General features: G+C 49.2%; 56 protein-coding genes (1 of these 56 running past the window's edge). 18 read left to right on the forward strand and 38 right to left on the reverse strand.

Going from position 1 to position 57,671, the window contains the following annotated elements; genetic code table 11:
* Window positions 1-18: 18 nt before the first annotated feature.
* The 18 genes from BZG80_RS04675 to dapA form a co-directional block, all read right to left on the reverse strand.
* Window positions 19-4,617 carry an RHS repeat-associated core domain-containing protein gene (locus BZG80_RS04675; RefSeq protein WP_077678851.1) on the reverse strand — a complete coding sequence of 1,533 codons (4,599 nt, stop codon included), beginning with the start codon at window positions 4,615-4,617 and terminating at the stop codon, window positions 19-21.
* A complete protein-coding gene (locus BZG80_RS04680; RefSeq protein WP_077678852.1) occupies window positions 4,614-5,513 on the reverse strand; it encodes a DUF4123 domain-containing protein in 900 nt (299 codons plus the stop codon). The genes BZG80_RS04675 and BZG80_RS04680 overlap by 4 nt, the downstream gene beginning before the upstream one ends.
* Window positions 5,514-5,515: 2 nt before the next feature.
* Window positions 5,516-6,475, reverse strand: a complete 960-nt coding sequence (locus BZG80_RS04685; RefSeq protein WP_077678853.1) for a DUF4123 domain-containing protein — start codon at window positions 6,473-6,475, stop codon at window positions 5,516-5,518.
* Window positions 6,476-6,504: 29 nt separating this feature from the next.
* Window positions 6,505-7,440 (reverse strand): ankyrin repeat domain-containing protein, encoded by a 936-nt coding sequence (locus BZG80_RS04690; RefSeq protein WP_241833849.1) that lies wholly within the window; start codon window positions 7,438-7,440, stop codon window positions 6,505-6,507.
* Window positions 7,441-7,454: 14 nt separating this feature from the next.
* Window positions 7,455-8,378 carry an ankyrin repeat domain-containing protein gene (locus BZG80_RS04695; protein WP_241833850.1) on the reverse strand — a complete coding sequence of 308 codons (924 nt, stop codon included), beginning with the start codon at window positions 8,376-8,378 and terminating at the stop codon, window positions 7,455-7,457.
* A gap of 14 nt (window positions 8,379-8,392) precedes the next feature.
* Window positions 8,393-9,328 (reverse strand): ankyrin repeat domain-containing protein, encoded by a 936-nt coding sequence (locus tag BZG80_RS04700; RefSeq protein ID WP_241833851.1) that lies wholly within the window; start codon window positions 9,326-9,328, stop codon window positions 8,393-8,395.
* 14 nt (window positions 9,329-9,342) lie between these two features.
* A complete protein-coding gene (locus BZG80_RS04705; RefSeq protein WP_241833852.1) occupies window positions 9,343-10,005 on the reverse strand; it encodes an ankyrin repeat domain-containing protein in 663 nt (220 codons plus the stop codon).
* Window positions 9,983-10,477 (reverse strand): hypothetical protein, encoded by a 495-nt coding sequence (locus BZG80_RS04710; RefSeq protein WP_198532919.1) that lies wholly within the window; start codon window positions 10,475-10,477, stop codon window positions 9,983-9,985. The genes BZG80_RS04705 and BZG80_RS04710 overlap by 23 nt, the downstream gene beginning before the upstream one ends.
* A gap of 14 nt (window positions 10,478-10,491) precedes the next feature.
* Window positions 10,492-11,022, reverse strand: a complete 531-nt coding sequence (locus tag BZG80_RS16060; protein WP_241833853.1) for a hypothetical protein — start codon at window positions 11,020-11,022, stop codon at window positions 10,492-10,494.
* Window positions 11,023-11,041: 19 nt separating this feature from the next.
* A complete protein-coding gene (locus tag BZG80_RS16065) occupies window positions 11,042-11,416 on the reverse strand; it encodes a hypothetical protein (RefSeq protein WP_241833854.1) in 375 nt (124 codons plus the stop codon).
* Between the two features lie 14 nt (window positions 11,417-11,430).
* Window positions 11,431-12,351 carry an ankyrin repeat domain-containing protein gene (locus BZG80_RS04720; RefSeq protein WP_241833855.1) on the reverse strand — a complete coding sequence of 307 codons (921 nt, stop codon included), beginning with the start codon at window positions 12,349-12,351 and terminating at the stop codon, window positions 11,431-11,433.
* A 14-nt stretch (window positions 12,352-12,365) separates the two neighbouring features.
* The gene (locus BZG80_RS04725; RefSeq protein ID WP_077678881.1) at window positions 12,366-13,229 is read right to left on the reverse strand and encodes an ankyrin repeat domain-containing protein; all 864 of its coding nucleotides are present in this window, start codon (window positions 13,227-13,229) and stop codon (window positions 12,366-12,368) included.
* A gap of 78 nt (window positions 13,230-13,307) precedes the next feature.
* A complete protein-coding gene (locus tag BZG80_RS04730; RefSeq protein ID WP_241833857.1) occupies window positions 13,308-14,813 on the reverse strand; it encodes a PAAR domain-containing protein in 1,506 nt (501 codons plus the stop codon).
* Window positions 14,813-16,867 (reverse strand): type VI secretion system Vgr family protein, encoded by a 2,055-nt coding sequence (locus BZG80_RS04735; protein ID WP_241833858.1) that lies wholly within the window; start codon window positions 16,865-16,867, stop codon window positions 14,813-14,815. The genes BZG80_RS04730 and BZG80_RS04735 overlap by 1 nt, the downstream gene beginning before the upstream one ends.
* Window positions 16,868-16,958: 91 nt before the next feature.
* Entirely contained in the window at window positions 16,959-17,477 is a 519-nt protein-coding gene (gene hcp-2, locus BZG80_RS04740; RefSeq protein ID WP_074213199.1) for a type VI secretion system effector Hcp-2, read from the reverse strand.
* Window positions 17,478-17,779: 302 nt separating this feature from the next.
* Window positions 17,780-18,493 (reverse strand): phosphoribosylaminoimidazolesuccinocarboxamide synthase, encoded by a 714-nt coding sequence (gene purC / locus BZG80_RS04745; protein ID WP_077669026.1) that lies wholly within the window; start codon window positions 18,491-18,493, stop codon window positions 17,780-17,782.
* A gap of 60 nt (window positions 18,494-18,553) precedes the next feature.
* Window positions 18,554-19,585 carry an outer membrane protein assembly factor BamC gene (gene bamC, locus BZG80_RS04750; RefSeq protein ID WP_077660745.1) on the reverse strand — a complete coding sequence of 344 codons (1,032 nt, stop codon included), beginning with the start codon at window positions 19,583-19,585 and terminating at the stop codon, window positions 18,554-18,556.
* 15 nt (window positions 19,586-19,600) lie between these two features.
* A complete protein-coding gene (gene dapA, locus BZG80_RS04755) occupies window positions 19,601-20,479 on the reverse strand; it encodes a 4-hydroxy-tetrahydrodipicolinate synthase (RefSeq protein WP_025744469.1) in 879 nt (292 codons plus the stop codon).
* Between the two features lie 267 nt (window positions 20,480-20,746).
* Here dapA and bcp point away from each other — a divergent pair, with 267 nt between their 5' ends.
* Entirely contained in the window at window positions 20,747-21,217 is a 471-nt protein-coding gene (gene bcp / locus BZG80_RS04760) for a thioredoxin-dependent thiol peroxidase (protein WP_077575946.1), read from the forward strand.
* An 80-nt stretch (window positions 21,218-21,297) separates the two neighbouring features.
* On the opposite strand, the gene BZG80_RS04765 is transcribed toward bcp, so the two are convergent.
* From BZG80_RS04765 to BZG80_RS04775, 3 genes are all read right to left on the reverse strand, one after another.
* Entirely contained in the window at window positions 21,298-22,752 is a 1,455-nt protein-coding gene (locus tag BZG80_RS04765; RefSeq protein ID WP_077678856.1) for an FAD-dependent oxidoreductase, read from the reverse strand.
* Between the two features lie 88 nt (window positions 22,753-22,840).
* On the reverse strand, window positions 22,841-23,920 hold the full coding sequence (locus BZG80_RS04770; RefSeq protein WP_077669023.1) for an AI-2E family transporter: 1,080 nt from the start codon (window positions 23,918-23,920) through the stop codon (window positions 22,841-22,843).
* Between the two features lie 10 nt (window positions 23,921-23,930).
* Complete coding sequence (locus BZG80_RS04775; RefSeq protein WP_025744467.1) at window positions 23,931-24,149, reverse strand: sulfurtransferase TusA family protein; 219 nt, start codon at window positions 24,147-24,149, stop codon at window positions 23,931-23,933.
* A 128-nt stretch (window positions 24,150-24,277) separates the two neighbouring features.
* Between BZG80_RS04775 and BZG80_RS04780 the strand changes: the two genes are divergently transcribed.
* From BZG80_RS04780 to BZG80_RS04795, 4 genes are read left to right on the forward strand one after another with little or no spacing between them, the layout of a single operon-like run.
* The gene (locus BZG80_RS04780; protein WP_077677224.1) at window positions 24,278-25,777 is read left to right on the forward strand and encodes a beta-barrel assembly-enhancing protease; all 1,500 of its coding nucleotides are present in this window, start codon (window positions 24,278-24,280) and stop codon (window positions 25,775-25,777) included.
* A gap of 24 nt (window positions 25,778-25,801) precedes the next feature.
* Window positions 25,802-26,158 carry an arsenate reductase (glutaredoxin) gene (gene arsC, locus BZG80_RS04785; RefSeq protein ID WP_077461612.1) on the forward strand — a complete coding sequence of 119 codons (357 nt, stop codon included), beginning with the start codon at window positions 25,802-25,804 and terminating at the stop codon, window positions 26,156-26,158.
* Window positions 26,155-26,745 carry an NAD(P)H:quinone oxidoreductase gene (gene wrbA / locus BZG80_RS04790; RefSeq protein ID WP_077678857.1) on the forward strand — a complete coding sequence of 197 codons (591 nt, stop codon included), beginning with the start codon at window positions 26,155-26,157 and terminating at the stop codon, window positions 26,743-26,745. The genes arsC and wrbA overlap by 4 nt, the downstream gene beginning before the upstream one ends.
* A gap of 36 nt (window positions 26,746-26,781) precedes the next feature.
* Complete coding sequence (locus tag BZG80_RS04795) at window positions 26,782-27,189, forward strand: DUF2069 domain-containing protein (protein WP_077678858.1); 408 nt, start codon at window positions 26,782-26,784, stop codon at window positions 27,187-27,189.
* Between the two features lie 71 nt (window positions 27,190-27,260).
* Here the strand turns inward: BZG80_RS04795 and BZG80_RS04800 are convergent, their stop codons facing one another.
* The gene (locus BZG80_RS04800) at window positions 27,261-27,746 is read right to left on the reverse strand and encodes a zinc ribbon-containing protein (RefSeq protein WP_077461613.1); all 486 of its coding nucleotides are present in this window, start codon (window positions 27,744-27,746) and stop codon (window positions 27,261-27,263) included.
* Window positions 27,747-27,852: 106 nt separating this feature from the next.
* Here BZG80_RS04800 and leuS point away from each other — a divergent pair, with 106 nt between their 5' ends.
* The 12 genes from leuS to lipA all read left to right on the forward strand — a co-directional run bounded on the left by leuS (window position 27,853) and on the right by lipA (window position 40,137).
* Window positions 27,853-30,429: a leucine--tRNA ligase gene (gene leuS, locus BZG80_RS04805; protein WP_077678859.1), complete on the forward strand. Its 2,577-nt coding sequence runs from the start codon at window positions 27,853-27,855 to the stop codon at window positions 30,427-30,429.
* Between the two features lie 14 nt (window positions 30,430-30,443).
* Window positions 30,444-31,067 (forward strand): LPS-assembly lipoprotein LptE, encoded by a 624-nt coding sequence (locus BZG80_RS04810; RefSeq protein ID WP_077575950.1) that lies wholly within the window; start codon window positions 30,444-30,446, stop codon window positions 31,065-31,067.
* Entirely contained in the window at window positions 31,067-32,089 is a 1,023-nt protein-coding gene (holA, locus tag BZG80_RS04815; RefSeq protein WP_077461653.1) for a DNA polymerase III subunit delta, read from the forward strand. Before BZG80_RS04810 ends, holA begins: the two co-directional genes overlap by 1 nt.
* Before the next feature lie 68 nt (window positions 32,090-32,157).
* Complete coding sequence (rsfS, locus tag BZG80_RS04820; protein ID WP_077660741.1) at window positions 32,158-32,475, forward strand: ribosome silencing factor; 318 nt, start codon at window positions 32,158-32,160, stop codon at window positions 32,473-32,475.
* Between the two features lie 3 nt (window positions 32,476-32,478).
* Window positions 32,479-32,949 (forward strand): 23S rRNA (pseudouridine(1915)-N(3))-methyltransferase RlmH, encoded by a 471-nt coding sequence (gene rlmH, locus BZG80_RS04825; RefSeq protein WP_025744459.1) that lies wholly within the window; start codon window positions 32,479-32,481, stop codon window positions 32,947-32,949.
* 6 nt (window positions 32,950-32,955) lie between these two features.
* On the forward strand, window positions 32,956-34,833 hold the full coding sequence (mrdA, locus tag BZG80_RS04830; RefSeq protein ID WP_077678860.1) for a penicillin-binding protein 2: 1,878 nt from the start codon (window positions 32,956-32,958) through the stop codon (window positions 34,831-34,833).
* Window positions 34,833-35,951, forward strand: a complete 1,119-nt coding sequence (gene rodA, locus BZG80_RS04835; RefSeq protein ID WP_077461618.1) for a rod shape-determining protein RodA — start codon at window positions 34,833-34,835, stop codon at window positions 35,949-35,951. The genes mrdA and rodA overlap by 1 nt, the downstream gene beginning before the upstream one ends.
* 2 nt (window positions 35,952-35,953) lie before the next feature.
* Window positions 35,954-36,775 carry a septal ring lytic transglycosylase RlpA family protein gene (locus tag BZG80_RS04840; protein WP_077678861.1) on the forward strand — a complete coding sequence of 274 codons (822 nt, stop codon included), beginning with the start codon at window positions 35,954-35,956 and terminating at the stop codon, window positions 36,773-36,775.
* 92 nt (window positions 36,776-36,867) lie between these two features.
* Window positions 36,868-38,040: a serine hydrolase gene (locus BZG80_RS04845; protein ID WP_077660772.1), complete on the forward strand. Its 1,173-nt coding sequence runs from the start codon at window positions 36,868-36,870 to the stop codon at window positions 38,038-38,040.
* 130 nt (window positions 38,041-38,170) lie between these two features.
* Window positions 38,171-38,440, forward strand: a complete 270-nt coding sequence (gene ybeD, locus BZG80_RS04850) for a DUF493 family protein YbeD (RefSeq protein WP_025744456.1) — start codon at window positions 38,171-38,173, stop codon at window positions 38,438-38,440.
* 78 nt (window positions 38,441-38,518) lie between these two features.
* Window positions 38,519-39,175, forward strand: a complete 657-nt coding sequence (gene lipB / locus BZG80_RS04855; RefSeq protein ID WP_077678862.1) for a lipoyl(octanoyl) transferase LipB — start codon at window positions 38,519-38,521, stop codon at window positions 39,173-39,175.
* Window positions 39,172-40,137: a lipoyl synthase gene (gene lipA, locus BZG80_RS04860; RefSeq protein ID WP_077575954.1), complete on the forward strand. Its 966-nt coding sequence runs from the start codon at window positions 39,172-39,174 to the stop codon at window positions 40,135-40,137. Before lipB ends, lipA begins: the two co-directional genes overlap by 4 nt.
* 115 nt (window positions 40,138-40,252) lie before the next feature.
* On the opposite strand, the gene BZG80_RS04865 is transcribed toward lipA, so the two are convergent.
* The 6 genes from BZG80_RS04865 to BZG80_RS04890 form a co-directional block, all read right to left on the reverse strand.
* Complete coding sequence (locus BZG80_RS04865; RefSeq protein WP_077575955.1) at window positions 40,253-41,506, reverse strand: glutamate-5-semialdehyde dehydrogenase; 1,254 nt, start codon at window positions 41,504-41,506, stop codon at window positions 40,253-40,255.
* A gap of 37 nt (window positions 41,507-41,543) precedes the next feature.
* Entirely contained in the window at window positions 41,544-42,698 is a 1,155-nt protein-coding gene (proB, locus tag BZG80_RS04870) for a glutamate 5-kinase (RefSeq protein WP_077678863.1), read from the reverse strand.
* 84 nt (window positions 42,699-42,782) lie between these two features.
* Complete coding sequence (gene crl, locus BZG80_RS04875) at window positions 42,783-43,184, reverse strand: sigma factor-binding protein Crl (RefSeq protein WP_077461623.1); 402 nt, start codon at window positions 43,182-43,184, stop codon at window positions 42,783-42,785.
* Between the two features lie 132 nt (window positions 43,185-43,316).
* Window positions 43,317-44,570, reverse strand: a complete 1,254-nt coding sequence (gene frsA / locus BZG80_RS04880; protein WP_077461624.1) for an esterase FrsA — start codon at window positions 44,568-44,570, stop codon at window positions 43,317-43,319.
* Between the two features lie 156 nt (window positions 44,571-44,726).
* On the reverse strand, window positions 44,727-45,182 hold the full coding sequence (gene gpt, locus BZG80_RS04885; RefSeq protein ID WP_025744451.1) for a xanthine phosphoribosyltransferase: 456 nt from the start codon (window positions 45,180-45,182) through the stop codon (window positions 44,727-44,729).
* A gap of 57 nt (window positions 45,183-45,239) precedes the next feature.
* Complete coding sequence (locus BZG80_RS04890) at window positions 45,240-46,532, reverse strand: NCS2 family permease (RefSeq protein ID WP_021024131.1); 1,293 nt, start codon at window positions 46,530-46,532, stop codon at window positions 45,240-45,242.
* Between the two features lie 736 nt (window positions 46,533-47,268).
* On the opposite strand from BZG80_RS04890, the gene BZG80_RS04895 reads away from it, so the two are divergent.
* On the forward strand, window positions 47,269-48,732 hold the full coding sequence (locus BZG80_RS04895) for an aminoacyl-histidine dipeptidase (protein WP_108743682.1): 1,464 nt from the start codon (window positions 47,269-47,271) through the stop codon (window positions 48,730-48,732).
* On the opposite strand, the gene dinB is transcribed toward BZG80_RS04895, so the two are convergent.
* The 10 genes from dinB to bolA form a co-directional block, all read right to left on the reverse strand.
* Window positions 48,729-49,781, reverse strand: coding sequence for a DNA polymerase IV (gene dinB, locus BZG80_RS04900; protein ID WP_021024133.1), 1,053 nt, complete (start codon window positions 49,779-49,781; stop codon window positions 48,729-48,731). The two genes, BZG80_RS04895 and dinB, sit on opposite strands and share 4 nt — an antisense overlap.
* Before the next feature lie 72 nt (window positions 49,782-49,853).
* Window positions 49,854-50,075, reverse strand: a complete 222-nt coding sequence (gene nqrM / locus BZG80_RS04905) for a (Na+)-NQR maturation NqrM (RefSeq protein ID WP_021024134.1) — start codon at window positions 50,073-50,075, stop codon at window positions 49,854-49,856.
* Between the two features lie 120 nt (window positions 50,076-50,195).
* Window positions 50,196-51,212, reverse strand: coding sequence for an FAD:protein FMN transferase (locus BZG80_RS04910; protein ID WP_077678864.1), 1,017 nt, complete (start codon window positions 51,210-51,212; stop codon window positions 50,196-50,198).
* Between the two features lie 84 nt (window positions 51,213-51,296).
* Complete coding sequence (gene nqrF / locus BZG80_RS04915) at window positions 51,297-52,520, reverse strand: NADH:ubiquinone reductase (Na(+)-transporting) subunit F (protein ID WP_021024136.1); 1,224 nt, start codon at window positions 52,518-52,520, stop codon at window positions 51,297-51,299.
* A 31-nt stretch (window positions 52,521-52,551) separates the two neighbouring features.
* Window positions 52,552-53,148: an NADH:ubiquinone reductase (Na(+)-transporting) subunit E gene (gene nqrE, locus BZG80_RS04920; protein ID WP_021024137.1), complete on the reverse strand. Its 597-nt coding sequence runs from the start codon at window positions 53,146-53,148 to the stop codon at window positions 52,552-52,554.
* 6 nt (window positions 53,149-53,154) lie between these two features.
* On the reverse strand, window positions 53,155-53,787 hold the full coding sequence (locus BZG80_RS04925; RefSeq protein ID WP_021024138.1) for an NADH:ubiquinone reductase (Na(+)-transporting) subunit D: 633 nt from the start codon (window positions 53,785-53,787) through the stop codon (window positions 53,155-53,157).
* The gene (locus BZG80_RS04930) at window positions 53,780-54,583 is read right to left on the reverse strand and encodes a Na(+)-translocating NADH-quinone reductase subunit C (protein WP_021024139.1); all 804 of its coding nucleotides are present in this window, start codon (window positions 54,581-54,583) and stop codon (window positions 53,780-53,782) included. Before BZG80_RS04930 ends, BZG80_RS04925 begins: the two co-directional genes overlap by 8 nt.
* A complete protein-coding gene (locus BZG80_RS15715; protein WP_021024140.1) occupies window positions 54,573-55,814 on the reverse strand; it encodes an NADH:ubiquinone reductase (Na(+)-transporting) subunit B in 1,242 nt (413 codons plus the stop codon). Before BZG80_RS15715 ends, BZG80_RS04930 begins: the two co-directional genes overlap by 11 nt.
* 3 nt (window positions 55,815-55,817) lie before the next feature.
* Window positions 55,818-57,158: a Na(+)-translocating NADH-quinone reductase subunit A gene (locus BZG80_RS15720; RefSeq protein WP_077669054.1), complete on the reverse strand. Its 1,341-nt coding sequence runs from the start codon at window positions 57,156-57,158 to the stop codon at window positions 55,818-55,820.
* A gap of 414 nt (window positions 57,159-57,572) precedes the next feature.
* Window positions 57,573-57,671, reverse strand: partial view of a transcriptional regulator BolA gene (gene bolA, locus BZG80_RS04940; RefSeq protein WP_077678865.1) — the 3' portion only. The gene runs 219 nt beyond the window's last position; the window shows 99 of its 318 coding nt (coding positions 220-318); its start codon lies beyond the right edge, outside the window — the gene reads right to left on this strand; its stop codon occupies window positions 57,573-57,575.

The raw sequence follows: 57,671 nt of genomic DNA on the forward strand, positions 1-57,671 counted from the left end.
CCTTTAAATCAACTTTATCTACCATAGGTTTCTGGTTGTTTGGTACACCCCCTTTAAATCAACTTTATCTACCATAGGTTTCTGGTTGTTTGGTACACCCGCATCCCTCTTAGCCTGCCTAAATGCCTCTTTGCGGCTTTCAGCTTCATATACGGTTTTTTTGCTTTTTGGGTCACAACCAGAAGGCGCCAACCCCAACGGATCTACCCACTCTAGTGGGTTGGCAACATACGCCTGCGGCCTTAACCCGCCCGCAAACCCTATTGGGTCGGGGCTAAGATACTGGCCACTGTCTGCATCGTAATAACGGTTTACGTTATAGTAAAGGCCCGATTCTGGGTCTTCGAGTTGCCCTTGGTAGCGAAGGTCACACTGTATACTGTCGTTGGCCGCTTCTTCGCGTCGTTGCCAGTGCCGTTGTGATTGCCCATGGTAATGGCCCCACAGCGCTTGCTCTCCCCGCCAGACAATATCACCTTGTTCATTACACAGCTCTTGCGGTGTGCCCGCATGGTCGGTCACGATGTAATGCAGCTCGCTGCCTTGGTCATGGTGGGTCACTTGCGCCATCGGGCGGAAGCTGCCGGGCTCGTAGAGGTATTCGGTTTGTTGCAACACCTGCCCATCAGCCGTGGCCTGTTGCTGCTGCACAATGTGCGCGCCGTCCCACAGGTAGTGAGTCTGTGTGTCGCTGTGCGCACATTCTTTGGCGATACGTCGTCCAAACGGGTCGTAGCGGTAGCGATACCGCGTGCCGTTGGGCAGTTCAATGTGGGTTAAGCGGTCATCCGCGTTCCAGCTAAACCGCGTCACCTGTGGCCGGTAGCCCGTTTTGTTCTCGGTCTTTTCAATCACGCGGCCGCAGGCATCATAGCGATAGCGAAAACGGCCGGTTTCTAATACACGCCCTGCACGGTCATGGCGGCGTTTTTGGCGTTGCACCCGCGCATCGGCCAGCGACACGACGTGTTGCTGTTGGCTGTATTCGGTCGCAAACCCCGTCTCATTGAGGTTCAGTTCGCTGTCGTAACCAAACAGGTGCACAAATCGTCCGTTAGGTTGCGAGGCTTTTTGTTGTCGTGCCCCAACCACTTGACCATTAGGGTTTAACGTAAACCGATGACTGCCACGGTGGTTATCATCGATTCCAATTAAGCGGTCAAGGGCGTCGTAGTGGTAACGCCGCAACGGGTCTTGGTGTTGGCCCAGCCCTTGTTGTGTCAGTAGGCCTCGCTCACTCCATTGATGGGTTAAACGAAAACCTTGTTGGTTACCTCGCTGTTGCTCTTGCCCTTGTGGGGTATAAGCAAAATCAAGCGGCTGGTGAGCACCGATTTGAACCTGTGTCAGCTGATGATGGTGCCAGTCATACTGGCGCGCGGTTTCGGTGCCTTTGGCCTCTATACGGCGTCCCGCTTCATCGTACTGATAGGCCAGTGTGGTGCCATTAAGGGTTTCTTCCACCAATAACCCTGCTGGGCTATAGCGTAGCCCTACCCATGCGTCACCATTTTCGGCGTAGGTCAGGCGCGAGGCCGCGTCGTATTCATACCAGGTTTGCCCCGCTGGTGCGCCCAACGCATCGAAGGTGTGGATGTGGCTAACCCGACCCCCTTGGTCGTAGTCGTATTGCTGTTGATAGCCATCAGGTTTGGTGTGACGACTCAGCCGCCCTGCTGCGTCGTACTCGTACTGCTCAACGCGCTTATCATAGTGCTGCTGGCTAACTACACGCCCTTGTTTATCAAAGGTGTAGCGCCAGTCATGACCTTGACTGTTGGTGACCCCGGCAAACTCTGCTTCGGCATTGTAGTGGTAGCGAGTCACCGCCCCGAGAGGGTCAATCGCCTGTGACAATAAGTCAAACGCATCGTAATCGAACGACTGGCTATGCCCCAGCGCATCGGTGACTTTAATCAGATTGCCTTCAATGTCGTATTCAAAGTAAGCGGCAGTGCCATCTTCGTAACAAACGCTGCTTGGGGTGAGGCTATCGTTTTGGTAGTGCCACGTCCGGACCAAGTTATTGTCACTGATGCGTCGACATAGCCGCCCTTGGCGATCGTATTCAAACCGCATCCCCATGCCCACTTGGGGCGCTACGCGGGCCAATAACCCGAGTTCATTGTAGGTATAGCGCGTGGTGGTGCCATCGGGCTCCGTCAGGCTTTCTCGGTGCCCTTCTGGGGTATAAGTCAGCGTGGTTTCTCGCCCTTCTGGGTCGGTTGCGGCAATCACATCCCCTTGTGGGTTGTATTGATACGTCCATGTCGCACCTTCAGGGTCGGTATAACCGAGTAGATGACCTTCCTCGCTATATTGATAAGCATGCACCGCCCCATCCGGCAGCATCACGTCGGTTACATTCCCCCAATCATCATAGACATAGAAGGTTGTCTCACCCAATGCATTGGTTTGGCTAATCAGGTTGTCGTTATCCCACGCTTGAGTGATGGTGCTACCATCGGGCGCCACGGTTTTCACCACGCGGTTGCGTTCGTCTAAGTGGTAAGCGGTAATGCCACCAAACGCATTTTTGTAGTAATGGATCCGCTGCTCGTCGTCGTAGCGGATGTGGTCGTTCCAGTAGTCTCCCGCACAACGTGTCGCAAGGGCTCGGCCTTGCTTATCGTAATCATGCTCAACCCAGGTCTTAGCCTTATCTTGCCAACGAATAAGGTGGCCGGCTTGATTGTATTGGTAGTCAAAATTCCGCCCCGCTTCCGCGCGCACCGAGAGCAAAAAGCCCTGGTCGTCATAATAATACTGCGCCAATTCACGGATCACCGTTTTGTCGCGCTCACACAAGGTTAAGGCGGTAATGCGGTTACGCTCAGTGGCAACCTTGATTAAGCGCTGATCTGTTAATACCACCCACTTTAATGTGGCGTGCTGATAAACAAACTGGGTGTTGTTGCCGTAGCTATCTTGGATTTTGGTGACTTTGAGTACGCTGCCCGCGGCAAAACCAAAGTGATAACTCATCCCGGCTTTGTGCTTGAGTACCAAGTGCCCAGATGGGTCTCGGTGTAAGCGCCAATCAGGCTTCATCGCCGATTGGGTTGGCGTCGCGGTAAATGGGAGCGGGAAGCGTGCTTGGGTATAGTCTTTGTCTATCCATAACGCCGTGTCGCCTTCAATGGTCAGACTGATATCCCAACTGCTTCGCCATAGTCGACCCATCAGGCCAGTGTGACGCTCTCCGCGTGAGTGATAGTAGCGCTCGTGTGACACAGGCAAGTGAGCCGCAACGGTAAAGTCTTCCCGTAGCTCAAAGGCTTTACCCGTTTGCATGTCAACAGGTTCGCCCTCTTCCTTGCAAGTGTTTGTTTTGCTGCATGTGTCACCATCCGCTTGAGCCTGATTGGCTTTACGATTAGCCTTGTCTTGATTTTTTTGATGAGGGTCTGCCTTGCCTGCGTTGGTGTTTTCTGGCGCCTCAAGGGTCTTTTTAGGGTGCGCGGTGCCAGGCTTAACCGTAATAATTTTGCCCTTGAACTCATCAAATTTTCCTTTAATCCAATCGAGCATGTCATCGATTTTTTGAAGCAAGGATTTCAAGCCATCAATCATTCCGAGGATGGCATCGGACGCGAGACGCAGGATCCAGCTACCGCTTTGCATCACCACTTTTTCTAAGCCAAAAATGGTTTTGTTGATTAACTCTTTCGCTTCCTTGGCGCAACTTTTAAGCGTTTTATCAAAATCAGCCAAATACTTGACGAGATTGCCATTCGACAAGCTTCGGATGATTTTCATCGCCAGTTGAATTGCCCGAGAATCAGCTTTTTTGAGGGCATCTAAAATGGCACAGCCGGTTTTTTTCGCCGCATCCCCTAACCCAGGCACGAAACCGATGGCAATCAAGGTTCCCTCGGCCCAATGCCAGTTATCTAGTGATTCTTGCTCGTAAGTCCGCCAGCTCCAATCGCCCAAATCATATAAATCAATGGCCTGTCCGACCACAGGGACGCAACCTAACGCGATTTCAACAAATAACAATAAGGCTGGATTATCTTGCGCCATACCTGCCGTCTCACCGGCTAGGCTGCTATACATTTTTTGAACCGCTTCTTTTTGCTTGCGTGTCCCTTGGTTTATTTGATGGTGAAGAACCCAAAACCGCTCATAAGCCGGTTCATAGTCATCGGGGATCCACTTTGTCCAGCTTCGATCAACGTCAATGCTATCCGCCGAGCTGTCATCTGCATCGTAAAACAGATAGCCTTTGCGGTTTAAAAGGGTATAGAGGGCAAAATATTCGCCAGCCAGTGCCGCGTATTCCGGCGAGTCTTGCAGGACGGGGTTGTTCTCCAGCACTTCTTCTGGCTCGAACTCATCGTCGCCCTCTTGTAGCAAAATCTCATAGCCCCCACACCCCATGTTCTGGATCTTGCACAGCCCCTGATCGTCGGTTTTCCCTTCAATTTGCGTTTTTTTGCTATCAGTCAACACAAAGGGGGCATTGGGCACGGGCTTATCATCGTCGTAATGGTAACGAATAAACGTTTCACAGGCACACTCGACGCAGCCGCCTTCTAATACGTTGTCTGTTGAAAAGTTTTGTTGGGCGGCCTGTGAACTCGAGAGCAAAGCGGCCTTTGCATTACTGCTCATGACGACGAAGATTCCTTATCTAGTAGAATTAAAGCTTGCTCAAATAGACGATCCATAGGCGTTTTTTGCCCATCGATAATGGGTCGGGTAATGATCTTCTGTGCCCACGCCTCTTGATAGAAGGTATCGCCTAGCTCGATTTTTAAGCTAAGAAAACGAACAATATCTTGCTGTTGCTGAAACCCGTTGGCGCTTGCTTCGCTCACACCGGTTTCAATGAATTGCGTCCATTGCGTCTCTGACCATGCCTGTGTGCGCTCATGGTGGGTCTGTAGATGGGTTTTGTAGGCTTGATACTGCTTTGGCAGTGATAGATTCAAGAGAGCGGCATATTGCGCCTCGCTCAGCGCACGCGGCAAGGGCGGACAGGTGGCCTTTTCTGCCGCTTCTGGACGCAAGGGGAGGGTTTCTCCCTCGGTATCATTAAGTGTACCGAACAGCGCATATTTAAACGGTCCGCTTAATGCCTGCTTTTCTGTGTCTGATGAGGCCTTCCATAACGCTTGAAACACCTGCCTATCGAACAATCGCAGCAACACGGTTTGTTGATAGGTATCTTTAACCTGTATCCACGTTTGCCAAAAACGCTTCGCACGAATGAAGAGGCTCTCTTCATCTTGGTTGATAAGCGGATCATCAAACACAAAGGCGATGCCCCAGTTCGGCTGCTCTTCACTCAGCGCTATAAGCCAGTCGATGCTGGGATTGACCAGCAAGTAAGGCGATAGCGAATGGTGGATCTCGCCCATTTCGCCCCAATACAACCGATGGGTCGCGAGTGCGTCGTCATCGATCGCTTGGAAAACTTGCGGACATACAGCGGCATCAACCACCGCGCAAAACGGTGCTGATAACCGATTGATTAGTGCATTCTCGGACGCTTGATTAGGCATCATATTTACTCTGTGATCAGTGTGGCGCGGCCTTCAATGCCTAACCATCCGCGGGTGGTATATTTTGTTTTGAGCAACTCATCGCCTTTGTGCTTGTTATAAAACACAGTAATGGCTTTTTTTATCGAGAAAATAGCCAGTAAACGCTCAAACTCCGGGTGCTGATAAAATTTATCGCCTAGGTAAAAACGCGTATATGCGAATGTTTCCCACTCATTTCGTGTCGCATTGGGATATTTTTCACTGGCAATATGCAGGCCTTCGATAAAGCAGTTTCTAACGTTTTGCCTTTTCAGTAACCATGCGTAATTAGGGGCTAAGTCAGAGTGAACAGCCGTAATTAGCTCTTCAACTCTTTCTGGCCAGAAGAAGATATCGTGCTGTTCAGACGTTAAGACGATGGGCGACGACAAAGCGTCTTGTGGCGCCCAAGGCGAACCCGTTTCCTCGTCCCAACATGGTAGAAGCATCGGCTTGTCATCAATCACATCCGGCATATAGAGTGCCTCATGCGCCCCTATAAATGCGCCTCTCTGACCATCGGTGAGAACGTCAAAAAGTTCTAGCAACACACTGGTGTCGTAGAAGCGCAGCATTCGGGATGTGCCTGACTTATCGATAATACTCACCCATTGTTGCCAGTGAGAATGAAGCGAAGCCATCGAGCCATTGTAAACGCCAACAAGACCGGTATTTGGGAAGCGTTGGGTATAATCATGGATCCAATAAAGTAGTGTTTCTCCGGGCTTGCCTTCTTTGATCTCAATGATGAGTGGTGAGGCATCCATAAGGTGTGCATACTCTGTACCCTGATAAAGATACTCCCACGCCACATCGTTGCCAGACACCATCGCTTCCCAGAATGTTCTAGCTTCGGGATTTTGCACAGCATCAAAAATAAAATAAAACAGTTTATCTTTTGATTGTGACAATACTTCAAAGGGTGTTTTATGCGTATCTACCATATAAAATGCCTAACTGACTCTGTTAATATTTATAATTTGGCGTCAATGCCATAACGCTCTCGCAGTATCTTTTCATCCTGCCGTTTAGATGCGTCTGATTGCGGTTTTAGATAAGGATGCGTCCCTTCCTCTTCACACTCTTCGCGAGGGCGATAGCCTCTTGGCTTAACACAGTACACAATATTGTTTCTAAAACGCTCTCCATATGGTGTCAAAGCGGGAAACTGTACACCGAGCGCAATCATCTTTTGCTGAATGTTCTGCATTTTTTGATACGCGTCGATGGATTTATCCATGCTATCTAGTGACTGTTGAACCGAATAGGCTGCACTCAGTCCACCATTGTCTATCACAAAAGGATCGGCACCGCTCTCCAAGAGATAAAGCACTTCATCCATGTTTACTCTGATGAAATCTAATAGCGGTGTTTTTCCTACACCGGTTCTGGCATTTACATCCGCGCCAAACTCAACCAATAATTTCAGCGCGTCGTTGTCTTCTAGGTCCGGCACATCAAAAATTAGCGTACCACTGCCTCTCTTTATTTCGGTATCCATACCAGCTTCCAACATTGCTCTTAGTGGCTCTGTGGTTTTAAGCCTCATTGCTAAATGCGCTACCGTTTCTGAAACATCCGTATCGGCTATCACGGCGTCATCAATTTTGGCGGCAGGGTCGGCCCCTAGCGCCATCAGCATATTGATGGCTGGAACATTGGTATCAGCGACAGCAAAGGCTAATAGAGTGAAATGCTCGTTGCCTGGCGCATCAATATCTGGCAGTTTTTCCGCTAACGCTTTCGCTTTATCGATATCACGGGCTTTCATCGCCTCGGCTACGGCCAACAATTCCCCCTCAAAAAAGACCTCTGGATAGGGTTTACTGCGGAATAGATTAAAAGCGCCGGCTTTTGCTACCCAGAGCAAAAACACAATCCCTATTCCGATGGCTGTGACCTTTAACACCTTATAGGCCTCGCTTATAGATTGGCGTCGATGCCATAACGCTCTCGCAGTATCTTTTCATCCGCTCGTTTGGATACGTCTGATTGCGGTGCTAGAAATTCATTTTCACCCACAAGCTTACACTCGCTACGTGTTAAATAGCCCTCAGGGTCGTCACACCACACAATATCGAGTCGATAACGCTCTCCATAGGGCGTTAAAGCGGGAAACTTTACACCGAGCGCAATCATCTTTTGCTGAATRTTCAGCATTTTTTGATACGCTTCGGTGGATTGATCCATACTGTTCAACTCTTCCTGTACCGAGTAAGCCACTGTCATCCCCGAGTTATTCATCACAAAGGGATCCGCGCCGTTCTCCAAGAGATAGAGCGCTTCATCAAACATAACGCTAATGAACTTGAATAGGACCGTTTCCCCGAGACTATTTCTGGCATTCACATCCGCGCCAAATTCAACCAACAGTTTCAGTGCATCATTGTCTTCTAGGTCTGGCACATCAAAAATCAGCGTCTCACCATATTCATCGGTCAAATTCGGATCCATTCCCGCTTCCAACATCGCTTTAAGTGCATCTGTCGTTTTGCGCCACATGGCAAAGTAAGCAACAGACTGTGCCTCCTCGCCTTCACCGAATTTGGTGGCAGGGTCGGCCCCTAGCGCCATCAACATTTTGATGGCTGGAATATTGGTATCAGCGACGGCAAACGCTAACAGGGTAAAACTCTCGTTGCCTGGCGCATCAATCTCTGGCAGTTTTTCCGCCAATGCTTTCGCCCTATCGATATCACGGGCTTTCATCGCCTCGGCTACGGCCAACAATTCCCCCTCAAAAAAGACCTCTGGATAGGGTTTACTGCGGAATAGATTAAAAGCACTGGCTTTTGCTACCCAGAGCAAAAGCACAATCCCTATTCCGATGGCTATTACCTTTAACACCTTATAGGCCTCGCTTATAGATTGGCGTCAATGCCATAACGCTCTCGCAGTATCTTTTCATCCGCTCGTTTAGATGCGTCTGATTGCGGTGCTAGAAATTCATTTTCACCCACAAGCTTACACTCGCTGCGTGTTAAATAGCCCTCAGGGTCGTCACACCACACAATATCGAGTCGATAACGCTCTCCATATGGCGTTAAAGCAGGAAACTGTACACCGAGCGCAATCATCTTCTGCTGAATGTTCAGCATTTTTTGATACGCTTCGCTGGATTTATCCATACTATCTAGTGACTGTTGAACCGAATAGGCTGCACTCAGTCCACCATTGTCTATCACAAAAGGATCGGCACCGTTCTCCAAGAGATAAAGCACTTCATCCATGTTTACTCTGATGAAATCTAATAGCGGTGTTTTTCCTACACCGGTTCTGGCATTTACATCCGCGCCAAACTCAACCAATAATTTCAGCGCGTCGTTGTCTTCTAGGTCCGGCACATCAAAAATCAGCGTACCACTGCCTCTCTTTATTTCGGTATCCATACCAGCTTCCAACATTGCTCTTAGTGGCTCTGTGGTTTTAAGCCTCATTGCCAAATGCGCCACTGTTTCTGAAACATCCGTACCGGCTATCACGGCGTCATCAATTTTGGCGGCAGGGTCGGCTCCTAGCGCCATCAACATTTTGATGGCTGGAATATTGGTATCAGCGACGGCAAAGGCTAATAGAGTAAAATGGTCATTACCGTGAGCATCAATATCTGGCAGTTTTTCCGCCAATGCTTTCGCCCTATCGATATCATGGGCTTTAATCGCCTCGGCAACGGCCAATAATTCCCCCTCAAAAAATACCTCTGGATAGGGTTTACTGCGGAATAGGTTAAAAGCACCGGCTTTTACTACCCAGAGCAAAAGCACAATCCCTATTCCGATGGCTATTACCTTTAACACCTTATAGGCCTCGCTTATAGATTGGCGTCAATGCCATAACGCTCTCGCAGTATCTTTTCATCCTGCTTTTTGGATGCGTCTGATTGCGGTTCTAGATAAGGATGCGTCCCTTCCTCTTCACACTCTTCGCGAGGGCAATAGCCTCTTGGCTTAACACAGTACACAATATTGTTTCTAAAACGCTCTCCGTATGGCGTCAAAGCGGGAAACTTTACACCGAGATCAATCATCTTCTGCTGAATGTTCAGCATTTTTTGATACGCTTCGGTGGATTGATCCATACTGTTCAACTCTTCCTGTACCGAGTAAGCCACTGTCATCCCCGAGTTATTCATCACAAAGGGGTCCGCACCGTTCTCTAAGAGATAGAGCGCTTCATCAAACATCACATTAATAAATCTAAATAAAGCTGTTTTACCAAGACCATCCCTAGCATTCACATCGGCGCCAAACTCAACCAACAGCTTCAGTGCGTCATTATCTTCTAGGTCCGGTACATCAAAAATCAGCGTACCACTGCCTCTCTTTATTTCGGTATCCATGCCTGCTTCCAACATCGCTCTTAGTGGCTCTGTGGTTTTAAGCCTCATCGCTAAATGCGCCACCGTTTCTGAAACATCCGTACCGGCTATCACGGCGTCATCAATTTTGGAATCAGCGTACCACTGCCTCGTCATTATCTTCTAGGTCCGGTACATCAAAAATCAGCGTACCACTGCCTCTCTTTATTTCGGTATCCATGCCTGCTTCCAACATCGCTCTTAGTGGCTCTGTGGTTTTAAGCCTCATCGCTAAATGCGCCACCGTTTCTGAAACATCCGTACCGGCTATCACGGCGTCATCAATTTTGGCGGCAGGGTCGGCCCCTAGCACCATCAGCATATTGATGGCTGGAATATTGGTATCAGCGACAGCAAAGGCTAATAGAGTAAAATGATCATTACCGTGAGCATCAATATCTGGCAGTTTTTCCGCCAATGCTTTCGCCCTATCGATATCATGGGCTTTAATCGCCTCAGCAACGGCTAATAATTCCCCCTCAAAAAAGACCTCTGGATAGGGTTTACTGCGGAATAGATTAAAAGCGCCGGCTTTTGCTACCCAGAGCAAAAGCACAATCCCTATTCCGATGGCTATTACCTTTAACACCTTATAGGCCTCGCTTATAGATTGGCGTCAATGCCATAACGCTCTCGCAGTATCTTTTCATCCTGCTTTTTAGATGCGTCGGATTGCGGTTCTAGATAAGGATGCGTACCTTCCTCTTCACACTCTTCGCGAGGGCGATAGCCTCTTGGCTTAACACAGTACACAATATTGTTTCTAAAACGCTCTCCGTATGGCGTCAAAGCGGGAAACTTTACACCGAGCGCAATCATCTTCTGCTGAATGTTCAGCATTTTTTGATACGCTTCGGTGGATTGATCCATACTGTTCAACTCTTCCTGTACCGAGTAAGCCGCTGTCATCCCCGAGTTATTCATCACAAAGGGGTCCGCACCGTTCTCTAAGAGATAGAGCGCTTCATCAAACATCACATTAATAAATTTAAACAAAGCTGTTTTACCAAGCTCCCCCCTAGCATTCACATCCGCGCCAAATTCAACCAACAGTTTCAGTGCATCATTGTCTTCTAGGTCTGGCACATCAAAAATCAGCGTCTCACCATATTCATCGGTTAAATTCGGATCCATTCCCGCTTCCAACATCGCTTTAAGTGCATCTGTCGTTTTGCGCCACATGGCAAAGTAAGCAACAGACTGTGCCCCCCTCGCCTTCACCGAATTTGGTGGCAGGGTCGGCCCCCAGCGCCATCAACATTTTGATAGCTGAAATATTGGTATCAGCCACCGCAAAGGCTAATAGAGTGAAATGCTCGTTGCCTGGCGCATCAATCTCTGGCAGTTTTTCCGCCAATGCTTTCGCCCTATCGATATCATGGGCTTTAATCGCCTCGGCAACGGCCAATAATTCTCCCTCAAAAAAGACCTCTGGATAGGGTTTACTGCGGAATAGATTAAAAGCGCCGGCTTTTGCTACCCAGAGCAAAAGCACAATCCCTATTCCGATGGCTGTTACCTTTAACACCTTATAGGCCTCGCTTATAATTTGGCGTCAATGCCATAACGCTCTCGCAGTATCTTTTCATCCTGCCGTTTGGACGTCTCGGTTTGAGGCTTTAAAAAGCGATTTACGCCCTCAATCTTGCATTCGATGCGAGGCCGATAACCCTTAGGCTCTTTACAATATACGATGTCATTACGGAAACGCTCGCCATAAGGACTAAGTGCAGGAAACTCCACACCAAGCTCTTTCATTTTTTTTTGAATAGTTAGCAGTTTTTGGTAGGCTTCCGACCCACTATTCGTATTATTTAGGCGATTTTGTACAGAGTAAGCCAATGTCACACCAGATTTATCCATTGCAAATGGGTCGGCACCATTATCTAAAAGGTAGATAGCTTCATCAAAACTAGTTAATACAAAATTGAACATAGGTGTTTGACGGAGACGGTCCATTACATTCACATCTACTCCAAACTCTATAAGGAGCTTGAGTGAGTCATTGTCTCTTAGTTCAGGAGCTTTATATATCAAAGTTCTATCATCTTCTCGCTGATCGGGATCCATTCCTGACTCGAGTAAAGCCCTTAAAGCATCCGTACTACGATTCCACATTGAAAATGAACCAACTGTCCCTTTATCTCTTTGATTACCTATTTGATGAGCAGGATCAGCTCCAAGATCCATTAACATACGGATCGCCTCAACATTTGAATCTGCAACCGAAAATGCTAATAGCGTGAAGTTTTCTAGCCCAGCCTCATCGATATTGGTTAGGTTTTTTGCAAGCTCTTTAGCTTTATCAATATCGTGCTCCTTTATGGCTTTAGCAACAGTTAACAATTCCCCCTCAAAAAAAACCTCTGGATAGGGTTTACTGCGGAATAGGTTAAAAGCACCGGCTTTTACTACCCAGAGCAAAAGCACAATCCCTATTCCGATGGCTGTTACCTTTAACACCTTATAGGCCTCGCTTATAGATTGGCGTCGATGCCATAACGCTCTCGCAGTATCTTTTCATCCTGCCGTTTGGATGCGTCTGATTGCGGTGCTAGAAATTCATTTTCACCCACAAGCTTACACTCGCTACGTGTTAAATAGCCCTCAGGGTCGTTACACCACACAATATCGAGTCGATAACGCTCTCCATAGGGCGTCAAAGCGGGAAACTGTACGCCAAGCTCAATCATCTTCTGCTGAATGTTCAGCATTTTTTGATACGCCTCGCTGGATTTATCCATGCGTTGCAAACGACTCTGAACTACGAAAGCGGCAGTTACTCCGGAGTGATCCATCACAAAGGGATCAGCCCCGTTCTCCAAAAGATAGAGTGCCTCATCAAACATCACCCGTATAAATCTGAATAAAATCGTTTCTCCGAGACTATCTTTAGCATTCACGTCCGCGCCAAACTCAACCAACAGGTTCAGTGCGTCATTATCTTCTAGGTCCGGTACATCAAAAATCAGCGTACCACTGCCTCTCTTTATTTCGGTATCCATGCCAGCTTCCAACATCGCTTTGAGTGGCTCTGTGGTTTTAAGCCTCATTGCCAAATGCGCCACCGTTTCTGAAACATCCGTACCGGCTATCACGGCGTCATCAATTTTGGCGGCAGGGTCGGCCCCCAGCGCCATCAGCATCTTGATAGCTGGAATATTGGTATCAGCGACAGCAAAGGCTAATAGAGTAAAATGGTCATTACCGTGAGCATCAATATCTGGCAGTTTTTCCGCCAATGCTTTCGCTTTATCGATATCATGGGCTTTCATCGCCTCGGCAACGGCCAATAATTCTCCCTCAAAGAAGACCTCTGGATAGGGTTTACTGCGGAACATATTTAATACTCCTGCTTTTGCGGTAACTGACAGCACAATACCTGCCAAGATAATTAAAATAATGTATTTCATCGCGGTTTAAACCTGCTTGGCTAGCGTGTGTAAATCATCGACTTTACGATCTTCGATAGCTTCGCGCATCATATCCATACCATGTAAATTGATTCGCTCTTTTAGCGTAACGTCGGTATCTTCTTCTATCGCTACGTTAGTACCAAGAGCCGCGTCAGCGCTTTTCGCCTGAGCTGTTAATGATTTCGGCTTGGAAAAGGTTTGGGTGGTATTACCAACCGCGCTGGGTAAACGCCTTAAAACGGGCATCTCTTCTTGCGCATGGGTGAGCACCTCACCCTCTATTCGATAGCGCGTGATATTCTCATCACTGCCTTGTTGTGCTGTGGGCACCCCATATCGCTCAACGGTCTTCTTATGCAATCCAGCACTGTTAAAGGTGGTGGCAGGAAAATTACCGGCTTTCGAGGCCGCAGAGGCTAAACCTCCTCCTAATGAGTGACCCGCAATCTCTACAGACTTTTGACTGTCGGTAATTTTTGAACCAATGTCTACGGCTTGTTTATAGTATTTTGACCTTCCCAAAAGAGCTTGGGGGATATTACCTTTGGTCCAGTCTCCCGTCGCTTCTGTGCCTCGAAAAGCCAGTACTGGCTTCGCCTCTGGTCCAAATACGTCAGGATCCGGTATATATACTTGTGCACGAAAGTTTGTTTTATCGACTTTATAATCTTTAGGATTAATGCCTAACTTTTTAAGCTGTTTTTCGTTCGCCCGCGCCCAACCTGAATCATTATCAAAATCCTCGGCAAGCTGCTTGCGTCTGTCATCTAGATCATCAACAGGCTTATCTAACGTATAGATATGTTCACTGAGCATCGCTTTTTCAGCCGCGTCCATATCTTGCGTAAATCGTTCAGCAACGTCTGGCTCTTTCTCGCTGGCACGCTCAGTGATCGCTTCTCGAGCTTTGCGCCGCTTGGCTTTGGTGGTGCCTTTTTCTAACACATACAGCATTTGTTCGGGTGAGCCGCCACTTTTTACCAACGACGATAAGTCTTGACCGAGAGGTGGTAATTCCTCGGGTAGCGTTTGCGTGATGGAGCCCTTGAGCTGCTGCTCAGCCACAGACTTAAAGTAGCCAGGACTATAAATCGGTTTTGACCACAGTGCTTCAACCGGGTTGACCAAAGGCAAGATCCGCAAGAAAGGCGCATTGCTTTTAGCCGCCCCCTCACCACAATCATGTGATGGTGACTGGTAAGGCGTCTCACCAATAAACACATCGCCTGAACCCGCTGCGACCTGACCGCCACAACCAATGGCATCGCCGACCCGTGAGGCCGGCTTTCCGTTGATGGAAACATTCGACGATCCTGCACTAATGCTACGCCCATGAATACCATGCGGCATATTCGGGCAAGGGCAAGCATGAAGCAGTACAGGGTCACCTTTACGTGCTGCTGGCTTGCCATTGATTGACACATCAGGGCTACCGCTAATAATGGGGGTGGCAGGGAAGCAACCATGCCCTGCCGCACTGTCTCCGAGTCTTCCAGCACTTGGCATCATTACCCCCGTCGGTCCGGATCATCAGGCTGCTGAGGCTTATCTGTCTCATCAGGCTGAACCATAGTAGGTGCCGTGCCTTTACCGGGAGAGCCGCCTTCATTGATCTTGACTTTGGTGCCAGAGATAGTGATCCCGCCGCCGTCAATTTTGACAAAACCACCGGGGCCTTTAATCGTTAACTCATTACCAGCTTCCAGCACAATATCTTTGGCGGTTAAGTAGCTCTCATTACTGACTTTGGTCCGTTGGTTAGCGCCGATCTCTTTCTCTTCCGAGGCCGTGGCTTGTGTGACTATCCCACCTTCCACTTTGGTGATCATACCACCAGAGATAAAACGACTCAGTTTACCCAAGATACGCTGCACGAGGTTGCGGCCAATTTTCTGGTGATGATCTTGACCAAACTCCTCAACGACATTTTTGCCAACCATACGATGGCTATTTTCCGTCACAGATTGATAAGCGTTGCGCCCGACTTGACGGTGGCTATCCACTCCCACAAATTCGCGATGGATGTTTTCGGTGACAATATCTTGGTCTTTCTGCGCATGGATGTAGATTTGCTCGATGGACGCTTGGTCTTCAAAGCGGATTTCATTCGACCCTTCACCCTGGTGGGTTTGCGTTTTGATCACCGTGCGCGTTTTATGATTAGGGAGCAAATATGGTGGCACATTCGTCGCGTGATACGTGCGGCCGGTAATAATCGGCTGATCTGGATCGCCGTTAAGGAAAGACACGATCACTTCATGGCCAATCCGAGGGACCGCCATAAAGCCATATTGTGCGCCCGCCCAACCTTGGGACACGCGTATCCAACACGAGCTGTGCTCATCTTGTTTGCTTTCTCGATCCCACGGAAAGTGCACCTTCACTCTGCCGTACTCATCACAAAAGATTTCTTCGCCTTTCGGGCCGACCACTTCGCCAATCATAGGTCCATCAACTTGCGGCTTGGGCTGTGGGGTGGCACGCCATTGTCTTGTCGCAGGGATCACTTTGAAGTCGTTATGGTAGGTGGTTGCGCCGGTTCCGCCCTCTTCTTCCAGTGCCTGAGGCTGCTTACCAACATGCGACACACTGACTACCAACCAATCTCGGTTAGCCGGTTTGTGCAAATTTTCAATCAAGTCAAATTTCACACCCGCCTGGAGCGCAGGCACATGGCTTTGCCCCTGGGCGGTTGAGGCCTCGCGCCGCAAAAACTCGTTACGAATGCGGGTAAATGCTTTGCCACTTGGATCATTTTTGTAGCGGCCAGGCGCATCGAAATACTCGTAATCGGTGCGCTGATAACTGGTGCCATCCGCCTCGTGAGGCTGAAGAAAACTATAAGCCGGCTTTTTAAAGCTATAGTCCTTGAGGACGGTTTTGTTTGACTCACTCTGGTCACTGATATCGATGTGGCGAACATAAGGGTCGCTGTAAGTACCCCCTGCCCGGCTGTTGTGCTCAACGGGCTTAGTATATTTATCAATCAGCGATGAGTCGTCGTAGAAGTGGACAGTGTGCTTATCTTCTAGATGAGTAAAGTAATAGTTAATTCCTTCTTCAGCCGCTAAGCGATGCAAAAACGCTAAATCACTCTCTCTGTATTGCACACAGAATTCGCGCTCAGGTAAGTCTCGTTTCAATGAAAAATCAACATCAGTGATCCCCATCTCCGTTAACAGGGTTGAAATGATGTCTTTCACTGTCTGGTGTTGGAAAATACGGCTATTTCGACGTAATGATAAGCGCTCTAACGACGGCACCAAGATAAGAGAATAAAACGTGTGATGGTGACCAATCTCTTTGTGTGTGAAGCGGCGGACAATACCGTGTACGTACTGTACCGGCTCTTCATTTCGAAATACCGTTAGGAGCGCCTTTTTATCAACCGTTTGCTCGGCAGTAATACCCGATTGACGGCTGGCGAGCGAAATATCGTAGCGATAACCATACAAAGGCTGACCGCCTGCGTAGCTATCAGACACAGACTCATGCCCTTGATATTCACGCACAACAAAGGTGTCTTCTGATAAACCGTCTACAACCAGTGAAAATCTCAGCATTGCCATTATTAATGTCTACCTCTATATGATGGGAAAGCAAGTAGCCCACTGTGCCAGTGGGCTACTCGATTTATATCGCGACGCGTTAGGTTTACGCCTCGATCGGCTTACGCCAGTCGTCTGACCCTGAGGTACCAGCGTTGACGTGATCCCATGTCACTTTACGGTAAGACATAGACACGGTCAGATTCTGAGTAAAATCAGACTTAGCAGGGTCTTGGCAGTGTGGCATTTCACAATGGATATCGACGATAGAGGCGTTTTCCAGCTTGGTGGTAAAGAAGTTTTCTTGCTTGCCTTCAATAGAAGTGCGGTACCACTTCAGCTCAACGGTAGACATTTTTTCGCCCGAAGACAGCGCGTTATAAAGCAGAGGCACTGCTTTGTTTAGCGCAACGGTGAATTTGAATGGCTTATGAACACGTTGACCTGATGGCTGACCAGATTGCGGGTCAGTTGGGACGGTTACATTGTGATCAAACTGCTGAACCAGCATTTCATCTTCGTGGCCTTCAACGAATGCATCACCGATTGAGTCAGCGGTGCAGGCACCGGCAGTAATCAAACCCTGAGTTTCACCTTCAATCGAGATATAACATGGCGTTGGCATAATTGCTCCTATCAGTATTTAGTCGTTAGGCATAACCACCTTGGTTATGCGTCACCCCTAACAAGCCAATTTCATGCCAACTTTTTTATTGTTTAATATCAGCAATTTAAAAATTGAGTGACCAATTTTTTGTAAGGGCTGAGCAAAAAGTTGCCAAGCTGAGCAACTTTTTGCTTGCGTAAAAATAGGGTTCAATCGATAGTGAATAATAAAAAATAGCGCCATATCCATGGCGCTATTTTATTTACACGGTGCTATTGTCTTCACACGCGACGCAATCGTTTGCTTTTTAAGCCCAAAAATTATAGGGCTAAGCCGATACGCTTTGCTACTTCGATATAAGCTTCTACCACACCACCTAGACCTTGGCGGAAGCGATCTTTATCCAATTTTTCTCGCGTGTTGGCATCCCACAAACGACAGCCATCTGGGCTAAACTCATCGCCAAGGACAATATTACCGTTGACGTCGACGCCAAACTCCAGCTTGTAGTCCACCAGCAATAAGTCACCCTCAGCAAACAGCGCCTTAAGCACATCGTTAACCTGATACGTCAGCGACTTCATGGTCGCTAATTGGGCTTGGCTCGCGAACCCTAAGGACTCACACAGTGATTCATTGACCATAGGATCATGCAGCGCATCGTTTTTTAAAAACAACTCAAAAGTGGGTGGAGTGAGTGCTGTGCCCTCTTCTACGCCCAGTCGGCGACAAAGTGAGCCCGCGGCAATGTTTCTTACCACACACTCAACCGGGATCATATCGAGCTTTTTCACCACGCACTCGGTATCGGACAACAGTTGGTCCATTTGGGTGGGAATACCTGCCTGCTCAAGCTTTTGCATGATGAAGTGATTGAACTTGTTATTCACTTCGCCTTTTCGCTCAAGTTGCTCAACACGCTCACCATCAAACGCAGAGGTGTCATTGCGAAAGTGCAGAACAAAGCGGTTTTCATCATCGGTTGCATAAACAGATTTTGCCTTACCGCGATACAACTCAGCACGTTTTTCCATTACCTATTCTCTCCATTAGGCGCTAAAAAATAAGGGACGCTGTCTGGCGTCCCTATAAGATTACTGCGATGTGGCCTGGCTAAGCTGCGCAATGGCCGCTTTCAGCGCTGGGCTAAGCGCTTCTAACGTTGCTTTTTTAACCGGCTTTCCATCACTGTCGGTCACATTGATTGAGGTGCGGTTGCCTAAATCCCCTAACAATAGTGTGTAGCTATTGTCCGGCAGCGAGATAGGTTCAACCCCAAGGGCTTGCCAACGCTCATCATTCGGCGCAACGTGACGCGTTTTCACCGTACCTTGCGATTGGTTGCGGCTTTCTACCGTAAATCCGAGCGGTTTAATCATCTCAGGAAGTTTTTCCCATACGACATCATACGGAGCACGCGCAATAATCACTGGCAAGCCACTTCGATCAGTACCAAAACTCATCGGAATATCTGACTGACGTTGCGCAGCTAAACGGCGCGCCTCTGCACGTAGTGCTGCATCATGGCTCACCGTAATCAGATTGGTCATTAAGGTGTTATAGCGTTCCTGCTCTGCCGGCGTCAAAGGTTCATCACTGGCCTTGGCGCGTGAATCAATCATATTGACGCCCAGTGCAAATCGCCGCCCTTGTTCGAGTCGTGATAGGCGGAACCGAGCCTGATGAGCACTGTCTTCTTTTTCCCAAGCGATCCAGCCGGTGTCAATTTGATCTGCGGCTTGTGTCTCAACAGGAATGGTCTTATCGTTCGCCAGACGTTCAACGGTTTCCCATAATTGGGTAAGCTGCTGCTCATTGGCAACCGCGACGGTTATTCCACGACTGTCACGCTCAATACGCGCCCCTGGCACTAAATCAAGCACTTGACGCGGCGGACGAATATCGACATTTTTGCCGATTTCGCCCTTAAAGTCTTGCTCAGGGATCTGATAATTGGTGGAAAAGTAAGGCGCTTGATCCGGCAAGGTTTGCCACTGCGACAGCGGGGTCGTTTGCAAGTAGCTAAAATCATCTTTGGCTTGACGGCGTTGCTCGGCGCCACCACTACAGGCCACCAGCCCGGTGACCATGATGGCACAAAGGCCGAGCTTAAATACTGGTTTCATTGACACTCCAACGGCTTAAACAACACCCGCAACCTGCATGGCCTCTCGGACATCGGGACGCAAATGCTCGCTTAATTCGGTTAATGGCAGACGAAGATGGCCATCCGCAATCAATCCCATTTCTCGGACTGCCCACTTCACAGGGATCGGATTGGCTTCGTCAAAAAGGTGACGATGTAAAGGGATCAGCGTCTCGTTGATTGCATGCGCTTGGTCTGCTTCACCGGCGCGCGCCAATTGAATCATTTTGGCCATTGCCGCAGCGGCAACATTGTTAGTGACCGAAATCACACCATGTCCACCAGCAAGGACAAAATCTAGCCCTGTTAAATCATCACCACTAAATAAGAGGAAGTCATCGCCACAAAGTTCCCGATGAATGGCGACACGACTGACATCGGCAGTGGCATCTTTTAGGCCGATAATATTGTCAAAGGTCGCTAGGCGCGCCACCGTTTCAGGCTGAATATCTACGGCGGTACGACCGGGAACATTATAGAGAATCTGAGGTAAGTCGGTCGCTTCGGCAATGGCTTTATAATGCTGGAATAAGCCTTCTTGCGTCGGCTTGTTGTAATAAGGGGTCACACTCAAACAAGCGGCTACGCCCGACCCGGCAAACATTTTACTGAAAGTGATCGCTTCGTGGGTGGCATTTGCCCCCGTACCTGCAATAACGGGAATCCGTCCATCCGCAAATTCCAAGGTCTTTAGGACCACTTTAATGTGCTCATCCACGGTTACTGTCGACGACTCACCCGTTGTGCCCACTGCGACAATCGCATCTGTGCCCGCTTGGATATGAAACTCGACCAGTTTTTTCAGGCTAACGTAATCCACCTCGCCATGTGCATCCATTGGTGTGACGAGCGCCACTATGCTTCCAGAAACCATGTTCGTCTCCCTTATTGGTGATGCTTGCAATGTTACTTTTGGCGCTGGGTAAACACAAGAATAACCCTGCGCGCTGGCGTGTCTTATTCGACATTTCTTACCGCTACATTCAAGTTTGCGATTTTATCATTGAATCAGCGTCTCGTTAGCGTCAATAAAAGGTCAAACACTGTCAAGAGCGTGATCGTAATATCAAAAACTTGCGTAATCTCGAACACCCTCTATCATCGTCAATTCGGTTTACCGACAAAAAAGGAAACGCAGCGCATGCAAACATTAACGGAAGGCGCTCTAGCGCCCGATTTTTCATTGCAAGATCAAAATGGCGACACCGTCACGCTTAGCCAGTTTCAAGGCGAAAAACGCGTCCTCGTGTATTTTTACCCCAAAGCAATGACACCAGGCTGCACCACACAAGCCTGCTCTTTGCGTGATACTAAGGCCGAGCTCGACGCGCTGGATACCGTGGTGTTAGGTATCAGCCCGGATCCCGTCAAAAAGATCGCCCGCTTTGTCGCGCGCGATGAACTCAATTTCACCCTACTGAGCGACGAAGATCATGCGGTTGCGGATGCATTTGGCGTCTGGGGACCCAAGAAGTTCATGGGGAAAGAATATGACGGCATTCATCGCCTCAGCTTTTTGGTCGGCAAAGATGGCAAAATTGAACATGTGTTCAATAAGTTTAAGACCAAAGATCATCACCAAGTGGTATTGGACTTCCTGAACCAAGCCTAGGACGGCGCCTTATCCTGCCTGTTAACAAAAAAGCGCACGATGAATCGTGCGCTTTTTTCAAACGATGACCATGGGTTCACTCAGCCCACAGGCTTTGCTAATGCTTCTGGATAACCACGCTGTACCGCAAATTCACACGCAGCGCTGACAATCTTAGCGGTCGACGGGCGCGTCATGACGTAATGAGAGGTTGGCGAAATCCAGCCGGCATCTTCAAATTGCGTCAGGACTTTGTTTATCGCCGTCAGCGCCGAGGAGGCTTTCACGATTTCCATCCGCGCGTAGCGCTCACCATCGAAAGATACATCCGACGCCCGCAGCGACGGGTCCTCACCGGGAATTTGTTGCGCGCCACACAAGGGTTTTCCTCCGACTTCGGCCTGCTTAAATTCAGGCAGCCATTGAGCAAAATGTTCGATGGCCCGGTCCGTGCGCTGGCACACTTGATCCCAGTCCCAACCTTGATCGATGTTTTTAACATAGCGCGCGTCGACATTCGGTTGCGCCGATTGCACTGAGCTTTTCACCAAGCCACGTTCAAAGAGGGTCACGTCTTGCGTCATGCCGTGCAGTTGAAAGAAACCATCAGGATAAGGCGTCAGTTGTGCCATACCTTGTGGCGTGCCTCGCTGGCCATGAACAATAATTTCTGGCCATTGGTACTCCGTCGACGTCCAGTGGGCGACGTACGCTGCCTTGTACTCAACCAGACGCTGACGCCCGAAGCCCGCCATATCGTCAATGGTCCCGGTGCGAAATCCCGCCGCATTAATCAGATAGTCAACCTCAGTGGTGTGCGATTGGCCTGCCTTATCTTGATACGTCACTTGCCAACCCGACGCTGTCTGCTGCGTATCCACGACCTTATGATTAAAGTTGAGTTGGCAATGCGGCACGTCGGCAAGCGTCAATTGCGCTTCAGCGGCGAGGCGAAATACACTCAGCCCGTATTCTTGCACCAATACCAATGGATACTTCATCGCACTTAGGTCCAGCGACTGCGCAACCGGCCACATCCACTGATCAGCCGAATCGGTTATACTGCGATAATCTTTTGCTTTCAGCGCTTCAAGGTCTGATTGCTGATACAGGCGGAAATAATCAGCAGGTTCGCCCATCACTTTATTGGCGCTATCAAGCTCGACCAATTGCGCATAACGCTCGCGCAAGGTTTCTAATCGTGCAATCACACTGTCTAACGATCCTGGGTCTTGCTCTGGCACCGCCAACACCGTTGGGCGGCGATTCACAGAGTGCGGATACATGCGTACGGTCGCAACGGACTGGTCCAGTAAGGTTAAGCACTGATCGAGCGAGATTTCTCGATACAAATTGCCGCCCGCATGAAGATGACAGATAGGTGGGCCACTGACTAGCCCGGTTCCCGCTTCAAACACCTGGGTATCAATACCACGTTCAGCCAGTCGCATGGCCGCTGTCGTGCCCGCCACGCCGCCACCGATCACAGCGACGCGGAACCCCTCTAAATGCGTATGTTCTTGCCTGTTTTGTACCATGCCAACCCTGTTTTTCATTACTACTTCTGTGGGCCAAACTGATCACGGTAAAGCCTGTGCTCGTGCCGCTCAGCTCCTTTATTTAGGAGCCTGAAAACAAGATGGATCACTCTACGTCTTTTTTTGGATCATCATCGAGCTCAATTTCAGGCAATGCTTGCCATACCGCTTTCACTAACGTCGCCAATGGAATGGCAAAAAATACCCCCCAAAAGCCCCAGAGTCCACCGAAAACCAGTACGGCTATGATGAGTGCCACCGGGTGTAAATTGACCGCTTCCGAGAAAAGCACCGGCACAAGGACGTTACCGTCAAGGGTTTGAATCACGCCGTAAGCAATCATCACATACCAAAACCCGGGCTCAAGTCCCCATTGGAAAAGGGCCACGATCGCTATCGGCACCGTAACAATGGCCGCCCCGATATAGGGGACAAGGACAGAAAAGCCGGTGGCGACACTTAGCAACACGGCATAGCGGAGATCGAGTAACATGAAAGTCAGATAGCTGGTGATACCGACAATAATAATCTCGGTCACTTTCCCGCGAATGTAATTCGATATCTGTTGGTTCATCTCATGACCAACCCGAGAGGCAAGGCGGCGATTACGCGGCAATAATCCTTTAAACATCGCCAACATTTGCGTTTTATCTTTCAGTAAGAAGAAAACCAAGAGCGGGACCAAAATCAAATAGACCGCTAGCGCCACGATGTTCACCAGCGATGATAACGATCCCCTTACCAAGGTTTCCCCAATGTTGAGGACTTTAAACTGCAAGGCATCGACCAGTGTGTTCACCATATGCGGATTAATTAATCCTGGATAGCGCTCGGGTAAGCTCATCATCAGCATCTGCATGTTATTAAACATGTTCGGCACATCGGCCACCAGGCTTATCCCTTGATTCCAAATCGTCGGTACCAAGCCAAACAACGCCATGAATGTGAAGCTGGCAAACAAGGCGATCACCACCAAAACCGATAACGTGCGAGGCAGCCCCAGTCGACTAAGACGATTGACTGGCCAATCGAGTAAATACGCCATGACAATGGCCACGAGTAAAGGCGCCAATAAGTTGCCGAAAAAATAGATGGTGACAAAACCGACCAAAAGAATCAGCACTAGGCTGACCGCATGTGGGTCGGAAAAGCGTCGCCGATACCAGCGATGTAGCAATTCAAACATATCAGGCTCGTTATTGTTTTGTGACGTGTAAACGCGAGGCTGGCGTATCTAACCAAGCAATGGTAAATCCTTCACGAGTAAAGTAGGTTGGAATATCGTTTTTCGCGCCTTGATCGCCCAGTAAAATCACTAACTGCTCGCCGGCACGCAACGACGCTGCTGCACGCTTGGCGAGTAGCAGGGCCATTGGGCAAACATGTGCTCGTAAATCAAGAGTTTGACATTCCATTCTGTCTCACCGGTCGGTATTATCGTTGGTATTGTAATGGACATTAGATAGAACGCCAACGAAACCCAGACAGGTTTTATCGGTCTGTACTTAAGTACACTTGCGTATTTTAAAAGGTAATGACACTTATGCCGCCACGTGCATCTTGCTCTTGGAAAGGAAAAACGGCTCGCCGCCTCGTCGCCTATGCGCTTGCAGGGACATTGGTCAGTGCGCCTGTGTCAGCAAACGTCGAGTCATATCAAAGTGATTTGCCTAACATTGGCACCGCTGCCGCGAGTACGCTGTCGGTGGCAAAAGAAAAAGAGTTTGGTGATGCTTATATGCGAATGCTACGAGCCAGCAAACCCATTATTGATGATCCTTTACTCGGTGAATATGTTAACGCCCTCGGGCATCGGTTGGTGGCGAACGCCAACGATGTCCGCACGCCCTTCCAATTTATTTTGATTGATAATCAAGCGATCAATGCGTTTGCCTTTTTTGGCGGGTATGTAGCCATGCATTCTGGGCTTTTCCTGCATGCCAAGACAGAAAGCGAACTGGCATCTGTGATGGCGCACGAAATTGCGCACGTGACCCAACGCCACCTTGCGCGCAGCATGGAAGCGCAGGCACAAACCTCGCCGCTAACGGTTGCCGCTTTAGTCGGCTCTTTAATGCTCGCGATTGCAGCGCCTGAAGCAGGGATTGCCGCAGCTCATGCAGCAACGGCGGGGAGTATGCAAAGCCAAATAAACTTTACCCGCCGTAACGAAGAAGAGGCCGACCGCGTCGGAATTGAAACCCTCGCTCGCGCGGATTTCGATGTTGAGGCGATGCCACGCTTTTTCTCTCGGTTAGCCGATGAGTACCGCTACGCCAGTCAAATGCCGGAGTATTTCAGCACTCACCCATTACCCGCGTCTCGGATCACAGATTCACGCGCGCGGGCGCGTCAGTATCCTCAAAAAAGCGTGCCCGACTCTCCCGATTACCAACTCGCACGAGCGCGTATCGTTGCACGATATAGCGGTATCGCTGATCGCTCCGCCATGGACTGGTTTGAACGGCGTCATAAAGCAGCATCGCCAGCGGAAAAACATAGCCTTGATTACGGCATGGCGCTGTTGGATATTGATGCAAGGCGCTATCAACAAGCGCGTGAGAAGCTGGCGCCCCTCATTAAAGCTCAACCCAATAATCGTTTTTATATTGACGCGATGACCGACTTAGAGATTGGCGAAAAGCAGTATGACAGCGCCTTATCCCGCCTGAATCAAGCCTTGAACCAGCAGCCTAACAATCGCGTATTGTTGCTTAATCACGCTTACACCTTGGTAAAAGCCAAGCGTGGCGGTGAAGCGATCAAGGCATTAGAGCGCTACACTCACCAGCATGCCGATGACAGCAACGGATGGTTTTTGTTACAACAAGCGTACGAAAGCACTGGCACACACCGTGACGGAGAATTAGCTGCTCAAGGAGAGCGTTACGCGCTGCGCGGTCAATGGAGCAAAGCCATTCGTAACTACACCCAAGCCGCTCAACTGGCTGAGTTAGGCAGCTTGGCACAAGCACGTTATGATGCGCGTATCGATCAATTACGCCATCAGCAGGCACGCTTTAAAGCGCTCAGTGATCGTTAACTCAACTTAAAAAGGATAGATGTTGTGAGCCCCATTACTCTGTACCACAATCCACGTTGCTCAAAAAGTCGAGAAACCCTCAAGCTGCTTGAGTCAAAGGGCGTCACGCCGACAATCGTTAAATATTTAGAGACGCCATTATCTGCCGATACGCTCCGTGAGTTAAAGCGACAGCTGGGCATGGCATCATTTCGCGATATGATGCGCACCAAAGAAGCGGATTACAAGGCAGCCAATTTGGGCGATGCTTCGGTGGAAGAAGCGCAATTGTTGGAGGCAATGGTTAATCACCCAAAACTGATTGAACGTCCCATTGCCGTTCAAGGCGACAAAGCGGTCATCGGCCGCCCACCCGAAAATGTATTGGTATTCGTTCAATGACACAAGTTCTCGTGCTTTATTACAGCCGTTCAGGTAATACACGTAAGCTTGCTCAACAAGTTGCACGCGGTATTGAAGCGCAAGGCGTTGAGGCGGTGTTACGAACTGTGCCCGAGCTGCCTGCTTATGCCGATGGCAAAATACCGGACGTCTCGCCAAACGATCCATTTGTCACCCGTCAGGATCTATTAGATTGCCATGGCCTCGCGCTCGGCAGTCCGGTACGTTTTGGCAACATGGCCGCGCCATTGAAGCAATTTATCGATAGTACCAGTGGCGAATGGTTATCGGGTGCCTTAATTGATAAACCCGCCGCGGTCTTTGGCGCCGGATCAATGCTTCATGGTGGCCAAGAAACCACGCTGCTCACGATGACCATCCCCTTACTTCATCATGGTATGATGTTAGTCGGTGTTCCACACAGCGAGCGTGCGCTTCATACAACGGAAGGCGGCGGTTCCCCTTACGGTGCATCCAGTGTTGCGGAGCCACATCACCCTTTAATGGCCGACGAAAAGCAAATCGCAAAAACATTAGGCCAACGCTTAGCGCGTTTTGCCCACACTTTTTACCACCACCTAAAATAAAAGGACAGAATCGTGACAGATCCTCGGCTCGCCTTCATGCGCACATTGTCTTTGTTGAGTAACCTTGGCCTCATTGCTTGGGTGGTCGCGTGGCATGCTTATTTATCGCCCCATCCCCACTTGAATGCATGGGCGGTGACCATCGGCTGGACAATCCCTTTACTGCTCCCTTTGCCTGGGATCATCAAAGGCAAAGCGTTTACCCATGCATGGGCCAACTTTATTTTGATGTTCTATTTTTTACACGCCCTTACCATTCTCTATGTCGATGAAGGCGAACGGTGGATGGCTGCTGCAGAGCTCGTCTTCGTCACCGCGGCATTTGCTTGTAATATTGTCTTTGCCCGTTGGATGGGGCAATCACAAGGTCTAAAGCTGCCACGGCTTTCTCAAGTAGAAAAAGAAGAACGCCAGCGCTTTGAAGGTCGCGACGACGCCTCTTAGGCACCTTTGGCCACGGATAGACCGACCCGCGCAGTAAAACCAAACGCAAAAGCCAAGCTCTAGCACTTGGCTTACACCGGATAAGGGCGGCGGGAAAAGTAGCGATGACCACATTGCGTACACGGTGCAATCACATCGACCCGGCTGTGCCGCGTTTGATGATGGCACTGTTCACATTGCAACACGCCCAGTCCGACGATTTCACCCGCTTCATAAACGCCATGATGTTGAAGATCATCGAACACTTCACGCCACTCTAGCTGCGTACGGTCGGTGATCTCTGCCAATTGCTCCCAAATCGAGTTAGCAATCAGATCGTTAAACACCTGACTATCAATCTCTTCGGTTTGAGATTTATCGTACTGTTCACCGAACGCTTTCACATCACGTTTAAAGTATGCCTCGATCAAGGCCCATTCATCTTTGGTCAGATCGGCAGCGGCTTTGAGGTATTGATCAGACAAGGTCACCCAATGAGACAGTGCCTCGGGGCTGTTTTCTAACGCCTCTTTTACCCGCTCGATGATACTTTGTTGGGGTTCTTTCTCTTTATTCATGGTCCTGTCCTGATTCAAGTGTTGTTGCGGTCTCTGCCTTTCGTTATTCTATGCTGATATTTCTCTTTCAGGTTTTACCTTTCTCACAGAATCTCGGAAGCCATCGATGCAAGAACAATATAGCCCGCAAGATATTGAACAAAAAGTTCAAGCCCATTGGGATGACAATAAAACCTTTGTGGTTCATGAAGACCCTAACAAAGAAAAATTCTACTGTCTTTCTATGTTTCCTTACCCAAGTGGCCGACTGCACATGGGGCATGTCCGTAACTACACCATCGGTGATGTCATTTCCCGTTATCAGCGACTGCAAGGCAAGAATGTCATGCAGCCGATTGGTTGGGATGCGTTTGGCCTTCCTGCCGAAGGCGCTGCGATCAAAAACAAAACCGCGCCCGCGCCTTGGACTTACGAAAACATTGATTACATGAAAGGCCAGCTAAAAATGCTGGGCTTTGGCTACGACTGGAGCCGTGAAGTCGCCACCTGTAGTCCCGATTACTACCGCTGGGAGCAAGGCTTCTTTACCACGCTCTACAACAAGGGGCTGGTTTATAAAAAGACCTCATCAGTGAACTGGTGTCCCAACGATCAGACCGTGCTCGCCAATGAGCAAGTTCACGAAGGTTGCTGCTGGCGCTGCGATACGCCGGTTGAGCAAAAAGAAATCCCGCAGTGGTTTATTAAAATCACCGATTACGCAGAAGAGCTGCTGCAAGACATCGACAAACTGGACGGCTGGCCAGACATGGTAAAAACCATGCAGCGTAACTGGATTGGTCGCTCAGAAGGTGTCGAGCTGACGTTTGATGTTGAAGGCGATCACCCCGCACTCGACGTCTACACCACGCGTCCAGATACGCTGATGGGCGTCACTTACGTGGGGATTGCCGCCGGTCACCCCCTCGCGGAGGCGGCGGCCAAAGACAACCCTGCCCTCGCTGAATTCGTACAAGAGTGCCGTAACACCAAAGTTGCCGAAGCCGAGCTGGCGACCATGGAGAAAAAAGGCATGGCGACCGGTTTGTATGCCACGCACCCATTGAACGGGCGTCGTGTCCCTATCTTTGTCGCTAACTTTGTATTGATGGATTACGGCACTGGCGCCGTGATGGCGGTGCCTGCTCACGACCAACGCGACTTCGAATTTGCTCATAAGTACGCGCTGGATATCGAGCCGGTGATCCTCGATGAAAACGGCCATGCGCCCGATTTGTCAGAACAAGCGTATACCGAAAAAGGTAAGCTGTTTAACTCGGGTGAGTTTGACGGGTTAGATTTTAACGCGGCCTTCGATGCGATTGCGAGCAAGCTTGAATCGCTAGGTAAAGGCAAGAAAACGGTTAATTTCCGTTTACGTGATTGGGGCGTCTCTCGTCAGCGTTATTGGGGTGCGCCAATTCCGATGCTGAATACCGAAGACGGTGAGGTTGTTCCTGTCCCAACTGAGCAGCTGCCCGTCATCCTGCCAGAAGATGTGGTGATGGATGGTGTACAAAGCCCTATCAAAGCTGACAAGCAATGGGCACAAACGCAATATCAAGGTAAGCCAGCGCTGCGTGAAACCGACACTTTCGATACCTTTATGGAGTCGTCGTGGTACTACGCACGTTATTGCTCACCGCAAGCGGATCAAATGCTCGACCCAAGCGCCGCCAATTATTGGCTACCGGTCGATCAGTATATAGGTGGCATTGAGCACGCTTGTATGCACCTGTTGTATTCGCGCTTTTTCCATAAACTATTGCGCGATGAAAATATGGTCGATAGCGACGAGCCATTCAAGCAGTTACTCTGTCAGGGTATGGTGCTCGCCGATGCATTTTATTACACCGACGAAAAAGGGGTACGTGTTTGGGTCTCGCCGACTGATGTGACCGTTGAACGGGACACCAAAGGGCAAATTATTCATGCGGTCGACAGCCAAGGGAACGCCGTCACCCACGCAGGCATGACCAAGATGTCAAAGTCGAAGAACAACGGCATTGATCCCCAATTAATGGTGGAAAAATACGGTGCCGATACCATGCGTCTCTTTATGATGTTTGCCGCACCGGCGGACATGACGTTGGAATGGCAAGAGTCTGGCGTGGAAGGTTCACACCGTTTCTTACGCCGTGTTTGGAATCTGGTCTATGAGCACACCCACAAAGGCGACGTTACTGCGCTGGCAGTCGATACGCTTAATAATGATCAAAAAGCCTTGCGCCGTGATGTGCACAAAGCCATCGCCAAAGTCAGTGATGACATGGGCCGTCGTCAGACGTTCAACACCGCCATTGCCGCGATCATGGAGCTGATGAATCGCTTGGTTAAAGCGCCACAGGACAATGAACAAGACCGTGCTGTGTTAGACGAAGCACTCAAAGCCGTGGTATTGATGCTATATCCCATCACCCCGCACATCTGCTTTACGCTTTGGCAGGCCCTGGGCGAAACCGATATCGACAGTGCCGATTGGCCGCAAGCCGATAAAGCGGCCTTAGTCGAGGAGGAAAAGCTAATCATTGTGCAAGTGAACGGTAAGCTACGTGCCAAGATCACCGTGGCCGCCGACGCCGAGAAAGAAGCCGTTGAAGCACAAGCCATGTCAGACGAAAACGTGGTCAAATTTACCGACGGTAAAACGGTTCGCAAAGTCATTTATGTACCAGGGAAACTGGTTAATATTGTTGCTAACTAACAAGGAGCGATGGAGTGGATCTGTTTAACACTGTGCTTCGCTCCCTGCTCGTCGCGATGGTCTCACTGACCATCGCGTCTTGCGGGTTTGCCTTGCGTGGCAGCTATAATTTGCCCGATGAGGTAGACAAAGTGTCATTGACGAGTTTTGACCCCTATGGGGAGCTGACTCGCCAAATGCGCAACGCTTTGCGTCAACATAACGTTCAGATGGTGTCACCCTCTGACGACGTGGCGAATATCGAGTTGCTTAGCGAAAGTGATAGTGCACAAACTTTGTCGCTCTATCAAAACAGCCGAGTGGCAGAGAAAGAGTTTCGCTATGTTGCACGTTATCGTGTCACTGTGCCGGGGAAAGGTAGCTACACCTACAATACGACCTTGAGCCGTAACTTTCTCGATAACCCACTGACCGCGTTGGCCAAGTCAGTCGAGCAAAATAAGTTAGTCGCAGAAATGCGTACCGAGGCGACCCGTCAAATAATGCGTCAACTGTCTCAACTGAAAGGGGATATCGCCGCATTTGAGCGTCAGCAAGCGGAACAAGCGGCATTAGAGCAACTCGAACAGGGAGAGGCGCCCACTGAACCCAATGTGATCATCGAAACGCGTCAAACTGAAACACAGCCCGCGCAATGATGAGAGCCTATCCAGAACAATTGGCGCAGCAGCTTAATCAGCCACTGCGTCAAACTTACTTAGTCTTTGGCACCGATCCTTTGTTAAAGCTCGAGTCTCGTGATGCCATTTGCCACGCGGCACGCTCACAAGGCTTTGAAGAGCATCATAAGTTTATGATTGATGGCCAATTAGATTGGCAAGAAGTGTTTGACTGCTGCCAAGCCCTCAGTTTGTTTTCCTCTCGGCAGATTATTGAATTGACCTGTCCTGAAAATGGCCTGAGCAGCGCCCAAGCCAAGCAACTGACCGAGCTTGCCAGCTATCTCCATCCTGATATTCTCTTGCTCGTTCAAGGCGAGCGGCTCAATAAAAAGCAAGAAAGTGCCAAGTGGTTTACCACGTTGGCAAAGCAAGCCTTGTATGTGGTTTGCCAAACTCCAGATGCACGTCACTTGCCCCGTTTTATTGAACAGCGCTGCCGCCATCTCGGGCTACAACCCGATCAACCCGCGCTGCAGTTGCTTGCCCAATGGCATGAAGGCAACTTACTCGCGCTGGTGCAAAGTTTACAAATCCTCCACTTACTTTATCCCGATGGTGCCCTTACCTTACCTCGGATTGAGAGTGCGTTGTCGCGGCATCATCACTTCACCCCTTTCCAACTGACCGATGCGCTACTTGCCGGTAAGGCTAATCGCGCGCAGCGTATTATCGAACAACTGCATGCCGAAGGCGAAGAGCCCACCTTGTTACTGCGTTTGATCCAAAAAGAACTCAAACAACTCTATACAATCCAAGAGCAAGGGCAACAAGGGCGACCACTCAACGTGCTATTCGATCAGTTGCGTGTTTGGCAAGCGCGTAGACCCATGATCACCGCAGCACTCAATCGGCTAAACAAAGTGCGTCTCGCCTCATTACTGCGCCAGCTCGCTGAGTTAGAGATACAGTTAAAAACCGATTTTGGCAGTGACCCTTGGCCTAATCTGCACTATTTTTGTGCACTTATGTGCCAACCCGCCGAACCTCTGGCGCCCTAGCGTGTCCAAAGGGCTGCCAAGTGATATACTGCCACTGAATACAATCAGCACATACATCGAGGTTCTCTTTGCAAGCTACCGAATTAAAACAGTTTGTCGCCGACAAAGTCGATGAGTTAAAAGCCAGCGATATCGTGACGCTAGACGTACGAGATAAATCCTGCATTACTGACTTTTTAGTGCTTTGTACAGGCAATTCACGTCGCCATGTGGCTTCAATTGCCGATCACGTTTGTGAGCAAGCCCAAGCGGCTGATATTGGCGCCATGGGAACAGAAGGCAAAGATGACAGTGAGTGGGTCGTTGTCGATTTAGGCGACGTCATGGTTCACGTCATGCAAGAAGAACAACGCCAACTTTATCAACTGGAAAAACTCTGGAATTAATCCATGAAAATCCAGTTGATTGCAGTCGGCAATAAAATGCCCAAGTGGGTACAACAAGGCTTTGATGAGTATCAGCGCCGCTTTCCAAAAGACATGCCACTTGAGCTGGTTGAAGTGCCTGCCGGTAAACGCGGTAAAAATGCAGACATTGCCCGCATTTTACAAAAAGAAGGCGAAGCCATGCTCGCTGCGGTGAATCGAGGTAGTCGTATCGTTACCTTAGATATTCCCGGCAAGCCTTGGAATACGCCGCAATTAGCCAGTCAACTCGAAAAGTGGAAACTGGATGGGCGCGATGTCGCCATTTTAATTGGTGGCCCAGAAGGATTGGCCCCCGACTGTAAAGCAGCCGCTGAGCAAAGCTGGTCACTTTCGCCTCTGACCCTGCCCCACCCACTGGTTCGCGTCATCATGGCGGAGAGCCTGTATCGCGCTTGGAGTCTCACCACCAACCATCCTTATCATCGAGAATAACGACAGATGAAGCGCCAACGAGTTGAAATCCGAGACCACAGTACCGAGGCTGCGTTATTTGTGCGCCGCGCTATTGTCTCTTTTGTCGGCATTATGGCGCTTGTTGGAGCGTTGCTCACCAACCTTTATCATATTCAAGTAACCGAGCATCAAGACTACCAAACTCGCTCGAATGATAATCGTATTAAAGTGGTCCCTGTCGCGCCTAACCGTGGCCTCATTTATGACCGCCATGGAAAACTGCTGGCTGAAAACCGCCCGGTTTATCATTTAGAAGTGACCCCCGAGCAAGTCGATGATATGTCGGCAACCTTGGCCAAGCTTAAACGCTTGTTGTCGCTGGATGACAAAGATATTGCACGCTTTCAACAAGAACGTCGCCGCTCTCGCCGTTTTAATGCCGTGGCACTCAAAACGCAACTGACTGACAAAGAGGTCGCGATTTTTTCCGCCCACCAGCATCAATTTACCGGGGTTGAAATCAAAGCCTATCTAAAACGTCATTACCCATATGGCGATGCGTTGACACACGTGCTGGGTTATGTCGCAAGAATTAATGATCGCGATATTGCCAAGTTGCGACAAAAAGACGTGCTCAATAACTACCGAGCGACGCGTGACATTGGCAAACTCGGGATAGAAAAATATTATGAGCCCGAGTTACACGGAAAAGCCGGCTATCAGGAAGTCGAAGTGAATAGCCGAGGTCGTGTGATCCGGACACTTAAATACGTTCCCCCTGAGCCCGGTAAAGACTTAATCCTCAACCTCGATATTGATTTGCAGCTGTACGTGCGCGGTATTCTTGGCGATCGCCGTGGTGCAGTGGTGGTGGTTGATCCTGATACCTCCGGGGTATTGGCCATGGTATCGACCCCAAGCTATGATCCGAACTTATTCGTCCACGGCATTTCGAGTAAACAGTATCAGCAATTACTCAATAATAAAGATCGCCCACTGGTGAATCGGGCGACCCTAGGCATTTATCCCCCCGCCTCAACGGTGAAGCCTTTTATCGCTGTCTCTGCGTTGGAAGAAGGCGTGATCACGACCCAGACCACCCGCAATGACCCTGGTTATTGGCGCATCCCTAATTCAGACACCCGTCCATTCCGTGACTGGCGTACCTGGGGCCATGGCCGCGTTAATATTGTTCAATCGATTGAAGAATCGGTTGATACGTTTTTCTATCAAATCGCCTACGACATGGGGATTGATAAATTATCATCATGGATGGGTCGATTCGGGTTTGGCCAATACACAGGCATTGATATTCAAGAAGAGAGCAGTGCCAATATGCCTAACCGAGAATGGAAAAGAAGCCGATATCGGCAACCTTGGTACAAGGGTGACACCATTCCGGTTGGTATTGGACAAGGCTACTGGACGGCGACACCCATGCAGATTGTTAAAGCACTTACGGTGTTGCTTAACCGTGGCGAAGTGAAAGCCCCAAAACTATTAATGAAAACCCGCGATGAAACGGGTGAACACAAACCGAAGGCTGAGCCATTTCCACCGATAAAAGGGGTCAAGGACAAATATTGGGATGTGGGACTAAAAGGCATGCAATTGGTTAATCATGGGCGTAAAGGGACAGCGCGTCGTGCTTTCCGCTCCGCGGAGTATCTATCGGGAGGAAAATCGGGCACCGCTCAGGTCTTTGGCCTAGGCGAAAACGAAGAGTATAACGCCGATGAAATCGCCGAACATCTGCGCGATCATGCGCTATTTATGGGGTTCGCGCCTTTTGAAAATCCCGAAGTCGCGGTATCTATGGTGTTAGAAAATGCCGGTGGCGGGTCAAGCAATGGTGCGCCGATCGCGCGCCGTATCTTCGATCATATTCTAGTGGAAGACAAAGAGACGAAGGAGGAAAAATAATGAGTTCGTTAGCTCAAGCCAGCACCAAACGCTCTTTGTTTGACCGCTTACATCTCGATTTGCCCATGCTGATTGGTGTTTTGTTACTAATGGGCTTCGGGCTGGTGGTCATGTATAGCGCAAGCGGGCAAAGCCTGGCGATGATGGAACGCCAAGCCATTCGCATGACGCTGGCACTTGCCGTCATGTTTGCACTCGCCCAAGTTCCTCCTCGCCACTATGAGTTTTGGTCACCCTATTTATACGCCGTAGGCGTGGTGTTATTAGCGGCGGTATTATTCGTCGGAGAAACCGCCAAAGGGGCTCAACGCTGGCTTGATCTGGGTTTTGTTACCTTCCAGCCTTCAGAAATCATTAAATTAGCGGTGCCTTTAATGCTGGCTCGCTTTATTGGTAAAGATCCCCTCCCCCCCAAAATATCTACTTTGCTGATCGCGCTATTCTTGTTGTTGGTCCCTACACTCATGATTGCCAAACAACCCGATTTAGGGACCTCTATATTGATCGCCGCATCCGGCATATTCGTGTTGTTCCTAGCCGGTATCAGTTGGAAAATCATCACCGCTGCTGTCGTCGCGCTTGCCAGCTTTATACCAGTACTTTGGTTTTTCCTGATGCACGATTACCAACGAACACGGGTGCTTACCTTGTTTAATCCTGAATCGGATCCGCTCGGTGCCGGCTATCACATTATCCAATCTAAGATCGCGATAGGCTCGGGCGGTTTAACCGGTAAAGGCTGGCTCCATGGAACACAGTCGCAGCTCGAGTTTCTCCCTGAACGCCATACTGATTTTATTTTTGCCGTCATCGCCGAAGAATGGGGGTTAGTGGGTGTTTGCGTGCTACTGGCTTTATATGTGTTTTTGATTGGGCGAGGGTTAATGTTGGCAAGCCGAGCACAAACCGCCTTTGGCCGTATGATGGCGGGCAGTATTGTGTTGAGCTTTTTTGTTTATGTTTTTGTCAACATTGGCATGGTCAGCGGTATTTTACCTGTGGTTGGGGTACCCTTACCTTTAATCAGCTATGGTGGCACCTCAATGGTCACGCTCATGGCGGGTTTTGGTATTCTCATGTCCATTCATACTCACCGTAAAATGTTATCCAGGGCATAAACATGCGAGCTATTCTTGTTGTTATTACTTCCCTTTTATTCAGCGCCTGTAGCAACCAGCAAGGGCGCTACGATATGCATAATGACAAAGCCCCAGAGCGGGTTCCACAAACCATTCATGTTGAGGACGCACACCCTAAATATGAGCCTTACAGCCTCGCGGGTAATAAGGATTACACGTTAAACGGGCAGTCATACCAGATTTTACGTAAGCCTAAGGGGTATCAACAAGCAGGAATTGCCTCCTGGTATGGAGAGAAGTTTCACGGCCATCGCACCTCCAATGGTGAGGTCTACGATATGTACTCCATGTCTGCGGCGCACAAAACCTTGCCCTTGCCGAGCTATGTCGAAGTCACTAACCAAAACAATGGCAAAAAAGCAGTTGTGCGTGTCAATGACCGCGGTCCTTTTCACAACCAACGCGTGATTGATCTTAGCTATGCTGCAGCGAAAAAGTTGGACGTGTTAAAAACCGGCACTGCGCCTGTCTCACTGCGGCTTATCTCCCCTGAAAAACCCAAGGAAGATGAATGGCACTCCGCCCGGCATCATGCCTATTATGTTCAACTGGCGGCGCTTTCAGATGGTTTAAAAGCCAATCAAACCGCGGAACAATTAGCAAAAAACCATGGTCTACCTACTCATATCGCGCGCCGTGACCAAGTTTATCGCGTACGTTTTGGTCCGTTTTACGACCGTGGCCAAGCACAACAAGCGATGCGCACAGCAAAACAACACCAATTGCCAGGCGCCTTTATCGTCACCGAGGCACTTGTGAATACTGACTCAACGGTAACAAGTGCCAAAACAGATAATCAATAAGTTAAAGAAATCGAGCCTGTCGCTCTCTACGCAATTTGGTATAGTGACAAATACAGTATCGACATCGATAACCGACAAAAGTACTAACAATGATGAATAAAACCGTTTTTCGCATACGCGCGCTGCTTTCCGCGGCTGTGCTCACCACAGCGACTGTCCAAGCCGCGCCCGCTGTCATCCCTGATGCACCGCAAATTGCGGCGAAAGGATATGTGCTCATGGATTACCATTCTGGCAAAGTATTGGCAGAATATAATGCTCATGAGCGCCTCAATCCAGCCAGCTTAACCAAAATGATGACCAGCTACGTCATCGGCCAAGAAGTCGAGCGTGGTAACATTTCAATGGATGATGATGTTGTCATTAGCGAAAACGCCTGGGCAAAAAATTACCCTGAATCGTCAAAAATGTTTATCGAGGTCGGCACCACGGTCAAAGCGGCCGATCTAAACCGCGGTATCATCATCCAATCCGGTAATGATGCCTGTGTGGCGATGGCAGAACATGTTGCGGGCTCTGAAGACGCCTTTGTCGATTTGATGAACCGCTGGGGCGAAAGCTTGGGCATGAACAGCTCGCATTTTTCTAATGTGCATGGTTTAGACTCTCAAAATTTGTATACCACCCCCTATGATATGGCGTTACTCGGCCAAGCGCTGATTCGTGATGTGCCAGAAGAGTATCGGATATATAAAGAAAAAGCCTTTACCTACAACGGCATTACTCAATACAACCGTAATGGCTTGCTCTGGGATAAAAGCCTGAATGTCGATGGCATTAAAACGGGCCACACTGATGGGGCCGGTTACAACCTCGTCACGTCAGCGACTGAGGGCGACATGCGCCTTATATCAGTTGTCATGGGGACGAAGAGTGCAAATGCCCGTAAGGCTGAGAGTAAAAAGCTGCTGAACTATGGTTTCCGTTTCTTTGAAACAGTTGCACCGCATAAGGCTAATGAAACCTTTGTCACTGAGAAAGTATGGATGGGTGATACAGACGAAGTCGCGCTGGGCGTCACCGAAGATACCTTTGTCACTCTTCCTCGCGGTAAAGCACGCGATTTGAAAGCGAGCTTTGTTTTAGAACAAACCCTCGAAGCGCCTATCAGTCAGGGCGACGTGGTCGGTAAGTTGTTCTATCAAGTTGATGATGAAGACATCGCTGAATATCCACTGGTTGCCCTCAACGATGTCGAAAAAGGCGGTATCTTTAGCCGTTTCATTGACTACATCGTGATGATGTTCAAAAACTTACTTGGATAACCTCCACTTTACGCCGCCCTCCAACCTCGTGGGCGGCTTGTTTTCTGACTCTTAGCCGATTAGTATTTCGCGTTAATCGTGATCAATCGCACAAACGTGTGTCTTAACAGACATACTGTTAGGAGTTTACATGCAAGAACAACCAAAATTAAAAGACCTGCTGGAGTTTCCTTGCCAATTTACCTACAAGGTCGTGGGCCAAGCGAAACCTGAGCTACCGGATCAAGTGTTAAGCGTTATTCAACGCCATGCGCCGGGAGACTATAGCCCCGCCGTCAAACCGAGTGCAAAAGGCAACTATCACTCTGTGTCTATTACCATTAAAGCGACCTCCATTGAGCAAGTTGAGACGCTTTATAAAGAACTCAGCGATATTGATATCGTCCGTATGGTTCTTTAATTCAAATACCCACACGACTGGCGGCTTTTAATCACGCCGCCAGGCTCTATAATATCGCCACTGACAACAATATGGGAAATGGGTTTGCAGCACCAACTCGTTGTGAGACACCTCGGCCGTCAACCGTATTCACGTGTTTGGGAACAGATGCGTGACTTCACCGACACACGTGATGAACAGACCCAAGATGAGGTCTGGTTGGTTGAACATGACCCCGTTTTTACCCAAGGGCAAGCGGGAAAAACGGAACATATTTTGGTCCCGGGAGACATTCCAGTCGTACAATCAGACCGTGGGGGGCAAGTCACCTATCATGGTCCCGGTCAGCTGATTGCCTATTTCCTGATTAATCTTAAAAGAAAAAAAGTCGGTGTGCGGGCACTGGTTAGTCATATTGAAAATCTAGTCGTTGACACGCTGGCACACTTCCATGTCGACGCTTACGCGCGACCCGATGCACCTGGCGTTTACGTTAACGATGCAAAAATATGTTCTCTTGGGCTCCGTATCCGTCGCGGATGCTCATTCCACGGATTGGCACTAAACATCAATATGGATTTATCACCATTCCAACGCATCAACCCATGTGGGTATGCAGGTATGGCCATGACGCAACTGAGCGATCAGGTTGATCACGTCACACTCTCTGACGTCCAACCTGTGCTGGTAGACACTTTAACTCAACAGTTAGGCTACTCTCAGGTTGAGTTTACAACGGAAAGCAGCGATTTATGAGCAAACCGATTCAGATGGAACGCGGCGTTAAATACCGCGACGCCGATAAAATGGCGCTTATCCCGGTCAAAAATATGCAGACCGAGCAAAAAGAAGTGCTGCGCAAGCCTGATTGGATGAAAATCAAGCTCCCGGCTGAAACTGCGCGTATAAAAGAAATTAAAGACGCGATGCGTAAAAATAACCTCCACTCGGTGTGTGAGGAAGCGTCGTGTCCTAACTTGGCTGAGTGCTTTAGCCACGGTACGGCAACCTTTATGATTCTGGGCGCCATCTGTACACGTCGTTGCCCTTTCTGTGATGTGGCCCATGGCCGCCCTGTGGCCCCTGACAGTGAAGAGCCAAAGCATTTGGCACAAACTATCAAGGACATGAAGCTACGTTATGTGGTGATCACCTCGGTGGATCGTGACGATCTCCGCGACGGCGGCGCTCAGCATTTTGTCGATTGCACCCGTGAGATCCGTGCGCTTAACCCTGATATTCAAATAGAGACACTGGTCCCTGACTTCCGTGGTCGTATGGATAAAGCCCTCGATATCTTGCGTGACAATCCACCCGATGTGTTCAACCACAACCTTGAAACGGCACCGCGTTTGTACCGAAAAGCGCGCCCCGGCGCTAATTATCAGTGGTCACTGGATCTGTTGCAAAAGTTTGGCGAAATGCATCCAGACGTACCAACCAAGTCAGGATTGATGATGGGTCTCGGTGAGACCAAAGAAGAAATTGTTGAGGTGCTCAAAGACTTACGTGCGCATGGTGTCACAATGCTAACGCTAGGACAGTACCTCGCCCCAAGCCGTCACCACTTGCCGGTTGAGCGCTATGTGCCACCAGAAGAATTCGATGAATTAAAAGAAATCGCGCTAGATCTTGGCTTTACACATGCAGCCTGTGGCCCGTTTGTTCGCTCCTCTTATCATGCAGACTTGCAAGCAAAAGGCGTTGAAGTGAAATAGCCTTATCGTGTGGGTACATGGTAAATAGTGGGTACACGGATAAATAAGAAAAAGCCGCAAGTGGTGAATGCACTTGCGGCTTTTTTAGTCGGTTATGACTGACTAACTTTCGCCATTATACGCGCGATAAGTAATCAGCCTTACCAACCCATTTATAGGTCGTTAGCTCTTCGAGTCCCATCGGACCGCGGGCATGGAGCTTTTGAGTGGATACCGCCACTTCAGCGCCAAGACCAAACTGCGCACCATCGGTAAAACGCGTTGATGCATTGACATAAACCGCTGCCGATCCGGCACCGTTGATAAAGGCTTCAGCCGATTGTAAATCATTAGTCAGTATGGCATCAGAGTGACTCGCGTTATGGGTCCTCATGTGCGCAAGCGCCTGATCCACGTCATCAACAACAGCCACACCCAGTGTCGGCCCTAGCCACTCAGTATCAAAGTCACCCGTTTGTGCTTCACGTAGCTGTTCAACACCATCCAGATAGGGTAATGCACTTGATGCGGCGACAACATTCAGCTTATGTTGATTAAACAGCGTGACTAAACGCGAGAACAACTGCGCAGCTACGTCCTTATGCACTAACAAGGTGTCCAATGCATTGCACGCTGATGGGCGATCTGTTTTTGCATTGAGGATCACCTCTGGCGCTCTATCAAGATCAGCACTGTGATCAACATACAGATGACTAATACCAAAACCACCGATAATGACAGGAATGGTACTGTTTTGCTTGCACATTTTATGCAGACCTGCCCCACCACGGGGAATAATCATATCGACGTAATCATCAAGGGTCAGCAGTTCAGAAACGAGGGCGCGATCGGGCTTATCAATATACTGAACGGACGCGAGCGGAAGGCCTGCTTTTTCTAACCCAGTTTGGATCACATTCACTAGCACCTGGTTGGTTGCGAACGTTTCTTTGCCGCCGCGTAAAATACTAGCATTGCCGGTTTTCAAGCATAATGCGGCAATATCAATGGTGACATTTGGACGCGCTTCATAAATCACACCAATCACGCCCAGAGGCTCACGTCGCTTGGATAATGACAGGCCATTTTCGAGCAGTTTATGATCGAACTGTTGACCGACAGGATCGGCTAATGCGATGACTTGCCTAACGTCTTTCGCCATATTGGTGAGGCGTTCTGGGGTCAGTGTGAGTCTATCCAACATCGCTGCATCCATCTGTGCCTCGCGAGCGGCGGCAAGATCGATTTGGTTTGCGGCTAAAATGGCCGCCTGCTGTGCATCAAGTTCATCGGCAATGATCGCTAACGCCTGGTTTTTCGTCGCGGTCGATGTGATTGCCAGTTGGTAAGCGGCATCTTTTGCCGACTTACCCATCGTTTGTAAGCTCATCTGTTATTCGTCTCTTCTATTCGTCTCTGCTTGGATGTTATTCGTCGATGACCACAAGATCGTCACGATGCATCGCAACCGGTCCATACTCATAGCCTAAAATATCTGTAATCTGTTGGCTATGTGCGCCGGCAATACGGCGCAAATCACGTGCGGCATAACGACAGATCCCACGGGCCAGACACTTACCATCAACCGATTCAATACGTGCCACTTCGCCACGGACAAACTCGCCTTTCACAGCGACAATCCCTTTGCTCAACAAACTGCTTCCGTTTTGCGTCACTGCTGTGGCGGCACCGGCATCTACCACGATCTCGCCTGCTGGAGGAGGACCCGCCAAAATCCAGCGCTTGCGGCTTTCTAACGGACTGTCTAAGGGTAAAAAGCGTGTCCCCGCATTATCACCGGCGGCAGCTTTTTGGATCACCTCCGGCTTACTGCCTGCTGCTATGGTGACTTCGACACCGGCTCGACGACCAATATCCGCCGCTTGCAGTTTGGTCGCCATGCCTCCCGTGCCCAAGCCACCGACACTGCCTCCGGCTAATTTGCGTAAGGTTTCATCAATCGTGTGCACTTCACGAATTAATTCAGCGTCAGGATTCGCGCGAGGATCGGCGGTAAAGAGGCCAGGCTGATCCGTTAAGAGCAAAAGCTTGTCAGCATCAGCTAAAATCGCGACCAGTGCTGACAAGTTATCATTGTCTCCAACTTTTATTTCAGCGGTGGCCACCGCATCGTTTTCGTTCACAATCGGGATGATACCGTTATCTAGCAACGCATGAAGCATGTCACGGGCATTGAGAAAACGTTCTCGGTGTTCTAAATCGGCGCGAGTTAATAACATTTGCCCAACCTGAAAGCCGTATAAACTAAACAGGTGTTCCCACGTTTGAATCAAACGACACTGGCCAACGGCAGCAAGCATTTGCTTATTTGCAACCGTATCGGCTAATACCGGATAACCAAGATGCTCTCGCCCTGCTGCAATGGCTGCAGATGAGACGATAATGACCTGATGGCCTTGTTGTCTTAACCTTGCACATTGGCGGACTAACTCAACCATATGTGCTTGATCCAGGCGCGTCGAGCCACCCGTAAGCACACTGGTGCCCAATTTAACCACGAGAGTTTGCGAGGGAATGTTGGCTGCTAGGCCACCATCTTGAAATGCGTCTTGAATAGTCATGCTTGCCTGATCCACAAAAGCTTAGGTGTCTCTTTTATCAATCCCTTGCTCATTTAACAAGAGCTGGGATCAGGCAATTCACAGTTACTTGGCGCCCGTCAGTTTTGGCTCGGTGAGCGCGGCGCTGGGTGACAAGGATAGATCGAGCTCTTGGTCTAGCAAGGTATACAGTTTGGTATAAAAGTTAGTTAACGTTTTGTCTACCGCTTCCCTCGCCTCTTGAGGAATTGACTCATTCACCCAATCCCCTTTGTGGTCATAAAGACCAAACCCATAGCGATAATTGAACCCGTCTTCGGTGGGGGCTAACTCAAACCACCATCCCCAGAATTCTCGCGCATCAGGATCTTTTTCCGCATCCACACATACGGACAGGCTATCAAAAAAGTAACGTTCTGGTGCCGATATCCCCTCTCGAAAATAGGGGCCCAAAGCCGTAAATCGCGTTTTTAATCGTCCATGTGAAAGCGTCGTTTTATCGCTCATCGTGTCCTCCAGTGGCACTTTAACGTCCTTGTACATGGTATATCATGCGGTTAACGTTCAGGTGAATGTCAATCCTTCGCTTTCGGCGGTAGATCACACCTTCGATTCGGGCTACCACCTCTTATGATAGGTTTAAAGCATGTCCGTAAACCATTTGACGGTTTCTGTGAGTGCACGATGATAGCCATCGTGTAATGGCGTGTTTGGGAGGGTAACGGCTTTCCCTCCGCGACTGTATCGCGCGATCAACTGGTTATCTGACTCCGGACACACAGGATCATCTTTTAAGCTTAGCGCGAGAATCGGTACGTCTGTGCGGCGGCCAGTGAGCAGACCTTGATTTTTTAATGACCACGCTTGTAAGCGCGTTTTCAAGGTATCGATAGGCAGCCGGCGTCCTATGCGAGAGCCTAAAGTATCTAGGTACATGGGTGGCATTTTCTTCATTCTTGTCGCATCGGTGAGTAATGCATGCACAATCCCCCCCAGTGACGCACTGGCCTTGATACGATGAGGTTCTAAAAATGCCATCCGTACTGCTGGGTTAGCCCCAAAACGGATACCCATGGTGCCGACGCGATGGTGATCCGCCCATGGTACATCAGCGAGCTTATCAAGCATCGCCGCATGCAAGCGGCTGGTGTCTTCGTTTAAATGCCAGTGGCTGCTGTGGCCCACCGATGGCATATCAAGCGTCAGTACCGCGATATCGGCGGGAGCAAAGTAATCGACAAATAAGCGCCAGAGATCGGTTTGTAAACTGTCAAGGCTGCCACTCAAGATCACAACCGGCAAGGTGGCGTCTGTACGTGGTAAATAGAGATACCCTTTTAACGTCTTACCGTCTAATTGCGTTTCGACAGTCTTCACCGTAAACGGCAGTTGTGACATTGCTTTTTCAAACGCTTTAAATGCCAAGGTTTCGGCCTGTAAGGCAAGGTTGTCCCCTTTAAGATGAGGGTAAGCCGCGATACCAAAGTAAGTACACGCCTGAAGCCACTGTTCACTCGCCTGCTCAGCCTTTCCTTCATCCGCCAACACTTTGGCTTTTTTTTGGTGTTGCATCCCTACCGCGGTCCATTCATAGTTCCAATTACCCGCTCGGTAACCTTCAACCGTATCCAATAACGCATCAACAGAACGGGTATTGTCAGAAGAGGCAATACGAGAAAAGATCGCTTCCATTTCGACCGGATCGACCCCTTGCCAAGTCCACTGACCACGACGACGCATACGGTACCAACTCGATTCGCTGTCGCCATCAAATGCCGAGTAATTGGCTTGCTGGCTTTGTTGAACCGCACCAAATAGTGTTGATGTTTCGGTAGCATGTTTGTGTTTAGCAAAAAGCGTCACCGATAGGTTTTGTGATTCTTTCTTGGACACACCCACTCCTAGGCTTTTTTGTAACGTGATGTTAGTTTAAACCATACACATAGCAAGACCATGATTTTCCGCACTTAATCACAGGAATAAAAAACGCCGCGTGAAAACGCGGCGTTTTGGCTCAATCCGGTAGGCTATTTGCGTTGCCAACGGCATTTATTTTGCAATCGGATCAACATAGCTGACCGCCATATCCCAAGGCTGCTCAATCCAAGTATCTTGCGGAATATCAACGACGTAGTCATCAACAAGAGACTTGCCCGCTGGCTTCGCACTCACGGTCACAAAACGTGCTTTGGGGTAGAGTTGACGCACCATTTCAGCCGTCCCACCCGTATCAACGAGATCGTCAACCACAATAAAACCGTCACCATCACCGGGCGCTTGCTTGACGACACGCATATCGCGTTGATGGTCGTGGTCATAACTGGAAATACAGACTGTGTCGACATGGCGAATACCCAGCTCACGGGCAAGAATGGCAGCAGGGACCAAACCACCGCGGGTAACGGCGATAATACCTTGCCATTGCTCTGCGGGAAGCAACTTTTCTGCCAATTGCCGGGTGTACATCTGCATATTGTCCCAGGTAATAATAAACTTAGTGCTCATGGTGAAAACCTCGTGGCGTCTCTCGCCTTATTTTAATGTCAATGTGGGCACGTTGCTTTACACTAAGAAGACAAACTTGAGTAAGAACAACCCCGCCAAAATCCAGATACTGACAGGAACTTCTCGCCCTTTGCCCGCAAAGGTTTTTACGGCACAAAACGCAATAAAGCCAAGCCCAATACCGCTTGCTATTGAATAAGTCAGCGGCATCAGCAAACACACCACCACAACAGGCGCAGCCTCAGTCAGATCACGCCAATTAATGCTCACCAAACCTGACATCATCAAGATGGCCACATAAAATAAGGCGCCAGCAGTCGCATAGGCAGGCACCATACCTGCTAACGGTGCAAAAAAGAGCGCCAGTAAAAACAGAATACCAACAACCACAGCGGTCAATCCCGTGCGACCGCCAGCGGCAACCCCTGATACGCTCTCAATGTAAGACGTTGTGTTTGACGTGCCTAAAAGCGCCCCGACTGATGTCGCGGTACTATCTGCCAGTAATGCACGATTTAAGCGCGGTAGTTTACCATCTTTATCCAAAAGTTCCGCGCGCTGTGCCACACCCACTAAGGTTCCTGCAGTATCAAAAAGATCGACAAATAAAAATGCGAACACAATCGACACTAATCCCACTTCAAACGCGCCAGAAAAATCGAGTTGCATAAAGGTCGGCGCTAAACTCGGCGGCGCGGACATCACACCACCGTATGCCACATCACCGGCGATGACACCGATGATCGTGACCGCCAAAATGGCAATCATTACCGCCCCTTTCATTCCTCGGTGCACTAAACCGATGGTCAGAAAGAAACCAAGTGCCGCCATGGCGGGAGCAAAGGCTGTCACATCACCGAGCGCGACCAATGTTGCTGGGTGGTCAACGACAATCCCGGCGTTTTGCAACGCAATGAGCGCCAAAAAAAGTCCGATACCGGCTGATATACCGGTTCGTAGTGCCATTGGAATCGAATTAATGATCCATTCACGCACGCGCAAGACACTTAACAAAATGAAACATAACCCGGAGATAAATACGGCGGCTAACGCAACCTGCCAAGAGTGTCCCATTTGTAAAACCACGGTGTAGGTAAAAAAGGCATTCAGTCCCATCCCCGGCGCCTGTGCGACTGGATAGTTTGCCACAATCCCCATCACTAGACAGCCAACCGCTGCCGCTAGACAGGTCGCGACAAAGACAGCGCCTTTATCCATGCCTGCCTCAGCCAAAATAGAGGGATTGACGAAAATGATATACGCCATGGTTAAAAAAGTGGTGAACCCGGCGATGACTTCAGTACGAAGATCGGTGCCGTGGGCTTTAAGTTGAAATAAACGCTCTAACATCGGTTTTGTCCCAAACTAAAAAGTGATGTATCGCTAGATACCAAAAGGAAAACGTTTGCGTATTTAAAATTGGCGCAAATCTTACCGATCGATCGCTAAAATTTCCAGCGCTAAAATCATTTAGTAGTGACGAGGAGGTAGAGGAAGAGAACATTCTGTGGCAGCGAGTCGATATAACTAGACAAGTACGATTTATAGACAAAAAACTTATAAAAAAAACGCCACACATTGTGTGGCGCCAGAATAAAAGCTTTTGCTTTCTGGATCAGAAATCTCTCTGTAAGAGCGGGGGAATCATAAAACTTACTTGCGGTAGCCGAACGAAGCCGGATACGTAAAACCTTTGGTGTAGACTGACTGCTGATTCCAGTAGTAGCTCGATACCATGCCTTCCATTTTTTACCTCTCTCAAGTTTAAACCAATGTTGTTCACATTTATCTCGGTTCCTTGGAGGCGAATGCTCGGGTTCACTCCATGAACAACTGGCAAGCGATGTTGCCAATGTCTAGATAATATACCAAAGGTAATTTATTTACAAGCTTTAAGGTGACAGGAGTCACAAAAAGTTCATATATGTAATTTAATTACAATAATAACGCCTAGTTTGATTGGCATAGCGGGTTTTTATCCATGTCTGTTGCCGTGATAGCGACAGTGATATGCTTGGGTTTGTTTTTCCATTTCAGTGAGACCTGCTGCATAAAAGGTCAACCATAAAATATAATGGAGTTTATCGTGTCTGACATTAGCCAATTATCACCGCGCCCTGTTTGGGCGTTTTTCGACCAAATCTGTGCTATCCCTCATCCTTCTTATCATGAGTCACAGTTAGCCCAGTTTATTATCGATTGGGCAAAGGGACGTGGTTTAGCGGTTCGTCAAGATAACGCCGGTAACCTATTCATTCGTAAACCAGCCACTCCCGGCATGGAGAATCGCAAGGGCGTAGTCTTACAAGCCCACCTCGATATGGTGCCTCAGAAGAATGAAAATACCGATCACGATTTTACCCGCGATCCTATTCGTCCCTATGTGGATGGGGAGTGGGTCACTGCCGATGGCACCACGTTAGGTGCGGATAACGGTATGGGGATGGCATCCTGCCTTGCTGTTCTCGATGCCGATGATATCGAGCACGGTCCACTTGAAGTATTACTCACCACCAACGAAGAAGCAGGTATGGATGGCGCGTTTGGGCTTGAAGCAGGCTGGCTAACAGGTGAGATACTGCTCAATACCGACTCAGAGCAAGAAGGGGAAGTGTACATGGGCTGCGCGGGTGGCGTGGATGCCAGTATGCATTTTCCACTCGAGCGACAAGCGATAGAAGGAGATCTAGCACGCTTTACGATTGGCATTAAAGGATTAAAAGGGGGCCACTCGGGCGTGGATATTCACACGGGCCGAGCGAATGCCAATAAATTATTAGCCCGTTTCCTGAGCCATCATCTTGATGATGTCGACATGAGCCTACTCGCGATACGTGGTGGTACATTACGCAATGCCATTCCTCGTGAAGCGTTTGCCGATATTGCCGTGCCTGCATCGCAAAAAGACGCACTGGCTGGCGCTGTTGACCGGTTCGCGACGCTGCTACAAGACGAGTTAGGCCGCTTGGAAGAGCAAGTGACCTTGGTAATGGAATCCACTGACAATGCAACTGATCCCCTCACACGCGCCGTCCAATCACGTTTATTAGCGGCCTTAAATGCTGCGCCTAACGGGGTAGTGAGAATGAGTGATGATGTCCCTGGCGTGGTCGAAACATCACTTAACCTCGGCGTGATTAATACTGAGGAAGATAAAATTACCGCCTTATTTCTGATCCGTTCATTGATCGACTCAGGCCGTGAAAACGTGCAAAGCATGCTGCAATCACTGGCAAGCTTAGCGAATGTTAATGTCGAGTTTTCAGGCGCCTACCCAGGTTGGAAACCGGATCCCGATTCAGAGATTATGCATATTTTCCGCGATACCTATGAAGGAATCTATCAGCGTAAACCTGACATCATGGTCATTCATGCGGGGCTAGAGTGTGGCCTATTTAAACAGCCCTATCCCAACATGGATATGATTTCATTTGGTCCGACTATCAAGTTTCCGCATTCTCCCGATGAGAAAGTAAATATCGATAGTGTTGGGCACTATTGGCAACAAATGCAGGCGATTTTAAAAGCGATTCCAGTTAAAACGGCCTAGCCGAGTAGACTCAGTTGGGGGGCGGTATCGTCTCCCAACCCAACCGACAAACCAATCAGGCGAATACCTCGCCCTTCCCCTCGATAAAAGGCTTCGTGTAACAAGGTATCAAACAAGGCGCGGTCCAAGGACTCACATCGGTGTGCGACCGTGGTGGTTTGAAAATCATTAAACTTCATTTTGATCCCTTGCCGGCAAATTCGTCCCCCTGCATCGGCTTTTTCTAATCGCGTCAGCAATTCATCGTATAAACGATCAATCCACGGCAAACAGGCATCAAGCAAGTTTAGATCCTCAGACAAGGTTTTTTCGACTCCGACGGATTTCCGTATACGCTCAACTTGCACCTCACGTCGGTCAATGCCATGAGCACGCTGCCAAAGCACGGAACCAAATTTACCAAAGCGCTGGACAAGCATTGATGGATCCGCGGTTTGAATATCATGGCAGGTAAACAGATTCCATTCATGCAACTTGGTCAAGGTGACCCGTCCCACACCAGGAATAGACTGTAAAGGGAGATCGCGAACAAAGTGTTCAACTTGGTCGGGTGACACCACGCAAATACCATCGGGTTTGTTTTTATCCGACGCTACTTTGGCGATAAATTTAATCGGCGCCACGCCCGCCGAGGCCGTTAATCCTAACTCATGGCGAATGTCTCGCCGAATTGCTTCGGCTATTAAGGTTGCAGAATTTTGATAACATTGAGTCTCAGAGACATCGAGGTAGGCTTCATCAAGGGAAAGCGGTTCTATGGTATCGGTATAGCGATGAAAAATAGCATGCAACTGTTGAGAGATGCGACGATATTTCGCCATGTCGCCACGCATCACTGTCAAGCCGGGACACAGCTTTAATGCTTGAGCGGTGGCCATCGCAGAACGTATGCCAAACCGCCGCGCGGGATAATTACAGGTGGCAATGACACCACGTCCATCGGCAGAGCCACCAATGGCTAAAGGAATAGACTGTAAGGCCGGATTATCGCGCATTTCTACTGCGGCATAAAAACAATCCATATCAATATGAATGATTTTTCTGCTCATGCTCCGGCCTTTTCATCAGAGTTCAGACGGGTTAGCCACGCGCTTTATAAAATGACGCGTTGGCAAAACACGTTAGATGATTTGATTTTTTTTCCACTCACGCGTTTTCTCCGCCCGCGCTTCGCGTTTTTTTCGTGCATCGCACGGCTCTGGGCAGTCACACTCTTTTTCAATACCGATCGCCCCCAAGCCACCACAGCTGCCGCTGATGGTTTTTTGCTGAACGATATAACCGATCGCCATACCCGCAATGACAAGGAGAAAGACTGCGAAGGTGATAAGAAAGACTGACATAATTGCTCACCTATTATTGGTCGTGATGCTCAGCGCCATGTGATGCGCTGAGCGAGTAACACGCATTACGCGTGCTTTAATCGTGCTGCCTCAACGGCACTGACGCTGTCCATAAAGACACTAACGCTGCAAATAAGGTTTAAACGCCTCTGACGCGATTTCTTCAAACCCATCGTCTGTTTTTACTACCATAAATACAGGAATATTCGCTTTGTTGGCTAATTCCATCGCTTTATCTGGCCCGAGTACCATAAAGCCTGTGGCTAAGCCATCAGCCGTCATACAAGACGGATCAAGTACGGTTACTGAGACCAAGTGATGATTGATCGGACGTCCTGTCGCAGGATCAATAATGTGCGAATAACGCATACCATCACTTTCAAAGTAGTTGCGATAGTCGCCAGATGTGGCAACCGCCATATCACCTGGCTCGACGATCTCTTGTACTGACTGCGCTCCCGCACTCGGTTTCTCAATCGCGATACGCCAAGGCACTTGATCTTGGTTCACGCCTTTTAATTGTAACTCACCACCAATCTCAACCAAATAGTTATCGAGTCCTAAATCGCCAAGGTAGTTTGCCACAACATCCACCCCGTACCCTTTCGCAATGGTTGATAAGTCAACATACAAGTCAGGGTTGGTTTTTGTGAGTCGACGCCCATCTACACTAAGGTGTTCTAAGCCCGTCATCGCCATCCGTGACGCTATCTCTTCATCACTGGGAATAGTCTCCGGCCGCTTTTCTGGCCCAAAACTCCAAAGGTTAACCAGTGGTCCCACTGTGACATCAAGCGCGCCTTGGGTAAATTGATTCAGCCGAATCGCCTCGTTAATCACGGTGATTGTCGCTGGAGAGACAGAAACAGGTGAGTTCGCTTGGTGCTGATTGAATTGACTCAATTCGGAGTCTGTTCGGTAAGTCGACATCTGATCGTTGACTGTTTCTAAACGCTGATCGATAGCCGCTTGAGCGACATCCTGCGAGGGAGTAGCGTCCGTCGCGATATATTTGATCGAATAATAGGTCCCCATCGTCTCGCCCGTAAGATGCACAAGCTCAGGGGCGCGCTCACAACCGACAAGACCTGCAACCACGGCAACGACTGTTGCACAGCGTAACCAAAACTTCTTCATAGTGGTGTCCTTCGACATCAGGTTTATACGTAAAATGGCTGGCCCTTGGGCCAGCCATTACAAGGTCAGACGAACAATCAGTGCCTATCCGCCGAAATCATCCAACATGATGTTTTCGTCTTCTACACCAAGATCTTTAAGCAAGCCAATCACGGCAGCGTTCATCATTGGTGGTCCACACATGTAATACTCGCAGTCTTCCGGTGCCTCATGATCTTTCAGATAGTTTTCATAAAGCACATTATGGATAAAGCCAGTATCACCCTCCCAGTTATCTTCTGGTAGCGGGTCGGACAGTGCGCAATACCAGTTGAAGTTCTCATTTTGCTCTTGGAGCATATCGAAATCTTCAACGTAGAACATTTCACGTTTAGACCGCGCGCCATACCAGAACGTAATCTTACGATCCGTGTTAAGACGTTTGAGCTGGTCAAAGATATGTGAGCGCATTGGCGCCATACCTGCACCACCGCCGATAAATACCATCTCTGCGTCGGTGTCTTTGGCGAAAAACTCCCCAAATGGACCCGAGATAGTGCACTTGTCACCCGGCTTTAATGACCAAATGTAAGAGGACATCTGGCCCGGTGGCACGTCTGGGTTACGCGGTGGTGGCGTCGCCACACGTACGTTAAGCATGATAATACCCTCTTCTTCAGGGTAGTTAGCCATGGAGTACGCACGAATAATGTCTTCATCTACCTTAGACTCGTAACGGAAAAGGTTGAACTTCTCCCAGTCTTCACGGTATTCCTCAGGAATATCAAAATCCGAGTACTTAATATGGTGTGGTGGCGCCTCAATTTGAATATAACCACCGGCACGGAAAGGTACCGATTCACCATCTGGAATACGTAATTTAAGCTCTTTGATAAACGTGGCTTGGTTATCGTTAGAAATAACTTCACAATCCCACTTCTTGACGCCAAAGATCTCTTCTGGCAGCTCAATCTTCATATCTTGCTTAATAGCAACTTGACACGATAGACGCTCACCTTCACGCGCTTCACCTTTGGTAATGTGGTCAAGCTCGGTCGGTAGAATGTCACCACCGCCTTCTTTGATCTTCACACGACATTGACCGCATGAACCACCGCCACCACAGGCAGAAGACACAAATACACCAGCACCAGCCAGTGCGCCAAGCAGTTTTCCGCCTGGCTGAGTAACGATCGCTTTTTCAGGATCGTCATTAATATCGATTGTAATGTCTCCGGTTGGTACCAGCTTCGATTTGGCGAATAAAATCACCATCACCAACGCCAGTACAATCAGAGTAAACATCACTACACCAAGAATAATGTCCATTGACTATTCCTTTCCTCGCAGTTTACCCGGCTTACAGTTGCACACCAGAGAAAGACATAAAGCCCAATGCCATCAGACCTACAGAGATGAAGGTAATCCCTAATCCTCGTAGTGCAGGTGGCACATCTGAATACTTCATTTTCTCGCGGATCCCCGCCAGCGCGACGATGGCTAACATCCAGCCTACACCCGAACCAAAGCCATAAACGACCGACTCGGCGAAGTTGTAATCACGTTGTACCATAAATGATACGCCACCAAAGATGGCACAGTTCACTGTAATCAACGGTAGGAAAATACCGAGTGCGTTGTAGAGCGGTGGGAAGAACCGATCCAATACCATTTCCAAGATTTGTACCAAAGCAGCAATAACACCGATAAAGGTCACAAAGTTCAGAAAGCTCAGATCCACCCCTTTAACCAACGCATCTTCACGTAGGATAAGGTTGTAAACCAGGTTGTTAACCGGTACCGAAATAGTCAGTACCACCACAACAGCGACACCGAGGCCGAACGCCGTTTTCACTTTCTTAGACACCGCCAAGAAAGTACACATGCCGAGGAAGAATGCCAACGCCATGTTCTCAATAAAGATTGAGCGCACCAGCAGGCTTAGATAGTGTTCCATGTGCTGTTACTCCTTCGCTTCAACTTGTTCTGGTTTGAAGGTACGCACAATCCAAATCAAAAAGCCGATGAGGAAGAATGCAGAGGGGGCTAACAGCATCATGCCGTTAGGCTGATACCAACCACCTTCGCTGACAACCGGCAGGATTGATACGCCAAAGACAGAGCCAGAGCCAAGAAGCTCGCGGAAGAAAGCCACTGTCATCAGAACAAAACCATAACCCAACGCGTTACCAATACCATCCATGAATGACGGTAATGGCGATGACTTCATTGCATAGGCTTCTGCGCGTCCCATCACGATACAGTTAGTGATGATCAGCCCCACGAAGACCGAAAGCTGCTTAGAGATGTCATAAACAAACGCTTTCAGCGTTTCGTCAACCACAATAACTAATGAAGCGATGATCGCCATTTGAACGATGATACGTACACTATTAGGAATGTGGTTACGAATCAGCGACACGAAAAAGTTAGACATTGCGGTGACGAACATCACCGCCAGTGTCATGACAAAGGCTGTCTGCATCTGCGTAGTCACCGCTAGTGCCGAACACACCCCGAGAACCTGTAAGGCAATCGGGTTGTTGTCTAGCACCGGCGATAGCAGATTTTTCTTCAGTTCTTTCGCTTCAGCCATTGGTCAGGCCTCCCTCACGAACTTTTGCTAAGAACGGGCCAAAACCCTGCTCACCTAGCCAGAAATTAAATTGATTCTGAACACCGTTACTGGTCAGCGTTGCACCAGAAAGCGCATCAATGCCGTGCTCGCTTCCTTCAGGTGCGCCGCCTTTGACGATTCGAATGGCTGGCTCGCCTTGCTCGTTGAACAGTTTTTTACCATCCCACTTCGCGCGCCATTTCGGGTTTTCGACCTCGCCACCTAAGCCAGGGGTTTCACCTTGCTCATAGTAAACGATATCAGCAACCGTGTTACCATCCGGCTCAACCGCGACAAACGCGTACATCATACTCCATAGGCCTGAGCCTTTTACGGGGAGAATGAGGCGCTGTATATCACCCGAATCATTTTTCACGACGTAGACTTTAGCGACATCAGCACGACGGCCAATGTCTGCTACATTCTCTTCGCTACTTAGCTTTTTCGAGAGGCTAGGATCTTTCGCGGCTGCGCGCTGATCATAATCAGCTGCATCAGCAACATTGACAGCATCCGGGCTGACATAGTCGCCCTTTTCAAGGCTGACTAAGCGCGTTTCAATATACTTGTTGTAAGCATCGTTAATCGCGCTCTTACCACCCGCCACATCGACACCTGCGACCGAAAGGATGTTCTTTTGTACGTCTAATTTTGCGTTCATTTGTTGCAAAGGACGTAACGCCACCGCTGCACCAGACACCACGATTGAGCACACCAAGCTCAACGCGATAACAACGATCAGCGTCTTTTTAATACTATCGTTACTACTTGCCATTACGAGCCAGTCTCCGTTTGATGTTGCCCTGAATCACCAAGTTATCAAAGAGAGGTGCAAACAGGTTAGCGAACAAGATCGCCAGCATCATACCTTCTGGATATGCTGGGTTTACCACACGAATGATCACTGCCATGGCACCGATCAATGCGCCATACCACCATTTCGCTTTATTGGTAAACGCAGCAGATACCGGGTCTGTTGCCATGAACATCATACCGAATGCAAAACCACCCAGCACCAAGTGCCAGTAGAACGGCATGCTGAACATCGGGTTGGTATCTGAACCAATCAGATTAAACAAGGTCGCCGCAACGGCCATGCCCAAAAAGGTACCCAAGATGATGCGCCATGACGCGATCCGCATGTATACCAAGGCTGCACCGCCAATTAAGATGGCAATGGTGGAGACTTCACCAATTGAACCTGGGATATTACCAATAAAGGCGTCCATCCAAGTCATGGTTTGACCACTAACATTGTGCATCAGTGCTGATTGGCCACCGGTGTACCATTGGCTTAGCGCGGTTGCACCTGAGTAACCATCAGCTGCGGTCCATACCAAATCACCCGAGATCTGTGCTGGATAGGCAAAGAACAAGAACGCACGACCGGCCAATGCTGGGTTCAAGAAGTTACGTCCCGTTCCGCCAAAGATCTCTTTTGCAACGACCACACCAAAGGTGATACCGAGCGCGGCTTGCCATAATGGCAATGTCGGCGGCACGATGAGGGCAAACAAAATGGATGTAACAAAGAAACCTTCGTTTACTTCGTGTTTACGCACGATGCAGAAAAGTACTTCCCAGAAACCACCTACAATAAAGACGGTGGCATAAATAGGCAGGAAGTAGGTGGCACCGAGAATGGTTTTGGTCCCCCAGCTTGCAGCCGCTAGCGGCCCAGCGATGGACTCGGTTAACCAATAATGCCAGTTTCCACTAATGACCTGCGCAAGCTGATCGCCTGAATACAAGTCCATCAAGCCCATAATCGCTTGGTTACCTGTGTTGTACATCCCCCAGAACATCGCTGGGAACACCGCAAGCCAAACCATGATCATGATGCGTTTCAAATCGATACTGTCACGCACATGCGCGCCGGCTTTGGTCACCATACCTGGCGTGTATAAAATGGTCGCAACCGCTTCATACAAGGCAAACCACTTTTCGTGTTTACCGCCTGGCTCAAAGTGTGGCTCGATTTGCTCTAAAAAGTTTTTCAGGCTCATCTGTTACCCTTCCTTCTCAATTTTTTCCAGGCTCTCGCGGAGCATTGGACCAAATTCGTACTTGCCTGGGCAGACAAAGGTACAAAGGGCCAAATCTTCAGGATCTAACTCCAGCGCGCCTAGCTGTTGCATGCTATCTGTATCGCCGGCACAGATATCACGCAGCAACATGGTTGGCTCGATATCTAGCGGCATCACTCGCTCATAATTACCGATCGGCACCATGGAACGATCACTGCCATTGGTGGAGGTGGTTAAATTGAAAAGCTGACCTTTAAACAAATGGCCAAGATAAGCGCGCGTCACTGAGAAGCGATTTTTACCGGGTGCTAGCCAACCAAACAGTTCTTTCTCGTTACCTTCGCGAAGTACCGAGACCTGCATATGGAAACGACCTAGATAGGCATGTGGGCCAGTAGCTTTGGTACCAGATAGCACAGAGCCAGAAATCACACGGCTTTCGCCAGCCATTAGCTCGCCATCTACCAGCTCATCGAGATTAGCGCCAAGCTGGGTACGAATGAGGCGTGGCTGACTGACCATAGGACCCGCAATAGACACAACACGGTCCGTATGGATTTCACCGGCTAGGAATAGATGCCCAAACGCAATCACATCTTGATAGTTGAGATGCCACACCTGCTTTTCCATATCAACAGAACGCAAGTAATGGATATGGGTACCAACCAGTCCTGCTGGGTGAGGACCAGCAAAAACGTGTTGTTCGACATTAGATTGCTTGCTGGTTGGAAGCTCAACGTCTGCTTTGCACACAAAGACAGATTTGTCCGTGAGGCGCGATACGACGTCTAAACCAGCCACGAAGGCCTCTTTTTGTTCATCAATGATCACTTTAGGATCCGCGGCGAGCGGATTGGTGTCCATTGCGTTAACAAAAATAGCTTCGGGTTCAGCATCAATCGCTGGAGAACGGCTGAACGGTCGGGTGCGGAGCGCGGTCCACATCCCAGACTCAACCAGTTGATCAACAACGGCTTGACGGTCTAGCGAGGCTAATTGCGACGCTTCGTACTTATTGAAGGTAACTTGCTCATTTCCATCGACTTCAATGACGACAGACTGAAGAACACGCTTGGCACCGCGATTGACTTCAACCACTTTACCAGCTGCGGGCGCAGTAAATTTGACGCCAGGGTTTTTCTTATCTTCGAAAACCACTTGGCCTTTCTTCACTACATCACCCACTCGCGCATGCATAGTGGGGCGCATTCCAACGTACTCTTCGCCAAGCAAGGCGACTTTCTTGATGGCTGGACCATCACTTATCACCTGAGTAGGAGTCCCTGCGATGGGGATATCCAAACCCTTTTTTATTGTAATCATACGCACTTGCACTACATTAACGGGAAAAAGAATTCTGTTATTGCGCAGTTAAAGACACGACTTTCGACTGAATGGCGGCCTAAAGGCACACCGTCGCAACATCCTGCTAACCATTTCATCACACAAAGGCAACCTAGGTTAGTCTTTAAGCACGATATTCTATCACTAACCCCAGCACTGATTCTATGGATATTGTCACTAGGGCGTGGCAATTATCCATACCTGTACAAACAATGCGCGTTGTAACTTCACAGTTTTACTGTTGTTTTTTTACGCGTTGCAGACAGCTGTTGACCGAGACAGTCACGGATTAACACTTGTCTGGCCGTAATCAATACCAAGCAGACACCAGGCCTTTATGTAAGAAATTGTTGCCATGAGGTAAAAGATAAAATCATGCCCACTCTCACTCGTCTAAGACGCATTCACGTCACCACCCCGACATGCCGGAGAGTCAGGCGCTTGGGTCTGCTCTTGCCATTCTTGCGGTGAATAGGTGTGAATCGCAAGCGC

The organism is Salinivibrio sp. MA440, assembly GCF_001996265.1.
Classification (GTDB): domain Bacteria; phylum Pseudomonadota; class Gammaproteobacteria; order Enterobacterales; family Vibrionaceae; genus Salinivibrio; species Salinivibrio costicola.

What these genes read in the sequence shown, in the direction of transcription:
- BZG80_RS04675 (WP_077678851.1), bottom strand. Translation starts at nt 4,617, where the DNA reads ATGAGCAGTAATGCAAAGGCCGCTTTGCTCTCGAGTTCACAGGCCGCC.
- BZG80_RS04680 (WP_077678852.1), bottom strand. Translation starts at nt 5,513, where the DNA reads ATGATGCCTAATCAAGCGTCCGAGAATGCACTAATCAATCGGTTATCA.
- BZG80_RS04685 (WP_077678853.1), bottom strand. Translation starts at nt 6,475, where the DNA reads ATGGTAGATACGCATAAAACACCCTTTGAAGTATTGTCACAATCAAAA.
- BZG80_RS04705 (WP_241833852.1), bottom strand. Translation starts at nt 10,005, where the DNA reads ATGACGAGGCAGTGGTACGCTGATTCCAAAATTGATGACGCCGTGATA.
- BZG80_RS16060 (WP_241833853.1), bottom strand. Translation starts at nt 11,022, where the DNA reads ATGGATCCGAATTTAACCGATGAATATGGTGAGACGCTGATTTTTGAT.
- BZG80_RS04725 (WP_077678881.1), bottom strand. Translation starts at nt 13,229, where the DNA reads ATGTTCCGCAGTAAACCCTATCCAGAGGTCTTCTTTGAGGGAGAATTA.
- BZG80_RS04730 (WP_241833857.1), bottom strand. Translation starts at nt 14,813, where the DNA reads ATGATGCCAAGTGCTGGAAGACTCGGAGACAGTGCGGCAGGGCATGGT.
- BZG80_RS04735 (WP_241833858.1), bottom strand. Translation starts at nt 16,867, where the DNA reads ATGCTGAGATTTTCACTGGTTGTAGACGGTTTATCAGAAGACACCTTT.
- hcp-2 (WP_074213199.1), bottom strand. Translation starts at nt 17,477, where the DNA reads ATGCCAACGCCATGTTATATCTCGATTGAAGGTGAAACTCAGGGTTTG.
- purC (WP_077669026.1), bottom strand. Translation starts at nt 18,493, where the DNA reads ATGGAAAAACGTGCTGAGTTGTATCGCGGTAAGGCAAAATCTGTTTAT.
- bamC (WP_077660745.1), bottom strand. Translation starts at nt 19,585, where the DNA reads ATGAAACCAGTATTTAAGCTCGGCCTTTGTGCCATCATGGTCACCGGG.
- dapA (WP_025744469.1), bottom strand. Translation starts at nt 20,479, where the DNA reads ATGGTTTCTGGAAGCATAGTGGCGCTCGTCACACCAATGGATGCACAT.
- bcp (WP_077575946.1), top strand. Translation starts at nt 20,747, where the DNA reads ATGCAAACATTAACGGAAGGCGCTCTAGCGCCCGATTTTTCATTGCAA.
- BZG80_RS04765 (WP_077678856.1), bottom strand. Translation starts at nt 22,752, where the DNA reads ATGAAAAACAGGGTTGGCATGGTACAAAACAGGCAAGAACATACGCAT.
- BZG80_RS04770 (WP_077669023.1), bottom strand. Translation starts at nt 23,920, where the DNA reads ATGTTTGAATTGCTACATCGCTGGTATCGGCGACGCTTTTCCGACCCA.
- BZG80_RS04775 (WP_025744467.1), bottom strand. Translation starts at nt 24,149, where the DNA reads ATGGAATGTCAAACTCTTGATTTACGAGCACATGTTTGCCCAATGGCC.
- BZG80_RS04780 (WP_077677224.1), top strand. Translation starts at nt 24,278, where the DNA reads ATGCCGCCACGTGCATCTTGCTCTTGGAAAGGAAAAACGGCTCGCCGC.
- wrbA (WP_077678857.1), top strand. Translation starts at nt 26,155, where the DNA reads ATGACACAAGTTCTCGTGCTTTATTACAGCCGTTCAGGTAATACACGT.
- BZG80_RS04795 (WP_077678858.1), top strand. Translation starts at nt 26,782, where the DNA reads ATGCGCACATTGTCTTTGTTGAGTAACCTTGGCCTCATTGCTTGGGTG.
- BZG80_RS04800 (WP_077461613.1), bottom strand. Translation starts at nt 27,746, where the DNA reads ATGAATAAAGAGAAAGAACCCCAACAAAGTATCATCGAGCGGGTAAAA.
- leuS (WP_077678859.1), top strand. Translation starts at nt 27,853, where the DNA reads ATGCAAGAACAATATAGCCCGCAAGATATTGAACAAAAAGTTCAAGCC.
- holA (WP_077461653.1), top strand. Translation starts at nt 31,067, where the DNA reads ATGAGAGCCTATCCAGAACAATTGGCGCAGCAGCTTAATCAGCCACTG.
- rlmH (WP_025744459.1), top strand. Translation starts at nt 32,479, where the DNA reads ATGAAAATCCAGTTGATTGCAGTCGGCAATAAAATGCCCAAGTGGGTA.
- mrdA (WP_077678860.1), top strand. Translation starts at nt 32,956, where the DNA reads ATGAAGCGCCAACGAGTTGAAATCCGAGACCACAGTACCGAGGCTGCG.
- rodA (WP_077461618.1), top strand. Translation starts at nt 34,833, where the DNA reads ATGAGTTCGTTAGCTCAAGCCAGCACCAAACGCTCTTTGTTTGACCGC.
- BZG80_RS04840 (WP_077678861.1), top strand. Translation starts at nt 35,954, where the DNA reads ATGCGAGCTATTCTTGTTGTTATTACTTCCCTTTTATTCAGCGCCTGT.
- BZG80_RS04845 (WP_077660772.1), top strand. Translation starts at nt 36,868, where the DNA reads ATGAATAAAACCGTTTTTCGCATACGCGCGCTGCTTTCCGCGGCTGTG.
- ybeD (WP_025744456.1), top strand. Translation starts at nt 38,171, where the DNA reads ATGCAAGAACAACCAAAATTAAAAGACCTGCTGGAGTTTCCTTGCCAA.
- lipB (WP_077678862.1), top strand. Translation starts at nt 38,519, where the DNA reads ATGGGTTTGCAGCACCAACTCGTTGTGAGACACCTCGGCCGTCAACCG.
- lipA (WP_077575954.1), top strand. Translation starts at nt 39,172, where the DNA reads ATGAGCAAACCGATTCAGATGGAACGCGGCGTTAAATACCGCGACGCC.
- BZG80_RS04865 (WP_077575955.1), bottom strand. Translation starts at nt 41,506, where the DNA reads ATGAGCTTACAAACGATGGGTAAGTCGGCAAAAGATGCCGCTTACCAA.
- proB (WP_077678863.1), bottom strand. Translation starts at nt 42,698, where the DNA reads ATGACTATTCAAGACGCATTTCAAGATGGTGGCCTAGCAGCCAACATT.
- crl (WP_077461623.1), bottom strand. Translation starts at nt 43,184, where the DNA reads ATGAGCGATAAAACGACGCTTTCACATGGACGATTAAAAACGCGATTT.
- gpt (WP_025744451.1), bottom strand. Translation starts at nt 45,182, where the DNA reads ATGAGCACTAAGTTTATTATTACCTGGGACAATATGCAGATGTACACC.
- BZG80_RS04890 (WP_021024131.1), bottom strand. Translation starts at nt 46,532, where the DNA reads ATGTTAGAGCGTTTATTTCAACTTAAAGCCCACGGCACCGATCTTCGT.
- dinB (WP_021024133.1), bottom strand. Translation starts at nt 49,781, where the DNA reads ATGAGCAGAAAAATCATTCATATTGATATGGATTGTTTTTATGCCGCA.
- nqrM (WP_021024134.1), bottom strand. Translation starts at nt 50,075, where the DNA reads ATGTCAGTCTTTCTTATCACCTTCGCAGTCTTTCTCCTTGTCATTGCG.
- BZG80_RS04910 (WP_077678864.1), bottom strand. Translation starts at nt 51,212, where the DNA reads ATGAAGAAGTTTTGGTTACGCTGTGCAACAGTCGTTGCCGTGGTTGCA.
- nqrF (WP_021024136.1), bottom strand. Translation starts at nt 52,520, where the DNA reads ATGGACATTATTCTTGGTGTAGTGATGTTTACTCTGATTGTACTGGCG.
- nqrE (WP_021024137.1), bottom strand. Translation starts at nt 53,148, where the DNA reads ATGGAACACTATCTAAGCCTGCTGGTGCGCTCAATCTTTATTGAGAAC.
- BZG80_RS04925 (WP_021024138.1), bottom strand. Translation starts at nt 53,787, where the DNA reads ATGGCTGAAGCGAAAGAACTGAAGAAAAATCTGCTATCGCCGGTGCTA.
- BZG80_RS04930 (WP_021024139.1), bottom strand. Translation starts at nt 54,583, where the DNA reads ATGGCAAGTAGTAACGATAGTATTAAAAAGACGCTGATCGTTGTTATC.
- BZG80_RS15715 (WP_021024140.1), bottom strand. Translation starts at nt 55,814, where the DNA reads ATGAGCCTGAAAAACTTTTTAGAGCAAATCGAGCCACACTTTGAGCCA.
- BZG80_RS15720 (WP_077669054.1), bottom strand. Translation starts at nt 57,158, where the DNA reads ATGATTACAATAAAAAAGGGTTTGGATATCCCCATCGCAGGGACTCCT.